52 protein-coding genes, 3 rRNA genes and 1 riboswitch (2 of these 56 running past the window's edge) are annotated in these 57,671 nt (G+C 53.4%); of the genes, 53 read left to right on the forward strand and 2 right to left on the reverse strand.

The annotated features are described in order from the left end of the window. From MKY58_RS27370 to MKY58_RS27390, 5 genes are all read left to right on the forward strand, one after another. Positions 1 to 602, forward strand: the 3' portion of a protein-coding gene (locus tag MKY58_RS27370) for an HD-GYP domain-containing protein (RefSeq protein WP_339322848.1). The gene continues 499 nt to the left of window position 1, outside the view; only the last 602 of its 1,101 coding nucleotides appear in the window; its start codon lies beyond the left edge, outside the window; its stop codon occupies positions 600 to 602. A gap of 338 nt (positions 603 to 940) precedes the next feature. Continuing rightward, positions 941 to 2,494, forward strand: a 16S ribosomal RNA gene (locus MKY58_RS27375). Between the two features lie 355 nt (positions 2,495 to 2,849). Next, a 23S ribosomal RNA gene (locus MKY58_RS27380) occupies positions 2,850 to 5,779 on the forward strand. 145 nt (positions 5,780 to 5,924) lie between these two features. Next, positions 5,925 to 6,041: ribosomal RNA gene (gene rrf / locus MKY58_RS27385) — 5S ribosomal RNA — on the forward strand. The 16S, 23S and 5S rRNA genes sit together here, the layout of an rRNA operon. A 359-nt stretch (positions 6,042 to 6,400) precedes the next feature. Continuing rightward, positions 6,401 to 6,820 carry a hypothetical protein gene (locus MKY58_RS27390; RefSeq protein ID WP_212953316.1) on the forward strand — a complete coding sequence of 140 codons (420 nt, stop codon included), beginning with the start codon at positions 6,401 to 6,403 and terminating at the stop codon, positions 6,818 to 6,820. Positions 6,821 to 6,884: 64 nt separating this feature from the next. Here MKY58_RS27390 and MKY58_RS27395 read toward each other — a convergent pair whose 3' ends face one another. Next, entirely contained in the window at positions 6,885 to 7,409 is a 525-nt protein-coding gene (locus MKY58_RS27395) for a hypothetical protein (protein ID WP_339322849.1), read from the reverse strand. A gap of 212 nt (positions 7,410 to 7,621) precedes the next feature. Between MKY58_RS27395 and MKY58_RS27400 the strand changes: the two genes are divergently transcribed. The 10 genes from MKY58_RS27400 (at position 7,622) to rsmI (ending at position 15,953) form a co-directional block, all read left to right on the forward strand. Beyond that, positions 7,622 to 7,810 (forward strand): sigma factor G inhibitor Gin, encoded by a 189-nt coding sequence (locus MKY58_RS27400; RefSeq protein ID WP_036712682.1) that lies wholly within the window; start codon positions 7,622 to 7,624, stop codon positions 7,808 to 7,810. Between the two features lie 319 nt (positions 7,811 to 8,129). After that, on the forward strand, positions 8,130 to 9,731 hold the full coding sequence (locus tag MKY58_RS27405) for an aminotransferase class I/II-fold pyridoxal phosphate-dependent enzyme (RefSeq protein WP_339322850.1): 1,602 nt from the start codon (positions 8,130 to 8,132) through the stop codon (positions 9,729 to 9,731). Between the two features lie 214 nt (positions 9,732 to 9,945). Next, positions 9,946 to 10,590, forward strand: coding sequence for a dTMP kinase (gene tmk, locus MKY58_RS27410; RefSeq protein WP_339322851.1), 645 nt, complete (start codon positions 9,946 to 9,948; stop codon positions 10,588 to 10,590). 66 nt (positions 10,591 to 10,656) lie between these two features. Further along, positions 10,657 to 10,986, forward strand: coding sequence for a cyclic-di-AMP receptor (locus MKY58_RS27415; protein WP_036712689.1), 330 nt, complete (start codon positions 10,657 to 10,659; stop codon positions 10,984 to 10,986). 338 nt (positions 10,987 to 11,324) lie between these two features. Then, on the forward strand, positions 11,325 to 11,768 hold the full coding sequence (locus tag MKY58_RS27420; protein ID WP_339322852.1) for a YaaR family protein: 444 nt from the start codon (positions 11,325 to 11,327) through the stop codon (positions 11,766 to 11,768). A 211-nt stretch (positions 11,769 to 11,979) separates the two neighbouring features. After that, entirely contained in the window at positions 11,980 to 12,954 is a 975-nt protein-coding gene (gene holB, locus MKY58_RS27425; RefSeq protein WP_339322853.1) for a DNA polymerase III subunit delta', read from the forward strand. A gap of 47 nt (positions 12,955 to 13,001) precedes the next feature. Beyond that, positions 13,002 to 13,802 carry a stage 0 sporulation family protein gene (locus MKY58_RS27430; RefSeq protein ID WP_036712696.1) on the forward strand — a complete coding sequence of 267 codons (801 nt, stop codon included), beginning with the start codon at positions 13,002 to 13,004 and terminating at the stop codon, positions 13,800 to 13,802. Positions 13,803 to 13,830: 28 nt separating this feature from the next. After that, entirely contained in the window at positions 13,831 to 14,193 is a 363-nt protein-coding gene (gene yabA, locus MKY58_RS27435; protein WP_036712698.1) for a DNA replication initiation control protein YabA, read from the forward strand. A 117-nt stretch (positions 14,194 to 14,310) separates the two neighbouring features. Next, positions 14,311 to 15,072, forward strand: coding sequence for a tRNA1(Val) (adenine(37)-N6)-methyltransferase (locus MKY58_RS27440; protein ID WP_036712700.1), 762 nt, complete (start codon positions 14,311 to 14,313; stop codon positions 15,070 to 15,072). Further along, entirely contained in the window at positions 15,069 to 15,953 is an 885-nt protein-coding gene (gene rsmI, locus MKY58_RS27445) for a 16S rRNA (cytidine(1402)-2'-O)-methyltransferase (RefSeq protein ID WP_339322854.1), read from the forward strand. The genes MKY58_RS27440 and rsmI overlap by 4 nt, the downstream gene beginning before the upstream one ends. Before the next feature lie 210 nt (positions 15,954 to 16,163). On the opposite strand, the gene MKY58_RS27450 is transcribed toward rsmI, so the two are convergent. Further along, a complete protein-coding gene (locus tag MKY58_RS27450; protein WP_036712714.1) occupies positions 16,164 to 16,418 on the reverse strand; it encodes an AbrB/MazE/SpoVT family DNA-binding domain-containing protein in 255 nt (84 codons plus the stop codon). 311 nt (positions 16,419 to 16,729) lie between these two features. On the opposite strand from MKY58_RS27450, the gene MKY58_RS27455 reads away from it, so the two are divergent. From MKY58_RS27455 to MKY58_RS27640, 38 genes are all read left to right on the forward strand, one after another. Continuing rightward, on the forward strand, positions 16,730 to 18,010 hold the full coding sequence (locus MKY58_RS27455) for an HD domain-containing protein (RefSeq protein ID WP_339322855.1): 1,281 nt from the start codon (positions 16,730 to 16,732) through the stop codon (positions 18,008 to 18,010). Positions 18,011 to 18,077: 67 nt separating this feature from the next. After that, positions 18,078 to 18,848 carry a TatD family hydrolase gene (locus MKY58_RS27460; RefSeq protein ID WP_339322856.1) on the forward strand — a complete coding sequence of 257 codons (771 nt, stop codon included), beginning with the start codon at positions 18,078 to 18,080 and terminating at the stop codon, positions 18,846 to 18,848. Positions 18,849 to 19,062: 214 nt separating this feature from the next. Then, a riboswitch (cyclic di-AMP (ydaO/yuaA leader) is annotated at positions 19,063 to 19,286 on the forward strand. Positions 19,287 to 19,556: 270 nt separating this feature from the next. Next, positions 19,557 to 20,735 (forward strand): ubiquitin-like domain-containing protein, encoded by a 1,179-nt coding sequence (locus MKY58_RS27465; RefSeq protein WP_339322857.1) that lies wholly within the window; start codon positions 19,557 to 19,559, stop codon positions 20,733 to 20,735. Positions 20,736 to 20,888: 153 nt separating this feature from the next. Further along, positions 20,889 to 21,437 (forward strand): ribonuclease M5, encoded by a 549-nt coding sequence (gene rnmV, locus MKY58_RS27470; protein ID WP_339322858.1) that lies wholly within the window; start codon positions 20,889 to 20,891, stop codon positions 21,435 to 21,437. A 1-nt stretch (position 21,438) separates the two neighbouring features. After that, positions 21,439 to 22,326, forward strand: coding sequence for a 16S rRNA (adenine(1518)-N(6)/adenine(1519)-N(6))-dimethyltransferase RsmA (gene rsmA, locus MKY58_RS27475; RefSeq protein ID WP_036712722.1), 888 nt, complete (start codon positions 21,439 to 21,441; stop codon positions 22,324 to 22,326). 129 nt (positions 22,327 to 22,455) lie between these two features. Continuing rightward, positions 22,456 to 23,352: a sporulation peptidase YabG gene (yabG, locus tag MKY58_RS27480; protein ID WP_036712723.1), complete on the forward strand. Its 897-nt coding sequence runs from the start codon at positions 22,456 to 22,458 to the stop codon at positions 23,350 to 23,352. A gap of 228 nt (positions 23,353 to 23,580) precedes the next feature. Next, on the forward strand, positions 23,581 to 23,841 hold the full coding sequence (locus MKY58_RS27485) for a Veg family protein (protein WP_036712726.1): 261 nt from the start codon (positions 23,581 to 23,583) through the stop codon (positions 23,839 to 23,841). 199 nt (positions 23,842 to 24,040) lie between these two features. Further along, complete coding sequence (locus MKY58_RS27490) at positions 24,041 to 24,220, forward strand: small, acid-soluble spore protein, alpha/beta type (RefSeq protein ID WP_339322859.1); 180 nt, start codon at positions 24,041 to 24,043, stop codon at positions 24,218 to 24,220. Positions 24,221 to 24,374: 154 nt separating this feature from the next. Then, positions 24,375 to 25,229, forward strand: coding sequence for a 4-(cytidine 5'-diphospho)-2-C-methyl-D-erythritol kinase (gene ispE / locus MKY58_RS27495; RefSeq protein ID WP_339322860.1), 855 nt, complete (start codon positions 24,375 to 24,377; stop codon positions 25,227 to 25,229). Between the two features lie 206 nt (positions 25,230 to 25,435). Continuing rightward, entirely contained in the window at positions 25,436 to 26,266 is an 831-nt protein-coding gene (gene purR, locus MKY58_RS27500; RefSeq protein WP_212952149.1) for a pur operon repressor, read from the forward strand. A 192-nt stretch (positions 26,267 to 26,458) separates the two neighbouring features. Continuing rightward, on the forward strand, positions 26,459 to 26,743 hold the full coding sequence (gene spoVG / locus MKY58_RS27505) for a septation regulator SpoVG (protein ID WP_036712730.1): 285 nt from the start codon (positions 26,459 to 26,461) through the stop codon (positions 26,741 to 26,743). A gap of 111 nt (positions 26,744 to 26,854) precedes the next feature. Continuing rightward, on the forward strand, positions 26,855 to 28,246 hold the full coding sequence (gene glmU, locus MKY58_RS27510; RefSeq protein WP_339322861.1) for a bifunctional UDP-N-acetylglucosamine diphosphorylase/glucosamine-1-phosphate N-acetyltransferase GlmU: 1,392 nt from the start codon (positions 26,855 to 26,857) through the stop codon (positions 28,244 to 28,246). Positions 28,247 to 28,374: 128 nt separating this feature from the next. Further along, on the forward strand, positions 28,375 to 29,328 hold the full coding sequence (locus MKY58_RS27515) for a ribose-phosphate diphosphokinase (protein ID WP_036712732.1): 954 nt from the start codon (positions 28,375 to 28,377) through the stop codon (positions 29,326 to 29,328). Positions 29,329 to 29,417: 89 nt separating this feature from the next. Next, positions 29,418 to 29,978: an aminoacyl-tRNA hydrolase gene (gene pth, locus MKY58_RS27520; protein ID WP_339322862.1), complete on the forward strand. Its 561-nt coding sequence runs from the start codon at positions 29,418 to 29,420 to the stop codon at positions 29,976 to 29,978. 88 nt (positions 29,979 to 30,066) lie between these two features. Beyond that, positions 30,067 to 30,297, forward strand: coding sequence for an anti-sigma-F factor Fin family protein (locus tag MKY58_RS27525; RefSeq protein ID WP_036712738.1), 231 nt, complete (start codon positions 30,067 to 30,069; stop codon positions 30,295 to 30,297). Positions 30,298 to 30,468: 171 nt separating this feature from the next. Next, positions 30,469 to 33,993, forward strand: a complete 3,525-nt coding sequence (gene mfd, locus MKY58_RS27530; protein WP_339322863.1) for a transcription-repair coupling factor — start codon at positions 30,469 to 30,471, stop codon at positions 33,991 to 33,993. Beyond that, entirely contained in the window at positions 33,980 to 35,089 is a 1,110-nt protein-coding gene (locus tag MKY58_RS27535; protein WP_339322864.1) for a peptidylprolyl isomerase, read from the forward strand. The genes mfd and MKY58_RS27535 overlap by 14 nt, the downstream gene beginning before the upstream one ends. 236 nt (positions 35,090 to 35,325) lie before the next feature. Further along, positions 35,326 to 35,868 (forward strand): stage V sporulation protein T, encoded by a 543-nt coding sequence (gene spoVT, locus MKY58_RS27540; protein ID WP_339322865.1) that lies wholly within the window; start codon positions 35,326 to 35,328, stop codon positions 35,866 to 35,868. Between the two features lie 143 nt (positions 35,869 to 36,011). Next, on the forward strand, positions 36,012 to 37,658 hold the full coding sequence (locus MKY58_RS27545) for a polysaccharide biosynthesis protein (RefSeq protein WP_339325259.1): 1,647 nt from the start codon (positions 36,012 to 36,014) through the stop codon (positions 37,656 to 37,658). A 105-nt stretch (positions 37,659 to 37,763) separates the two neighbouring features. After that, entirely contained in the window at positions 37,764 to 39,254 is a 1,491-nt protein-coding gene (gene mazG / locus MKY58_RS27550) for a nucleoside triphosphate pyrophosphohydrolase (RefSeq protein WP_339322866.1), read from the forward strand. Between the two features lie 280 nt (positions 39,255 to 39,534). Further along, positions 39,535 to 39,807, forward strand: coding sequence for an HU family DNA-binding protein (locus MKY58_RS27555; RefSeq protein WP_036712746.1), 273 nt, complete (start codon positions 39,535 to 39,537; stop codon positions 39,805 to 39,807). 1 nt (position 39,808) lies between these two features. Beyond that, positions 39,809 to 40,087: an RNA-binding S4 domain-containing protein gene (locus MKY58_RS27560; RefSeq protein ID WP_036712748.1), complete on the forward strand. Its 279-nt coding sequence runs from the start codon at positions 39,809 to 39,811 to the stop codon at positions 40,085 to 40,087. Positions 40,088 to 40,253: 166 nt separating this feature from the next. Then, positions 40,254 to 40,535 carry a sporulation protein YabP gene (gene yabP / locus MKY58_RS27565; protein ID WP_036712753.1) on the forward strand — a complete coding sequence of 94 codons (282 nt, stop codon included), beginning with the start codon at positions 40,254 to 40,256 and terminating at the stop codon, positions 40,533 to 40,535. Further along, the gene (yabQ, locus tag MKY58_RS27570; RefSeq protein ID WP_212952154.1) at positions 40,532 to 41,113 is read left to right on the forward strand and encodes a spore cortex biosynthesis protein YabQ; all 582 of its coding nucleotides are present in this window, start codon (positions 40,532 to 40,534) and stop codon (positions 41,111 to 41,113) included. The genes yabP and yabQ overlap by 4 nt, the downstream gene beginning before the upstream one ends. Before the next feature lie 57 nt (positions 41,114 to 41,170). Further along, positions 41,171 to 41,533 carry a septum formation initiator family protein gene (locus MKY58_RS27575; protein WP_036712756.1) on the forward strand — a complete coding sequence of 121 codons (363 nt, stop codon included), beginning with the start codon at positions 41,171 to 41,173 and terminating at the stop codon, positions 41,531 to 41,533. Between the two features lie 126 nt (positions 41,534 to 41,659). Then, positions 41,660 to 42,145, forward strand: coding sequence for a S1 domain-containing RNA-binding protein (locus MKY58_RS27580; RefSeq protein ID WP_036712758.1), 486 nt, complete (start codon positions 41,660 to 41,662; stop codon positions 42,143 to 42,145). Between the two features lie 422 nt (positions 42,146 to 42,567). Beyond that, positions 42,568 to 45,072 (forward strand): stage II sporulation protein E, encoded by a 2,505-nt coding sequence (gene spoIIE, locus MKY58_RS27585; RefSeq protein WP_339322867.1) that lies wholly within the window; start codon positions 42,568 to 42,570, stop codon positions 45,070 to 45,072. Between the two features lie 113 nt (positions 45,073 to 45,185). Then, on the forward strand, positions 45,186 to 45,926 hold the full coding sequence (locus MKY58_RS27590) for a vWA domain-containing protein (protein WP_339322868.1): 741 nt from the start codon (positions 45,186 to 45,188) through the stop codon (positions 45,924 to 45,926). Then, positions 45,910 to 46,857, forward strand: coding sequence for a serine/threonine protein kinase (locus tag MKY58_RS27595; protein WP_339322869.1), 948 nt, complete (start codon positions 45,910 to 45,912; stop codon positions 46,855 to 46,857). Before MKY58_RS27590 ends, MKY58_RS27595 begins: the two co-directional genes overlap by 17 nt. A 42-nt stretch (positions 46,858 to 46,899) precedes the next feature. Next, the gene (gene tilS, locus MKY58_RS27600; RefSeq protein ID WP_339322870.1) at positions 46,900 to 48,351 is read left to right on the forward strand and encodes a tRNA lysidine(34) synthetase TilS; all 1,452 of its coding nucleotides are present in this window, start codon (positions 46,900 to 46,902) and stop codon (positions 48,349 to 48,351) included. Positions 48,352 to 48,398: 47 nt separating this feature from the next. After that, complete coding sequence (gene hpt, locus MKY58_RS27605) at positions 48,399 to 48,938, forward strand: hypoxanthine phosphoribosyltransferase (protein WP_339322871.1); 540 nt, start codon at positions 48,399 to 48,401, stop codon at positions 48,936 to 48,938. 116 nt (positions 48,939 to 49,054) lie between these two features. Then, complete coding sequence (gene ftsH, locus MKY58_RS27610) at positions 49,055 to 51,127, forward strand: ATP-dependent zinc metalloprotease FtsH (RefSeq protein WP_212952159.1); 2,073 nt, start codon at positions 49,055 to 49,057, stop codon at positions 51,125 to 51,127. Positions 51,128 to 51,538: 411 nt separating this feature from the next. Next, entirely contained in the window at positions 51,539 to 52,477 is a 939-nt protein-coding gene (nadA, locus tag MKY58_RS27615; protein WP_212952160.1) for a quinolinate synthase NadA, read from the forward strand. 38 nt (positions 52,478 to 52,515) lie between these two features. Further along, positions 52,516 to 54,132, forward strand: coding sequence for an L-aspartate oxidase (nadB, locus tag MKY58_RS27620; RefSeq protein WP_339322872.1), 1,617 nt, complete (start codon positions 52,516 to 52,518; stop codon positions 54,130 to 54,132). Then, positions 54,122 to 54,982 (forward strand): carboxylating nicotinate-nucleotide diphosphorylase, encoded by an 861-nt coding sequence (gene nadC / locus MKY58_RS27625; protein ID WP_339322873.1) that lies wholly within the window; start codon positions 54,122 to 54,124, stop codon positions 54,980 to 54,982. The genes nadB and nadC overlap by 11 nt, the downstream gene beginning before the upstream one ends. A gap of 16 nt (positions 54,983 to 54,998) precedes the next feature. Next, a complete protein-coding gene (locus MKY58_RS27630) occupies positions 54,999 to 55,766 on the forward strand; it encodes a type III pantothenate kinase (RefSeq protein WP_339322874.1) in 768 nt (255 codons plus the stop codon). A gap of 153 nt (positions 55,767 to 55,919) precedes the next feature. After that, the gene (gene hslO / locus MKY58_RS27635; RefSeq protein ID WP_036712801.1) at positions 55,920 to 56,801 is read left to right on the forward strand and encodes an Hsp33 family molecular chaperone HslO; all 882 of its coding nucleotides are present in this window, start codon (positions 55,920 to 55,922) and stop codon (positions 56,799 to 56,801) included. A gap of 16 nt (positions 56,802 to 56,817) precedes the next feature. After that, positions 56,818 to 57,671: the 5' portion of a peptidyl-prolyl cis-trans isomerase gene (locus MKY58_RS27640; protein ID WP_339322875.1), read on the forward strand. The gene runs 109 nt beyond the window's last position; 854 of the gene's 963 nt are visible here — the first part of the coding sequence; its start codon is at positions 56,818 to 56,820; its stop codon lies off the right edge, out of view.

The following is a 57,671-nucleotide window of genomic DNA, read 5'->3' on the forward strand; positions in this document are numbered from 1 at the left end:
GGCTGCAGCAGAAGGATTGGATGCAGGCCGCGTTTGCGGGTCTTTTCCATGATATCGGAAATGCCAAGATCGATCCGGCGATATTGTATAAACCAAGTCCTCTGACCGTTGCGGAAGCGGAGGAGATGCGCAGGCATACGGCATACGGCTACCAAATCCTAAAAAACGTCAAAGCCATCAACGAAGGCGTCAGGCTTGCGGCGCTTCAGCATCACGAAAAAATCGATGGAACGGGGTATCCGCTACGGCTTGAGGGCAGCAAAATCCATGTCTACGCAAAAATCGTGGGGATCACGGATATTTTCCATGCCATGACTCTTCGCCGAATTTACCGGAAGGCTCAGTCGCCTTACATCGTGTTGGAGCAAATTCATTCCGAGGCTTTCGGCAAGCTGGATCCGACGCTCGTTCGAATATTTATCCAAAAGGCGACGGAGTTCCACAACGGCACAAAGGTACGGCTTAGTAATCATCAAATCGGGGAAATCGTGTTTACGGACCGAAATCAACCGACGCGTCCTATGGTGTCCATAGGCGGCGAGATTATTAATTTGGCGCAAAAACCCCAATTGTACATTGAAGAAGTTTTATCTTCAAATTAAATAGTTGACATACTTAACGAAGCTGTGTTATATTAATTCTTGTCTTCACAAAGACATGATGAAATAGAATGCAGCTTTTTAAAATGTTTTTCAATAAACTTTCAAAAAAAAGCTTGCATTAAGAAACAAAACATGATATATTATAAAAGTTGCTGCTGAACACAACGGCGGCGACGAAAACGAAAAGTTTGATCTTTGAAAACTGAACAACGAGTGAGATACAGGCTTTGCTTGCAAAGCCGATCGCGAAGCAAATCGGTCCAAGTCTATGGCTGGATGATTTGCGGAGCAAACAATGAGAATTAAATTCTCGTCAGATTCAAAATGAGTCACAAACTTTCTTGGAGAGTTTGATCCTGGCTCAGGACGAACGCTGGCGGCGTGCCTAATACATGCAAGTCGAGCGGACTTGATGAGGAGCTTGCTCCTCTGATGGTTAGCGGCGGACGGGTGAGTAACACGTAGGCAACCTGCCCGTAAGACCGGGATAACTACCGGAAACGGTAGCTAATACCGGATAATTTATCGCTTCGCATGGAGCGGTAATGAAAGACGGAGCAATCTGTCACTTACGGATGGGCCTGCGGCGCATTAGCTAGTTGGTGAGGTAACGGCTCACCAAGGCGACGATGCGTAGCCGACCTGAGAGGGTGAACGGCCACACTGGGACTGAGACACGGCCCAGACTCCTACGGGAGGCAGCAGTAGGGAATCTTCCGCAATGGGCGAAAGCCTGACGGAGCAACGCCGCGTGAGTGATGAAGGTTTTCGGATCGTAAAGCTCTGTTGCCAGGGAAGAACGTCGGGTAGAGTAACTGCTATCCGAGTGACGGTACCTGAGAAGAAAGCCCCGGCTAACTACGTGCCAGCAGCCGCGGTAATACGTAGGGGGCAAGCGTTGTCCGGAATTATTGGGCGTAAAGCGCGCGCAGGCGGTCACTTAAGTCTGGTGTTTAAGGCTAGGGCTCAACTCTAGTTCGCACTGGAAACTGGGTGACTTGAGTGCAGAAGAGGAAAGTGGAATTCCACGTGTAGCGGTGAAATGCGTAGAGATGTGGAGGAACACCAGTGGCGAAGGCGACTTTCTGGGCTGTAACTGACGCTGAGGCGCGAAAGCGTGGGGAGCAAACAGGATTAGATACCCTGGTAGTCCACGCCGTAAACGATGAATGCTAGGTGTTAGGGGTTTCGATACCCTTGGTGCCGAAGTTAACACATTAAGCATTCCGCCTGGGGAGTACGGTCGCAAGACTGAAACTCAAAGGAATTGACGGGGACCCGCACAAGCAGTGGAGTATGTGGTTTAATTCGAAGCAACGCGAAGAACCTTACCAGGTCTTGACATCCCTCTGAATCCTCTAGAGATAGAGGCGGCCTTCGGGACAGAGGAGACAGGTGGTGCATGGTTGTCGTCAGCTCGTGTCGTGAGATGTTGGGTTAAGTCCCGCAACGAGCGCAACCCTTGATTTTAGTTGCCAGCACTTTAAGGTGGGCACTCTAGAATGACTGCCGGTGACAAACCGGAGGAAGGCGGGGATGACGTCAAATCATCATGCCCCTTATGACCTGGGCTACACACGTACTACAATGGCCAGTACAACGGGAAGCGAAATCGCGAGATGGAGCCAATCCTATCAAAGCTGGTCTCAGTTCGGATTGCAGGCTGCAACCCGCCTGCATGAAGTCGGAATTGCTAGTAATCGCGGATCAGCATGCCGCGGTGAATACGTTCCCGGGTCTTGTACACACCGCCCGTCACACCACGAGAGTTTACAACACCCGAAGTCGGTGGGGTAACCGCAAGGAGCCAGCCGCCGAAGGTGGGGTAGATGATTGGGGTGAAGTCGTAACAAGGTAGCCGTATCGGAAGGTGCGGCTGGATCACCTCCTTTCTATGGAGAATCGTTTCCTGCAACGGAAACATTCAAATATGCCGTAAGGCAAAACGATCTCACTCGTTGGTCAGTTTTGAGAGTTCAAACTCTCACATACGATTTCCAGAACTTGCTTGGTGACAAGAAGTGCTGAGGATGGTATGATATAAGTCCGGTTGAAAAACTGGATGATTATTGATCCTTGAAAACTAGATAACGAAACGAATTTGCGTTTTAGAAATATCCTTTTAGCTGAACTTGTGTCAAAACAAGTTAGTAAAAGAGTAGCAGACAAGTGTTTGAATCGAAGAGCGACTTTGGCTTTGTGCGAAGCACAAAACAACGGAGCGAGGCGAGGCAAACAGGAGTCAAAGGTTAAGCTACTAAGAGCACACGGAGGATGCCTAGGCGCTAGGAGCCGATGAAGGACGTGGCGAACAACGATACTGCCTCGGGGAGCTGTAAGCAAGCTTTGATCCGGGGATGTCCGAATGGGGAAACCCGGCTGATGTAATAGTCAGTCACTCATAACTGAATACATAGGTTATGAAGAGGCATACCAGGGGAACTGAAACATCTAAGTACCCTGAGGAAGAGAAAACAATAGTGATTCCGTCAGTAGCGGCGAGCGAACGCGGATTAGCCTAAACCGGTCAGCTTGCTGGCCGGGGTTGTGGGACGTCTCACATGGAGTTACAAAGGAACTGGTTAGGCGAAGAGGTCTGGAAAGGCCCGGCATAGAAGGTAAAAGCCCTGTAGCCGAAAGTCAGTTCCCTCCGAGACGGATCCCGAGTAGTGCGGGGCACGTGAAACCCCGTATGAATCTGCCAGGACCATCTGGTAAGGCTAAATACTCCCTAGCGACCGATAGTGAAACAGTACCGTGAGGGAAAGGTGAAAAGCACCCCGGAAGGGGAGTGAAATAGAACCTGAAACCGTGTGCTTACAAGAAGTCAGAGCCCGATCTATGGGTGATGGCGTGCCTTTTGTAGAATGAACCGGCGAGTTACGTTCCCGTGCAAGGTTAAGGTGAGAAGCCGTAGCCGCAGCGAAAGCGAGTCTGAATAGGGCGACTATAGTACGTGGGCGTAGACCCGAAACCGTGTGATCTACCCCTGTCCAGGGTGAAGGTGCGGTAACACGCACTGGAGGCCCGAACCCACGAATGTTGAAAAATTCGGGGATGAGGTGGGGGTAGCGGAGAAATTCCAATCGAACTCGGAGATAGCTGGTTCTCCCCGAAATAGCTTTAGGGCTAGCCTCGGTTGTACAGTCGTGGAGGTAGAGCACTGATTGGGTGCGGGGCCCGCAAGGGTTACCAAGTTCAGTCAAACTCCGAATGCCATAGACTGATTGACCGGGAGTCAGACAGTGAGTGCTAAGATCCATTGTCAAAAGGGAAACAGCCCAGACCATCAGCTAAGGTCCCCAAGTGTGTGTTAAGTGGGAAAGGATGTGGAGTTGCACAGACAACCAGGATGTTGGCTTAGAAGCAGCCACCATTTAAAGAGTGCGTAATAGCTCACTGGTCGAGTGACTCTGCGCCGAAAATGTAACGGGGCTAAACACACCACCGAAGCTATGGCTTGATGCTTGCATCAGGGGTAGGGGAGCGTTGTATACAGCGTTGAAGGTGTACCGTAAGGAGCGCTGGAGCGTATACAAGTGAGAATGCCGGTATGAGTAACGAAAAGATCAGTGAGAATCTGATCCGCCGAAAGCCCAAGGTTTCCTGAGGAAGGCTCGTCCGCTCAGGGTAAGTCGGGACCTAAGGCGAGGCCGAAAGGCGTAGTCGAAGGACAACAGGTTGAAATTCCTGTACCACCGTAAACCGCTATGAGCAATGGGGTGACGCAGGAGGGTAGTGACGCAGACTGATGGATGTCTGTCCAAGCAGTGAGGCTGATGTGTAGGCAAATCCGCACATCGTTAAGGCTAGGCTGTGACGGGGAGGGAAAATTATAGTACCGAAGGTCATGATCTCACACTGCCAAGAAAAGCCTCTAGCCAGGTGAAGGTGCCCGTACCGCAAACCGACACAGGTAGGCGAGAAGAGAATTCTAAGGCGCGCGGAAGAACTCTCGTTAAGGAACTCGGCAAAATGACCCCGTAACTTCGGGAGAAGGGGTGCCCCGGTAGTGTGAATAGCACGAGGGGGCCGCAGTGAAAAGGCCCAAGCGACTGTTTAGCAAAAACACAGGTCTGTGCGAAGCCGTAAGGCGAAGTATACGGGCTGACGCCTGCCCGGTGCTGGAAGGTTAAGGGGAGCGGTTAGGGAGTAATCCCGAAGCTGTGAACCGAAGCCCCAGTAAACGGCGGCCGTAACTATAACGGTCCTAAGGTAGCGAAATTCCTTGTCAGGTAAATTCTGACCCGCACGAATGGCGTAACGACTTGGGCGCTGTCTCAACGAGAGATCCGGTGAAATTTTAATACCTGTGAAGATGCAGGTTACCCGCGACAAGACGGAAAGACCCCATGGAGCTTTACTGCAGCTTGATATTGGATTTGGGTACGATCTGTACAGGATAGGTGGGAGCCTTTGAAACCTGAGCGCCAGCTTAGGTGGAGGCGACGTTGGGATACCACCCTGATCGTATCTAGGTTCTAACCTGGTACCGTAATCCGGTACGGGGACAGTGTCAGGCGGGCAGTTTGACTGGGGCGGTCGCCTCCTAAAGAGTAACGGAGGCGCCCCAAGGTTCCCTCAGAATGGTTGGAAATCATTCGAAGAGTGCAAAGGCAGAAGGGAGCTTGACTGCGAGACCTACAAGTCGAGCAGGGACGAAAGTCGGGCTTAGTGATCCGGTGGTACCGCATGGAAGGGCCATCGCTCAACGGATAAAAGCTACCCTGGGGATAACAGGCTTATCTCCCCCAAGAGTCCACATCGACGGGGAGGTTTGGCACCTCGATGTCGGCTCATCGCATCCTGGGGCTGAAGTAGGTCCCAAGGGTTGGGCTGTTCGCCCATTAAAGCGGTACGCGAGCTGGGTTCAGAACGTCGTGAGACAGTTCGGTCCCTATCTGTCGTGGGCGTAGGAAATTTGAGAGGAGCTGTCCTTAGTACGAGAGGACCGGGATGGACGTACCGCTGGTGCACCAGTTGTTCCGCCAGGAGCATGGCTGGGTAGCTACGTACGGACGGGATAAGCGCTGAAAGCATCTAAGCGTGAAGCCCCCCTCAAGATGAGATTTCCCAATTAGTAAGACCCCTTGAAGACGACGAGGTAGATAGGTTGGAGGTGGAAGTGCAGCAATGCATGGAGCTGACCAATACTAATCGGTCGAGGGCTTATCCTAAATGACCCACCAAAGTGAAGGGCAGCTTCGCAGCTGATTCCGAGTACTTTGGCGGGGCCCGGAACAAAAACCGGGAAATGCTACGGAGTATTTAAAACGCAAACGTTTCGTATCTAGTTTTCAGGTGATCAAAGCACTTGAATCGTTTGGTGGCGATAGCGGAGGGGTTCCACGCGTACCCATCCCGAACACGACCGTTAAGCCCTCCAGCGCCGATGGTACTTGGACCGAAGGGTCCTGGGAGAGTAGGACGCTGCCAAGCGAAGGACCACTGTTGATGAACAATCGACGGTGGTTTTTTTATTTTATAGTGAAAGGTCCTATTTGCGATCTAAACTTCTGCCACGGGGCATGGGATTAGAAGAGCGCCTATGCATGTAAGCCTTTGGGGCAAGCTTGTTTTGATCAAAATACGCTATAAGGCTTTTGTATAGACGTCCTTCAAATGCGTATGCGGCAATAAGGGCAGTGGTTTGGCCTCAGACCTTTATTTGTTGTTAAACTTTAGTAACATTTTTGTTACCGACACGCCAAAAGTTGTAAGTATAATATGGAGTGTACATGTCAGGAGGTGTATTGAAGGTTTTTAAGAGGAACGATCTTGGAAGAAGGAGGACATACATGCGCAGATCTTTTCGGCTGCATGCTCTTCTTTTGTTGGGTATCGTCATGCTGCTGCTTGCCGGGTGCGGAAAGTCTGAACCGACGTGGTCATCTTTCGAAGGTGCCGCCAATGAGAAAACCTTTCCCGTACCTAAGGAAGCGAATCGAACCGACCGAAATATAGGGAATACTAAAATAGATTATGTCCGTTATTCAATGAACGGTTTGAAGGAAAAGGACAGCTTTCCTGAAGCGTATTTGGAGAAAATAAAAGAGTGGGGTTGGCGCGAAAACACGGACGAATCGGAGGGAACCTCCAAGGTGTTTGAAAAGCAAAACCGGGTGGTTCATTTGACCATTCACGACGATTATTTTACGGTGACCGTTCTTGCTAAAGGCAAAGCGGCCGTAAAAAGCACCGACTCCACCAAACCATAAAAGACCAGCATCTTTAGGGATGCCGGTCTTTTTTTATTCAGCGGGAATCATCTGCATAATTGAATCACTGTTTGTAGTAAGAAATATCCTGGGCGTTAAATTTGATCATGCCGTCTTTGCTGAGGCGGGACAGGCGGGCATAGGCATAGAAACGCGGCAGCAACAGCCAGAAGTGCCAGAACAACAAAGAGACGACAAATGAAAGAGGCGACAGGAACAGAAATATGAGAAAGAGAACGAGCCCTATGCCTGTAATATACGTATAGACCTTGCGAAACAACCGGAAGCTGATATGCTGGTCCGTAACGTATCCAATCCAAGGCAGCCGCATGGAGAACCTCCACCGTTTATGGTAAGCAGGTCCGGCAAGGAGCAGTACCGAGCGCGAGATGACATAATGGATCCAGAAAACGAGCGGAGCTGCCAAGGCAAAATAAAACGGGCTTTTCCAGGAAATCATGACGGTCTCGGCAATGAGCGCGATATAAGGAAGAAGGAGATAACAGCGGACGAACATCCGCTTTACCGGAATCCTTTTGATTAACTTATAATGATAAAAGGTAGCGTTACTATGGTTCTCCTCAATCATAGGAAAATAGCGTTCCTCCCCTCATGTCTTTATTTCATATATCGGCTGATGGAAAGCAATTCGTTAAGTTTTCTTGTACAAACACGCGTTTAGTCGCAGTTGCATAAGAATGGTGTAGGTCATTGGGGATATGAAACAACTATGAAAGGGTTTAAAATAATAGAAAATGAGCCATACTTCATAGTAATCAAAGGAACAAGGTGGGATGGATGATGGAAGATAATCATACCGAACACGTCTGTATTATTTGCGGCCAAGCAAAAGAGGAAGGGATCACCATTGTGTCCCAGTTCATTTGCGAGGATTGCGAAAGCGAAATGGTGCACACCGATGCTGGCGATGCAAAATATCATTTTTTCATTCATCAGATGAGACAGATCAGCATGCAGACTCAAGCGTAAGGCAACCTTGGCAACATATTCGAAAATAGCCTCGATACCGTTGGATATATCGTGCACCGCAAAATTGCGGACGAAGGAAGGGTAGGCGTGAAGCCTGCCCTTTTTTTAAGATCCGGAAAATAACCGGGGAATGACACCGAAAAAGGAAGGGCGCAGGGCAGCTCCTAGCAGCATCAGCCGCTCAGGGTGGCAGTTGTTTTTACTGTGAGGGCCTTCAAACGGCTTCCGCACGCTAGCGGCGTCTTATGTTTCAATTCGCTGGATGGTTCAATATGCGGTAAAATAGGGTATAGATTGAAACCGGAAGGACCGAATTGAAATGGGCACAGAAAAGCTGGAAAAGGGAAAGGCGCCTTTATTCGAGGCGTTGCAACAATGTAAAAACGGAGGGCATGCCTCCTTCCACGTACCCGGCCACAAAAAAGGCCGAGCCTATGCCTCCTTTGGAGGGGCAGGCTTTCTGGATCAGGTCATGGAGGCCGATGTCACGGAAATTACAGGGACGGATGACCTTCATCATCCGGAAGGCGTTATCCGGGATGCGCAGCTGCTTGCGGCGGATTGTTTCGGGGCGGAGGAAAGTTTTTTCCTTGTCGGCGGCAGCACGTCCGGCAACTTGGCCATGATTCTGACCGTTTGCTCGCATCCGGAGGATATGTTGCTGGTTCAACGCAATGTACATAAGTCGGTATTAAACGGCCTGATGCTGGCCGGAGCCAAAGCGGTGTTTCTCGAGCCGCAGGTGGACGAGTCCAGCGGGCTGGCTACGGCGCCGTCAGCCGAGACGGTCGCCGCCGCGTTAGCCGCCTATCCGGAGGCCAAAGCCGTGCTTGTCACCATGCCCAACTATTACGGCATGGGAACAGATTTGGCGCCGCTCGCCGAGGCCTGCCACCGGCACGACGTGCCGCTGCTCGTGGACGAGGCGCACGGCGCCCATTACGGGCAGCATCCCAGGCTGCCCCGAAGCGCACTGGCCAGCGGCGCGGACGTCGTTGTCCAATCGACGCACAAGATGCTGGCCGCGCTCACCATGGGAGCCATGCTGCACGTCCAAGGTCCGCGGGTGAACCGCGGACTGCTCCGCCAGCGGCTCGCCATGGTGCAAAGCTCGAGCCCATCCTACCCGGTGATGTGCTCTCTCGACCTGGCGCGGCGCCAGCTGCACGTGCAGGGCGCCGCGGCTTTCACGGCGGGGCTCGCCGCCGTGGAAAGCCTGAAGCGCGGCCTCCAGGAGCTGCCGCGCTTCGGGCTGCTGCAGCCGCGGGCGCAGCAGCAACACGACGCCGCCGGCGCAGCATCGGCTGCCTATGCCACGCAGGACCCGTTCAAGGTGGTCATGTATGACCGCACCGGGGTCCTGAGCGGCTACGAGCTGCAGCACCGGCTTGAAGCCTGGGGCTGCATTCCCGAGATGAGCGATGACCGGTACGTGGTCCTGCTCTATAGTTTGGGGTCGACGGAGGAGGACACCCGTCACCTTTTGAAGGCCCTTTCGCATATATCTGTAGAGAAGGCGGACGCCCAGCCGCTGCATTTTTCGTCAGGCGCCCCGGTGCAGCATGCTTCGCTGCCGGTCGACAGCCGGGAAGAGAACGCTCATGTCGAATTTTCCACGTGGAACATTTTTGACCAAGCGGCTTTTTCGGAGCCGGTCGCTTTCAGCCTGATTCCGGTGGAACCTGATGAGACGGAAGCCGTTCCGCTCGATGCGTGCGCAGGCAGAGTGGCGGCGGAGATGGTGATCCCGTACCCGCCGGGGATTCCGATTCTGTATCCGGGTGAACGGATCACCGAATCGGCGGCCATCAAATTAAGAAGGCTTGCCCATTCCGGCGCTAAATGCCAGGGTGTGCAGGATCCGAAGTTAGGAACGATCCTTGTCCGTAAGCGTGGAAGTCATGCGGGAAGCGGAAAATGAATGCCGTATCCTTGCAAAGGAACCAAAGGCCAAACGAGGGCAGTTTTCCGGCTTATGGGGACTGTCCGTCCCAGGCGATGTTTCCAGATGCAGCGCGTGAACCGACCGACGGATAAAAGAATGCATCTAGAGCATGAAATCAACGGGGCGTTGGCGCATCGAACCGTATCAATTGACGCAACCTAAAAATAGCAAAAGAGCAGGAGAATGTTGAATGAGCAAAAGCAAGGGAATATTCGTTACGCTGGAAGGGGGAGAGGGTTCCGGAAAAACGACGGTGATCGCCAAGCTGAAGGATTATCTGGAAAAACGCTTCGTACCTTATATCGTGACGCGCGAGCCGGGCGGCATCGAAATTGCCGAGAAAATACGCGAAATCATTTTGAACCCGAGCCATACGGCAATGGACTCCCGCACGGAGGCTTTGCTGTATGCCGCAGCACGAAGCCAGCATTTGGCGGAGAAGGTCGAGCCGGCCTTGGCGGAAGGCAAGCTGGTGCTTTGCGACCGCTTCGTGGACAGCAGCCTGGTCTATCAGGGATATGCCCGCGGGATCGGGATGGATGAAGTATGGGCCATTAATCAATTTGCCATCCATGACCGGATGCCGCAGCTTACGTTCTACTTGGACATCGAACCGGAAGCCGGATTAGCGCGGATTGCCGCCAGCCGGGACCGGGAAGTGAATCGCCTCGATTTGGAGGACTTATCGTTCCATCATAAAGTACGGGAAGGATACTTGAAGCTTGCCGAACGTTTTCAGGATAGAATCGTCGTGATCGATGCTTCGCAAACCGTGGAAAATGTCGAACAAGAGATAATCCGTAGCTTGGAAGAGCGGATTTTAAAGGATTTTTGAGGAGCTTTGTCAAATAAGTAAGTATGGCTCATTGCAGGCCAAAATTCAAAGAGGAGGGAATGCAGGATGAAACTGATCGTTGCGATTGTACAGGATAAAGACAGCAACCGTTTGTCAGCGGGGCTGGTGAAGGCGAATTTTCGGGCGACAAAACTGGCAAGCACCGGCGGATTTCTTCGGGCGGGAAACACCACATTTATGATCGGGGTGGACGACAGTCAGGTCGAGGCCGTCATGAACGTCATCCGCAGCAGTTGTAAAGTCAGGGAACAGCTTGTAACTCCGGTTACGCCGATGAGCGGCACGACAGATTCTTATTTGCCTCTCCCCGTTGAAGTTCAAGTGGGCGGCGCCACCGTATTCGTGCTCCCGGTAGACCGGTTTGAACATTTCTAAAATGAGGAAGTTCCCGAAAATCGAAAGAGCAGCCTCGTAAACACCAATAGTTGGACGAGAGGCATGTTGCTTTCTAGATTGTACCCGGGGCATAGGCATTGCCATTAGCAAAGCCTGTGAAACCTCAAAGGCGATGCTGCAAATCGAGCCACGATATGGGGCTGCTGATGATTCGCGCTTAGTATAGCGCCGATATATTCATCCAGTCAGTCCCTCCAGCGGCCATCCATGTTGCAGCATGCCGAACCATCTCATGGATGCGAACGCAAATCGCTTCAATATAAGGCATATTTTTTAGCCCGGTTATTATTTTTGGCAGCCAAAGGCAGGAGATATACGTGAAAATCAACCCGGGGTTTAGGCCCATTAAAAGCGAACTTCCGGTAACGGACGGCTTAACTAAACCCGTTCAGCAAAAATCCTTCCTGGACGTCATGCAGCAGCAGAAGGAAACGGCCTCACAGGAGGAACTCGGCCGCCGGTTCAAGGAGATCCAGATGCAAGGAGAACGCCTTGCCCGTTCCATGACCATCCGTGAGCTTAAAGCATACCGTCTGCTGGTGAAACGATTTTTGGAGGATACGGTAAGACGCGGCGTTACCATGAAGGAAGCGCGGGGCTGGGACCGTCGCGGACGGGGAAAACGTTATAAATTAATCGATGAGATTGATACGGCATTACTCGAAATGGCCGATGAAATGCTGGAAAGCGAGCAAGGAAAAATCGAGCTGCTGCAGCGGATCGGCGAAATCCGCGGGATGCTGATCAATCTCGTTTTTTGAAGAAATAGGAATGAACAACTTCGCCCTGTCATGATAAACTAGAGATAGTACCGATCATCATGAAGACAGATTTAAAGGGGAGATTCTGCAAAATCTCGGACGGGTTTCAGAGCTGCTGCCGATTATGGAGAGGCCTGAAACGATAGGCGCTGCCGACGGCTTGCCGAAATGTTTCTGCGGTTTTGCAAAATCTTTAAGGAAGAGAGGAACTATGTCTTTTCAGGATATTATGGGACAGGATGCGGCGAAGAAGCTGCTGCAAAATGCGCTTCGCAGCGATTCCGTCAGCCATGCTTACATTTTCAGCGGGCCGGCCGGCTGCGGGCAGATGAAGACGGCAACCGCGTTTGCGCAGGCGCTGTTCTGTACCGAACGCGTGGATGACGCCTGCGGGCAATGCTTGGAATGCCGCAAGGTCCAGCACGGCAACCATCCCGATCTGCATCTTCTCGCTCCCGAAGGTTCGTCCATCAAAATAGACCAGATCCGCGAATTGCAGCGGGTCTTTTCCTATCGTTCGGAATCGGAGAATCCGAAGGTGTATATCATAGACCATGCGGATGCGATGACGGTGCAGGCCGCCAACAGCCTGCTTAAATTTTTGGAGGAGCCCCCGGTTCCGGCCGTGGCCGTCCTGATTACCGAAAATGGACAAGCCCTGCTGCCGACGATTCAATCGCGGGCCCAGACGATTCCCTTTTTTCCGCTGAATCCCGGAATGATGCTGCAGCAGCTGGTCGACGAAGGATACCCGGCGGCGCTTGCGCGCTGTGCGGTGCATTTATCCTCCGGACTGGACGGATGCCGCGAAATGATCGAGCAGAATTGGTTTGCAGAAATTAGAAACGTAGTGTTACAATTAGGGAAGGAAGCCCTCGGACGAGGCAGCTCCGCTCTGGTGACCGCAGGGCAGAAGGTGTTTAAGGCCGGGCTCTCCGATCATCTGGATTTACTGTTAAGCTTGTTTCATTTGTGGTTCAAAGATATGCTTCACGTCCAGTACGGAAGGCACGAAAGTATCGTTTTTATAGATCAGCTGGAGTTCTTGTCCACGCATGCATCATCCCGCAGCACAGCACAATGGGTCTCCTATATGGATTTGGCCGCAGAGTGCCGGAAAAAATTGCGCTACAATGTGAATGGCCAACTTTGTATTGAACAATTTTTGATCGGTTTGGAAGGATAGCTTCATGGCCAGCCAATTTTTTCTCTGGCATACAAGGGGGTTAGTTTTTGTACAGTGTAGTGGGCGTCCGTTTTAAGAAAGCGGGCAAAATTTATTACTTCGATCCGCTTGATTTTCCGATTGAAAAGGATCATAGCGTTATCGTTGAGACGGCGCGCGGCATCGAGTATGGTAAAGTTGTGGTCGGCAAAAAAGAGGTGCAGGAAGCCGACGTGGTCCTGCCGCTCAAAAAGGTGATACGCATCGCCGGCGAAGCCGACGCACGCGTTGTGGAAGAGAACAAGCAGGCCGCGAAAGAAGCTTTTACGACCTGTTTAAATAAAATCCGCGATCATGGGCTCAAAATGAAGCTGGTGGACGTGGAATTTACGTTTGACCGTAACAAAATCATTTTTTATTTTACGGCTGAGGGAAGAGTGGATTTCCGGGAGCTGGTCAAAGATTTGGCCGGGATTTTCCGGACGCGGATCGAGCTCAGGCAAATCGGGGTCCGGGACGAAGCGAAGATGCTGGGCGGAATCGGCCCATGCGGTCGCATCCTTTGCTGCTCCTCGTGGCTCGGCGACTTTGAGCCGGTATCCATCAAAATGGCCAAGGACCAAAGCTTATCGCTGAATCCGACCAAAATTTCCGGTTTATGCGGAAGACTTATGTGCTGTTTGAAATATGAGCATGATAATTATGAAAGTGTGAAGGAAGAACTGCCATCGGTAGGCAAAATCGTCATCACGTCTTTGGGCGAAGGCAAAGTGGTCGGCATCAACGCCGAAAACCGTTCCGTTCATGTCCAGCTGTTTGACATCGGCAAGGTGAAGGAACTGCAAATGGATGACGTTGTCATTAAGTAGACCATAGGGTTACTTTCGGGGTGGAGACTTGGAAAAGAAAAGTATTTTTGCACACATTCAAGAAATGGAAACACAAATGGGACAGATCCACAGTGATCTGGGTGAAATGAAGCTGATTATGAAAGAGCTGCTGGAGGAGAACCACCGACTGACGTTGGAAAACGAACACCTCCGCAAGATATTGAAGGAAGCTGTGCCCGCTGAAGAGGGAGCTCCTTTGCCGCAGCCTCATGTCCCGATCAAACCCGAGCATCCCAGCGATGTCGTGGGCGAAGGGTATGACAATTTGGCACGGCTTTATCATGAAGGCTTTCACATTTGCAACGTGTATTATGGACATTTGCGCACGGAAGGCGACTGCCTTTTCTGTCTGTCTTTTTTGAATAAATGAAGCCGTAGGAGCGATTCCTACGGTTTTTTTTCAAGAAATAAAGCATTTATAATGAAACGGGTCCGTAAGTGTAAACTTTGACGGATAGAGAACAATAGATAAAGGAAAATGGAACCGATGAATATGGACAAAAGTCTTTTGGAGCCGTCGGAACGCATCGACGATCTGTTGACGCATGATCTGCACATCATTCAAAGCGACGAGGTATTCAGCTTTTCGATGGATGCCGTTTTGCTGGCACGGTTTGCCGGCATACCGCCAAGAGGAAAAATTTTGGACCTCTGCACGGGGAACGGGGTCATACCGCTGCTGCTGAGCACGCGCACCAAAGCGCACATCGAAGGGATCGAGATTCAGCCTAGGCTTGCCGGTATGGCCAAACGCAGCGTGGCGATGAACGGGATGGAAGACCGGATCGTCATTCGGGAGGGAGATTTAAGGGAGCTTTATAAGGAGACGGGACATCAGGCTTATGATGCCATTACCGTCAATCCGCCTTACATGCCGCTGAACGGAAGCGACATCAAACTCAACCCGCATCAGGCGATTGCCCGCCATGAAATCAGCTGCACGCTGGAGGAGGTCATCCAAGCCTGCTTCAGATTGGTCAAGCCGGGAGGAAAGGTAAGCATGGTTCATAAACCGTCGCGTCTCGGCGATATCATCGCTTTGATGCGAAAACATAGGCTGGAGCCGAAACGGATGCGTTTCGTTCATCCCCGTGCCCATCTGGAGGCCAACATGGTGTTGATCGAATGCATACGGGAGGGGAAACCGGAGGTAAGGCTGCTTCCGCCGCTGATCGTTTATGACGAGCAAAACCGATATTGTCCGGAAATCATGGAAATTTACTACGGTTCCAAAGAGGGAGAAGCATGAGTCTGACACGACAAAGCAGTTTTCAAAACCGGTCCGGAGACGGCAAAGGGGCTCTGTATCTCGTCGCTACGCCGATCGGGAATTTGGAGGATATGACGTTTCGGGCCATACGGACGTTAAAGGAATGCGACATCATCGCGGCAGAGGATACGCGCCAGACCCGGAAACTGCTGACGCATTTCGAGATTAGCCCGCAAATGCTGTTCAGCTACCATGAGCATAACAAGGGGGCAAGCGGACCGGAATTAATACGCTATATAATAGAAGGAAAAAATTTGGCGCTTGTCAGCGACGCCGGTCTGCCGGCGATTTCCGACCCCGGGGCTGATCTCGTCAAGCTGGCGGTCGAGGAAGGGATCAGCGTCATACCGATTCCGGGAGCCAATGCGGCGCTGTCGTCTTTGATCGCATCCGGCCTTCCGACCGACCGTTTTACCTTTATCGGGTTCCTTCCCCGGGAACGCAAAGATGTGGAGGATACGCTTCAATCTTTTCAGTCGGCCCAGGGGACGCTGCTGTTTTACGAATCGCCGCACCGGGTCATCAAAACGTTGACCGCGATCCAAAGCGTGCTTGGAAACCGAAAAGTCGTATTGGCGCGGGAACTGACGAAACGTTACGAGGAATTTGTGCGCGGGGACGTCCAGGAATGTCTCGACTATCTTCAGGAGCATCCGCCGCAGGGCGAATATTGCGTGGTCGTGGAAGGCACGAGCCCGGAAGAGGAGCAGGAGCGGCTGGCCGCATGGTGGCAGAACCTGACGATCGAGGAGCATGTGGCGCACTACGAGGCACAAGGAATTCCGCGCAAAGAGGCCATGAAAAAAACCGCGGTCGACCGCGGCGTCTCCAAGCGCGATATTTATAACGCATTGATTTGAGCGGGCTGCAGATGCCCAATGACTTGGCTGCCGAAACCAAGCCCGCCTTTCGGGAAGCGTGCCTTAAGGCCCATAACCTGCGGCGGGCAACGCAGCCGGCGGGACAAAAAAATGTCTCCAAAGGCCGGGTTCTTAGCCTAGGAGACACCAAGGAGATATGAAAAAGGTTAGAATTAACAAATAGAATAATACTATTATATACTAAAAAACTTAATTTGTCACAGGTGTTGGGATTTCCGAGATGCAATCGTGGCAAACAATTTTTCCTTTGAAGTAAGTCACGTTCTCGGCATTGCCGCAAAAGATGCAAGCAGGCTCATATTTCTTGAGCATAATGCGTTCTCCGTCCACGTAAATTTCCAATGCGTCTTTTTCCCCGATGCCCAGTGTGCGGCGCAATTCAATCGGAATAACGACCCGGCCCAGTTCATCTACTTTTCTTACAATACCAGTTGATTTCATCATAACTGATCATTGCTCCTCTCGCCATAGTTTTATAGTGCCATAATTCGACAACGTTCTCTCTTTTATGATATCAATAATACCAACGATTCCCAAAACAGTCAACCTGCAAATTCGTCGCCAAAATGAGAACAGATTGCATGGCACCTGGGATATCACTCATATCAGGATTCTTTTCCCATTATATATCCTTGGTAGGATAATGTCGATTTGGAAATCAATTTTTCTACCTAAAACGACACTATTCGACACACATTGTCGAAAAAAGTTCAAAAATAGTTTAATTTTAAGCTTTTAAAAAGGAGATGAGTCGCATGCATACCTTAAATGAAGAAAAAGTGTTCAAGGACCCCGTACATAATTACATTCATGTCCAACACTCCACCATCTGGCGGCTGATTAACACGGCGGAGTTCCAGAGGCTGCGGCGGATCCGCCAATTAGGCACCTCGTATTTGACGTTCCATGGGGCGGAGCACAGCCGGTTCTCCCACTCGCTTGGCGTGTATGAAATTACGCGCCGCATCATATCCCAATTCGAGCGAAGCGGCTACGCGGATTGGCCGAACAGCGAGAAACTGTTAACCCTCTGCGCCGCCTTGCTGCATGACCTGGGACACGGACCCTTCTCCCACTCGATCGAAGAGGCGTTCCGGATGGACCACGAGGATTGGACCCGCCGCATTATTCTCGGGGATACCGAAGTAAACGCGATTTTGACCGAGGTGGCCGAAGACTTTCCCGCCAAGGTCGCATCGGTTATCGCCAAGGATTACGAGCACCCGATCGTGGTCAATCTGGTGTCGAGTCCGCTGGACGCCGACCGGATGGACTATTTGCTGCGGGATGCTTATTACACGGGCGTCAATTACGGAACGATCGACATCGACCGGATCCTGCGCATGCTTCGTCCGTACCAGGGAAGAATCGTCGTGAAGGAATCGGGGATGCATGCGGTGGAAGATTACCTGATGTCCCGGTACCAGATGTATTGGCAGGTTTATTTCCATCCGGTGACGCGCAGTTCGGAAATCATTTTGCGGCAGATCTTCCGGCGCGCGAAGGAGCTATACCGGGATAACTACGTTTTTGGCTTCATGATTGACCCGCTTCCGGGGCTTTTCGAAGACCGGCTGACCGTGCAGGATTATTTGAAACTCGACGAAGCGCTCATCCAAACCGTGTTTTCGCTATGGACGAACGAAAAAGACGCCGTGCTGAGCGAGCTTTGCAGCCGTTTTATGCATCGCAGGCTGTATAAATATGTGGAAGTGGAATCGGTGGATCTGGAAATGATCGAAGAGATCCGCCGTGATTTTGAGCGGGTCGGCCTGAATCCCGAATACGATCTCGAGATTGATTTTCCGACGGATCTTCCGTACGATGTATTTCGGCCGGGAGACGAATCCAGCCAAAAGCAGATTCTGCTGCTCGACCGGGACGAACGCCTGCGGGAAATATCGGAGGTGTCGGATATTGTCCGCTCCATCAGCGGCATTCACCGCGGGAAATATCACTTATATTATCCGGGGGCGAAAATGAAAGACGTTATTTCTTCCCTATCCGACCCGGTTTCCCGCATTTTCAAGCGATAACGACAGCGTGATTCACGGATTTGCCCCATATTAATCTATGCTTTATGACATGAAGGGAGTTCCAGACATGAATTTATTCGACACGCATACGCATTTGGACGCGCCGCAGTTCGACGAGGACCGCGAAGAAACCATTCGCCGCGCCGTGGAAAACGGCGTCAGCCGGATGATCAACGTCGGTTTTAACCGCGAAACGATTCCGTCCACGATGAAGCTTGCGGAAACGCATGATTTTATATACGCCGCCGTCGGCTGGCATCCTCAGGATGCGATCACGATGAAGGAAGGGGACCTCGAATGGATTGCATCTTTATGCAGCCATGAAAAAGTCGTGGCCATCGGCGAAATCGGGCTCGATTATTATTGGGATACCTCCCCGAAAGACGTGCAGCACCGGGTTTTGCGCCAGCAAATCGGGTTGGCCCGGGAGCTCGGCATGCCGATCGTGATCCATAACCGGGATGCGCACGAGGATATCGTGAAAATCCTGCGGGAGGAAAAGGCCAGCGAGGTCGGAGGCGTCATGCACTCCTACTCCGGCAGCTGGGAAACGGCCAAGTTATGCCTGAACATGGGATTCCATCTATCCTTCGGAGGGCCGATCACGTTCAAAAACGCCAGACAGCCCAAGGAAGTGCTTGCGCTGGTTCCGATGGACCGGCTGCTGATCGAAACCGACTCTCCGTACCTGACGCCGCACCCATTCCGGGGCAAGCGAAATGAGTCAGCCAACGTTCGTTTGGTAGCCGAGGCCGCTGCCAAGATTAAGGGGGTCGAGGTGGAGGAAATTGCCCGAATCACCACCCAAAATGCACTGGAACGATTTGGAATTAAGTGAAAACGGGAGAAAAACAGCTGAAAAAACGAGCATGAACGAAGCATTAAAGAATTTTAACCAAAAAAACCATGAATATTACAAATTTTTAACCATATATTCAAATAAACGTTGTTGATTCCCGCTTTACAACATGCATCAAAACAGGATATCATCTTTTCAGTGAACTTGGGCTGCTGTAAGCCGCTTCCTTTTTCGGCATCGCGGCAGCCTCCGTGAACCAATCTCGCTGAGTCTTTCGGTCTCGAAAGAGCGGGGGAACCAATACATAGAGCGCGACGGTCCTTTTATACCGACCCGGGCTCGGGATGTATTTGATTTCTTTTCAGGGTCTCAGGGGTGAATTCGGCGCGGTCCGCCATGAGCGGGCTGGCGTTGATCGGGCGGCTCTCTTTCGCCCAAACCCGACAGCTAACCCCGTAAGCGACATAAAGAGAGGGTTTCGTGCATTTACTTTTCCGTCATTCTGACATCCAGGGAAGCCACGAAGGAGACCTCATAAGCTCTTAGCTGGCTTCTTTTGTTTTTGAATAATGGAGAAGGCGTCGTCATACTGTTGTAAAACGGGAGGCGACAAATCATGAAAAAAAGATAGGTTCATGGTGCAAGAACGCATGCTCCTTATGTGTTCTTGTAAAAAATCGAGTATAGCCCGCGTCAAATCATTCATGCGTAACTCTAATGGCGAGGCTATGAAGGAGGATCGAGAAGGTGGGCATTTTCCATCAAGAAGAGACCCATGATTCAAAAATCTCCAGCATGTCTTACGCATTGCGATGGAAGCATGAGAATTTGCGCCAAATCTCTACTGCAGCTATCGTTACGATCGCGGTCACCATCATGATTTTGCTGCTGGTCAACTCATCCACGCGCAAACAGGTGTACCTGGTGGTAGACGGTCAGGTCAAAAAGATTCAGACTCACAAATCCGTTTTACAAGAAATGCTGGATGAGCAGGCAATCAGCCTCAAACCGGAAGATCAAGTCTCCATGCCGCTGAGCGGTTCGCTCCAGAATGGTGACAAAGTGGTGATCGACCGCGCTGCTCCCGTTCAATTGACGGTGGACGGGGCAACGAAAAAGTTGTATACCACCAAAGACACGGTTGGCGACGTATTGAAGGAGTTCGGCGTATCGCTCAAAGAACACGATAAAGTCACTCCGGCTCTGACCGAGCGGGTGACGGGCCAAACGGATATCCGTATCGTGCGCGTCAACAAACAAGTCGTGGACCGCCATGAAAATTTGCCTTTCCGCGTCATTAAGACGGCGGATCCCAGCCTGACGGTCGGCGATAACCGCGTCATTCAGCAGGGAAGGCCCGGCGTGATGGTGCAGCACATCGAAAAGGTATATCATGACGGCCAAATGGTATCCATGCGCATGGTGGGCAAGGAAGTGCAGGCAAAAACGCTGGATAAAATCATCGCCGTGGGCACGAAGAAAAAACCGGCTCCGCCTGTCGTCGTTCAAACAGCGGCCGTTAAATCTTCTTCCACCGCCAAATCTTCATCAGCCGCCAAAACGAAAAAAACCGTAAGCAGCAATAACCGCGTAAGCAAAGCCGGTGTTGATTTCTCATATAAAAAAATGATTCATGTCTCGATGACGGCTTATTCTGCCGGCGAACCCGGAATCGGTACCCGTACCGCGACGGGAACGCGGGTCACGGAAGGCCGCACCATCGCCGTGGATCCGAACGTGATTCCGCTCGGCTGGTGGGTGTACATCGAAGGCATCGGCTTCCGCCGTGCCGAAGACACGGGCGGCGCCATTAAGGGCAATAAGATCGACCTCTACTATGACTCCGTGAAGCGCGCCAACAACTTCGGCCGCAAATCCGGGATGAAAGTATACGTCATCGGTCCCGTGAAGCCGCAATTGAATTAATTTCGTTTTACAATGTCATTCTAATGTTATAGTATTATGATCATGAAAATGTCATGCTAAAGAAGAGGAGCATTCCTCTTCTTTTTGTTGTTTGGATGTCCGAAAACTTACGACGCATGAACGGACGAGCTTTAGGAAAGGGAGAAGCAGGTCATGATCAAGGAAGTCATAGTCGTGGAAGGACGGGACGATACCGTGGCCGTGAAGCGGGCGGTGGAAGCCGACACGATCGAAACCGGCGGTTCGGCGATCAACGGCCGCGTACTGAAGCGGATTGCCTTGGCCCAGGAACGCCGGGGAGTCATTGTATTGACGGACCCGGACCATGCCGGGGAGCGGATTCGAAAAATTATCGCCAGCAAGGTTCCCGGATGCAAGCATGCCTTTATTCCGGAGTCGGAAGCGACGCGGAAAGGGGACATCGGCGTGGAGAACGCTTCGCCGGAAGCGATCCGCAAGGCCCTCTCCCGCGTGCATACGTCCTACGAAGGCGCGGAAAGCCTGATCGATATGGAGGATCTGATGGCTGCAGGGCTTCTGGTGCACCCGGACGCGGCCCGCAGACGCATGGTGATGGGTAACCTGCTCGGCATAGGGTATTGCAACGGCAAGCAGTTCCATAAGCGGCTGGCCGTTTTTCAGATTACGCGCGAGGAATTTGCGGAGGCGTTAGCCCAATTGGAACAGGAAGGGGAAGGTTGACATGCAGCGAATGGACGATATCGCCTCGCCAAGGCGGACGAAGGAAATCATCCAGCGTCACGGTTTTTCGTTTAAAAAAAGCCTGGGGCAAAATTTTCTGATCGATCAAAATATTTTAGGCAAAATCGTGGAGGCGGCGGGGCTGGATGCCTCCAAGGGAGCTTTGGAGATCGGGCCGGGGATCGGAGCCCTTACCGAAAAGCTGGCCCAGGAAGCGGGCGCCGTCACGGCCGTCGAAATCGACCAGCGGCTTATTCCGATACTCCAGGAGGTATTGGAACCGTATCCGCATGTGCGCATTCATCATGGCGACGTGCTGAAGACGGATCTTGGCGCCCTCTTTCGGGAGGATTTCGCGAATGTATCCAAAGTCAGTGTCGTTGCCAACTTGCCTTATTACGTGACGACCCCGATTTTGATGAAACTGCTGGAAGAGCGGCTGCCGCTGGAGAACATCGTGGTCATGATCCAAAAAGAGGTGGCCGAACGCATGGCTGCTTCGCCCGGCACGAAGGACTACGGCAGTCTGAGCATCGCCGTGCAGTATTACAGCGAGCCTGAACTGGTCTGCATCGTGCCGAAAACGGTATTCATTCCGCAGCCGAACGTCGAGTCGGCCGTCATTCGCCTCAAGGTGCGCGAGCAGCCTCCGGTCGAGGTGGACGACGAAAATTTCTTTTTTCAAGTGGTGCACGCTTCGTTTGCCCAACGCCGCAAAACGATCGCCAACAATCTCAAGACGAGATTTTTTCCTAAAGAGGGCCGGGAGCGCCTCGAGGAGCTGCTTCACGCTGCAGGGATCGAACCTTCCCGCCGCGGCGAAACCCTCAGCCTGCAGGAATATGCGACGCTTTGCAACGTATTGCTCCGGGCCGGCGTACGGGGATGAGGACGGTTCGCTCACCGCATCAAGTTTGGGGCGGGCAGGGCGCAAGGCCTCGTCCCATTGCTTATTTTGGCAAAAGGGAAGAACCATTGGGGAGATTCGCCCATACCATGGGGTAGGGGTGATGTTGTGATGAATGTAGGAGACCTGGTCGTCCGCAAATCTTATGGCGGTGATGTCGCTTTCCGCGTGGAAGATCTGCGGAGCAATTTGGCTGTGATCAAGGGGACCGAGTTTCGGCTGTTGGCTGATTCGCCCCTCGATGACCTCGTTCGGGTGCCATATGCGCCGTTCAATGAAAAAACGCAGAAGGCCCATATCCGTGCCAACGAGTCGTTAAGCAGGCTGCAGCGCCACCGTGAGGAGCTGACCGAACGCACGCAAGCGAATCTCGGCGGGGAATGGCCGATGGCGGAACAGCCTTCTTATTTTGAAGTTCCGGGTAAAGTCCTCCATCTCGATGGAGATATCAATTACTTAAAAAAGAGCCTGAATCTTTACCAGCAGCTTCGCGTGCCCGTCGAGGGACATTACGTTAACGAGGCGGGCATGGCGGATGCGCTCTATCGCCTGCTGCCGCGGGTGCGGCCGGATATCGTGGTCATTACGGGGCATGACGGAGTGTTGAAGCACCGGCCGAACAATGACCTCTATAACCTGAACAGTTACAAAAATTCCCAAAATTTCGTTTCGGCCATTCAGGTTGCCCGTCAATACGAACGGCATTACGATACGCTGACGATCATTGCCGGTGCCTGCCAGTCGCATTTTGAGGCGCTGCTGCAAGCGGGAGCGAATTTCGCCAGCTCGCCGGGGCGCATACTCATCCATGCGCTGGATCCCGTTTACGTGGCCGCTAAGGCCTCCTTTACGTCGGTGAGGGAAACCATCAACATGATGGATGTGCTTCATAATACGATCAGCGGGGCGCAGGGCGTCGGGGGCATCGAAACGCGCGGAAGCTACCGCATCGGATTGCCGCGCCTGAATGACCTTTCCCAGCTGAAGGTAACGCCTTCGGTGATGTAAACCCGTTTTTCTAAACAAGAGCATCATGGGATGAGCAGTCGATAAACCTTAATCGCGATACATGGATTAAGGTTTTTTTGTCGTTAACGGCGTGTATGCGGAAATCCTGCAAAATCCCGCAAAAAAACCGATTGACAAATTAAATTTGATGCTGATATAATTTAAATTTTATTTGACAAAAACTTCTTCCTGCGTTATAATGGACAAGGAAAGAGGTGGTCGTCGACAATGGCTAAAAATGCGCTGTTGGAAATCAAACGAAATCTCGAGGCTCATGTAGGTCAGAAAATATCGCTCCGGGCTAACGGTGGACGTCGTAAGACGATCGAACGTACGGGCGTGCTCGAGGAAACGTACCCTTCTGTTTTTATCGTCAAGCTGGATCAAGAACAGCAAACCTTTAAACGTGTTTCATACAGCTATGCAGATATTCTTACTGAATCCGTGGAAGTCACCATTTGCGAAGAGCAGGCGAAGGACGCGGACTAAGCAGGATCAGGCGTAACTTTTTTATTTGGAAGCAGCTTTCCCATGCGGAAGGCTGTTTTTTGTTGTCAGCGAATTTTTCGAATGGGGCCGGGTCGGGCGAGAAATAATACAAAAGGAATTCCTTTTACCGCATAACGAAGGACCGTCCCGAAGATGGATTAAGCGGGGCCGGTTCCGGGACTGACAAGGAGGACTGCAAATGAGCCGCAGACGCCGCAGCGTGATGTCGGAGGAACTGAAGACGGAGCTTGCCAAGGATTTGGGGTTTTACGAAACGGTACAGCAGGAGGGTTGGGGCAGCATCAAAGCCAAGGACGCCGGCAACATGGTGAAACGCGCCATCCAGCTTGCCGAAGAGGCTGCAGCCCGCAAATCGTAAGGTTCAAAACATGTCAGACGGAGATCTCCATGGCATCGCATGGGAATCTCCGTTTTTCTATGGCCCGCGAAAGGTTCGAAATGACTTGCTTGGTACAGTTTGTTATAATGATTTGAAGCTGATAGCGAGGGAAACTTAAGGGTGGGTGAACGCCTTGAAAATTTACGAAAAAGCACCGGCCAAAATCAATTTGATGCTGGATGTATTACATAAAAGGCCGGACGGCTTCCACGAGGTCGAAATGGTCATGACGATGGTCGATTTGGCGGACAGGCTGGAAATGTCGGAGCTGCCGCGCGACACCATCATTATTACGAGCCAGGCGGGGTATATCCCGCTTGACGAGAAAAACTTGGCCTTCCAGGCCGCAAGACTGATCAAGGACCGGTACGACGTCCGCAGCGGCGTCCATATCCACTTGGACAAAAAAATCCCGGTAGCCGCGGGTTTGGCGGGGGGCAGCAGCGACGCGGCCGCGGCGCTGAGGGGATTGAACCGGCTGTGGAATTTGAACATACCCATGCAAGAGCTGCAGGAGCTGGGGGCCGAGCTGGGGTCGGATGTTCCCTTTTGCGTGACCGGGGGCACGGCGCTTGCGACCGGGCGGGGGGAGAAGCTCGTCAAGGTGGACAATCCGCTAAGCTGCTGGGTTATTTTGGCCAAGCCTCCCATCAATGTGTCGACAGCCGAGGTCTACGGCAAATTCAGGGCGGCAGAGGTAAAGCGGCATCCGTCCGCCGAGCAGATGGTTAAAGCGATCGAAGCCGGCGATTTCGGAGCCGTATGCGAACGTCTCGGCAACGTGCTTGAGGATGTGACGCTGAAGCTTCACCCGCAGGTGGCCCAGCTGAAGGAAGCCATGCTGAGACTTGGGGCCGACGGAGCGCTCATGTCGGGAAGCGGCCCGACCGTATTCGGGCTTGTTTACAAAGAATCGAAGGTCGCGCGGATTTATAACGGACTTCGCGGGTTTTGCCGGGAAGTGTACGCGGTGCGGCTATTGACCTGATGATCCTGCCGGGCGCATAAAAAGCAAGCCGGGCCGGAAATGTTTGCGAGGCAGGATCTTATTGTACAAACACGTACAAAAATGCTATATTTATACTGTATTATTCGGATTTTACACATATGAAATCGAATTTGAAGATGGCTTGACCGAAAGCAGCTTTGTTGGCCGGCCATCGTTGATGAATAAAGTGATAGCGAGGAGTTTTCGTGAAAAAATTAAAGCGAAGCGCGCGTCTGGTCGAGATGACCCAATATTTGCTGTCCAGACCTCATACTTTGATCCCGCTCACCACGTTCGCTGAACGGTACGGGGCGGCCAAATCCTCGATCAGCGAAGACCTGGTGATCATCAAGGAGGTGTTCGAGGACGAGGGCATGGGAGAACTGCTGACGCTGGCCGGAGCGGCCGGAGGCGTGAAGTTCATTCCGAAGATGCCGAAGAGTCAGGCGTTGGCCTTTGCGGAGGAGCTTTGCAGCCAGCTGCAGCAAAAAGACCGCATCCTCCCCGGCGGATACCTGTACATGTCCGATTTGCTCGGAGAGCCGTCCTTGATGAACGAAGCGGGGAAAATATTTGCCACCGCCTTTGCCGACCAGGAGATCGACGTGGTGATGACGGTGGAAACCAAAGGGATCCCGCTGGCTTATGCGACCGGAGCCCAGCTGAATTTGCCCGTAGTACTGGTCCGGAGGGACCACCAAGTAACGGAAGGCTCGGCGGTGAGCATCAACTACGTCTCAGGCTCGCATAAAAGCATCCACACCATGTCGCTGTCGCGGCGCGCCCTCAAAGAGAAGTCCAAAGTCCTGATCGTGGACGACTTCATGAAAGCCGGCGGAACCATTCAAGGGATGGTCGATTTGCTGGCCGAATTTGATGCCGAAGTCGCAGGCGTGGGCGTATTGGTGGAATCCGGCGAGGTGGATACGGAGGAGCGTCTCCTGCATGACTACGTATCGTTGGCGACCTTGACCGGCGTCGACGCCAAAACGAAGGAAATCGGTGTGAAACCGGGCAACTATTTTACTAAAAAATGACCCGGCTCCGTCATGACGAAATATGTCGACTGGAAACTTTTCGGGACGAATAGTTCCGAAGTCTGTCGACAATCTCATTTCTATAAAAAAATTCCTGAAATTAGGACATTTTGTTGCTCCAAAAAAGAGGATTTTGAACTGCTGTGTGGAATTATACACCAAGTCTCTGATGGAAAAAGGTGGTGAACACACATGCAAATTACGGATGTCAGACTCCGCCGAGTCAACTCTGAGGGGAGAATGAAAGCAATCGCGTCCATTACCATTGATAACGAATTTGTGGTTCATGATATTCGGGTCATCGATGGCAACAATGGAATGTTCGTTGCTATGCCGAGCAAGCGCACTCCAGACGGGGAATTCCGCGACATCGCCCATCCGATCTCTTCCGGTACGCGGGAGAAGATCCAAACGGCAGTCCTGGCGGAATATGAACGCGCTGCCAATGAAGAAGAAGTGATTGAAGAAGGCGCTTAAGGTTCACAATTGGGGTTCAAGGAAAAGAGAGCCAGACTTATGGCTCTCTTTTCTTTTTACGGAGAATACGATATATTCTTTAATGAGTTTAAGAGTGGGAGGTCAAGATCCTTGAAAAGAATGGCGATTGTTCTTGCCGCAGGGCAGGGTAAACGAATGAAATCGAAACTATACAAAGTGCTGCACCCCGTCTGTGGAAAACCTATGGTAGGGCATGTACTTGATACCGTCAAAGAAGTCGACTGCGAGCGCAGCGTCGTTATCGTGGGCCATGGTGCGGAAGCCGTCCAATCTTATCTGGGTGAGGCCGCGGAATACGTGCTGCAGGAGCAGCAGCTCGGAACGGGCCATGCCGTGAAAATGGCAAAGGATCTCCTCGGATCGGAACAAGGCTCTACCATCGTCATTTGCGGGGATACGCCTCTTGTTACTGCGGAAACGTTGAAGGCTCTGACGGAGCTTCATGAGAGCAATAACGCGGCGGCAACCGTGCTGACGGCTTATACGGAAAATCCTAAGGGATACGGGCGCGTCATCCGGAGCGAAGACGGCAGCGTTCTGCGGATCGTGGAACAGAAGGACTGCTCGCCGGAAGAAGATGCCGTGCGCGAATTCAATACGGGAACCTATTGCTTTGACAATGCCAAGCTGTTTGCGGCTCTCGATAAAGTAACGAACAACAATGCACAGCAGGAATATTATTTGACCGACGTCATCGGCATCCTTGTCGGCGCAGGCGAAACGGTGCTTGGGTACATGACCGAAGATTATGCGGAATCGATCGGCGTCAACGACCGTCTGGCCCTTTCCGAAGCGGAGCGTTTGATGCGCGAGCGCATCAACAAACGGCATATGCTCGGCGGCGTAACCATCATTGATCCGGCCTCGACCTATATCGGCGCGGACGTCAAAATCGGCTTCGACACGGTGCTTCTTCCGGGCACGGTCCTTACGGGTAGCACCGTCATCGGCGAAGACTGCCAAATCGGGCCGCAAAGCGAGATCAAGGATTCCGTCATCGGCGACGGGGCGGTCATCAAACATTCCGTGCTCGACCAGGCGGAAGTCGGAAACCGCACGACCGTCGGCCCTTATGCCTATTTGCGCCCGAAAGCCCAATTGGGGGAAGACGTGAAAATCGGCGATTTCGTGGAGGTCAAAAACGCCAAGATCGCGGACGGTTCCAAAGTGTCGCATTTAAGCTACATCGGCGACGCGGTCGTCGGGAAAAACGTCAATGTCGGCTGCGGTGCGATAACGGTCAACTACGATGGGTATAATAAATCCATAACGGAAATCGAAGACGATGCCTTTATCGGCAGCAACGTGAATCTAATCGCCCCTGTGAAGGTTGGGAAAGGCGCGTACGTGGTTGCAGGATCGACCATTACGCATTCGGTTCCTGAAAACGATCTGGCCATTGCCAGAAAGCGTCAGGAGAACAAGCCGGGATACGCCGAAAAAATCCGTGCCCGCGCAAAGGCAAAAAAAGACAAGCAGTAGCATTTGCGTCCAAAGGATGATTAAATAGTAATAGAGGATTAATCACAATTTCCTAGAAGCATCATTGTTCAAACGGCAATGGAGACAGGCATGAATTTCAATGAACCAGCACGGAGGGTTTTTATTTTATGACTTATTGTGATTCGAAATTAAAGATTTTTACTTGCAACTCCAATCCGAAGCTCGCGCAGCAAATAGCCGATTATATCGGGATTCCGATGGGCGATTCCCATACGACCAGCTTCAGCGACGGCGAAATCCAAGTGAAGCTGAACGAAAGCGTCCGCGGGTGCCACGTGTACGTCGTCCAGTCCACATGCGGCCCGGTCAACGACAACCTGATGGAGCTGCTGATCATGGTCGACGCGCTCAAGCGCGCCTCCGCGAAGAGCATCAATGTCGTGATTCCTTATTACGGCTACGCGCGTCAGGACCGCAAAGCCCGTTCCCGCGATCCGATCACTGCGAAGCTGGTCGCTAACCTGATTGAAAAAGCGGGAGCGCACCGCGTCATCACGATGGATTTGCACGCGATGCAGATTCAGGGATTTTTCGACATTCCGGTGGACCATCTGCTTGGCGTGCCGATTTTGGCGCAATATTTCCGTTCGAAGCAGATCGAAAATCCGGTCGTCGTCTCCCCGGACCACGGCGGCGTCGTGCGTGCCAGAAAGCTGGCCGACTTCCTGAACGCCCCTCTGGCCATCATCGATAAGCGGCGTCCGGAACCGAACGTGAGCGAAGTGATGAACATCATCGGCCACATCGAGGGCAAAACGGCCATTTTGATCGACGACATCATCGATACGGCCGGCACCATTGTCCTTGGCGCCAACGCGCTGATGGAAGGCGGGGTCAAGGAGGTTTACGCTTGCTGTACGCATCCGGTATTCTCCGGTCCTGCCATGGAACGTCTTGAAAACTCTCCGCTGAGTGAAGTCATTGTAACGGATACCATTCCGATTACGCATCCAGACCCAAGCAACAAAATCAAAGTGCTTTCGGTAGCTCCGCTTATGGGCGAAGCGATTATCCGGGTTCATGAGGAACTGTCGATCAGCAAGCTGTTTGAAATCGAATAAATGGATGGCGACGAAAGAGGGTTATGTTTTCCGGGAGGAAAATATAACCCTTCTCGGCATATACCGCCGTTTGGAGGAATCAAAACGAAATGAAATGGATCGTCGGACTGGGCAACCCCGGTTCTAACTACGAAAAAACGCGTCATAACGTCGGATTTATGATGCTTGACGCTTTGGCGAAGCGCCACGGGATCAAATTCGGCCCCAGCAAATGCAAGGCATTGATCGGCGAAGGTTTGATCGGCAGCGACAAAGTGGTGCTTATCAAGCCGATGACTTACATGAATTTATCGGGCGAAGCCGTTCGGGCTTACATGGATTATTACAAAGCGAACGTCGAAGACATGATCGTCGTATACGACGATTTGGATACCGAGATCGGCAAAATACGGCTGCGGTACCAGGGAAGCGCAGGCGGGCATAACGGCATCAAATCGATCATCCAGCATACCGGAACGCAAACCTTTAACCGCATCCGCATGGGCATTTCCCGTCCGGAGCCGGGTTTTGCCGTGGTAGATTATGTCCTATCGGCATTTCCGAAAAAGGAGAAAGAGCTGCTGGAAAACATGATCGAACGTGCGTGCGATGCCGCCGAATACAGTCTCGGTCATACCTACGAGCAGACGATGGCGAAGTTTAACGGGTAAAAGGGCGCGGCAAGCTTCGGTAAACAGGGCTAAATCAAGCGCAGAGCGGGCATAATGAGGGTATAAACCACCTTCAGGAGGCATATAGATGGCTATAAATTATATCTGCCGGCACTGCCGAACCCCGCTCGGGACTCTCGATTCGACCCAGGTAACCGATGCCCAGCTCGGGTTTCATTCCTTGACCCCCGCGGAACGGAGAGATATAATAGCGTATGATTTAAGCGGAGATGTCACCGTCAAGGTGATTTGCGATTATTGCAGGGAAGCGCTGGAGAACAATCCGGAGCTGAGCCTGATCACAAGCCCGCTCCAATAAAGATCCGGTGGGGATACCCGACGTTTTCGGGGCCTCGGCAGTTTTGCTGAGGCTTCTTTTCGGTATTCCCCGGGATGACCTATTGGTAGATTTTTTCGGAATATTGAAGTTTTTAAATAACAAGAGGATTTTTCAAAATCCAGAAAAGTTAGCATGAGAGAGGTGCCCCTTTTGTTACAAGCACTTATAGAAGCGTTTTCCAAAGATCCGGATTTGCAATCCGTCACCGCCGGCGTAAAAGCAGGCATGAAAGAACAGCTGGTATCGGGTCTGTCCGGCTCCGCGCGGCAAATCATGCTGGCGGCATTGTACGAAGAAGTGAAGCGCCCGATGCTGATCGTGACTCATAACATGTTTTCGGCGCAAAAAATCGCGGAGGATTTGCAGGAAGCGCTTTCTCCGGAAAACGTTCTGCTGTACCCGGCCAATGAGCTGGTTGCCGCCGAATCGGCCGTATCCAGTCCGGAAACGCTTGCCCAGCGGATCGACGTGTTGATGAAATGCGCGCAGGGATTCACGGGGGTCGTCGTCGCGCCTTTTTCCGGGGTACGGCGGTTTTTGCCTGCTCCCGAAGTGATGGGGAAGTCCCAAATCCGGATCGAAGACGGCGGCACGCTGAACGTCGACGAATTCATGCTGCGCATGATCGAGATGGGGTACGAACGCGTGGAGCGCGTGGAAAGCAAGGGCGAGATGAGCCTGCGCGGCGGCATTATCGATTTTTATCCCATGACCTCCGAGCTTGCTTACCGCGTCGAGCTGTTTGATGAAGATATCGATTCCATCCGCACCTTCGACCCGGCAGATCAGCGTTCCATCGACAAAGTCAAGGAAGTTACCATTACCCCTTGCAAAGAGATTATCGCGGATCAGCAGCGGTTGGTCCAAGCAGCCGAAGCCGCAGGACATTTGCTGGAGGAGCAGCTCGGCAAAATGACGGACCGCCAGGCCAAGCTGCGCCTGACCGAAGAGATGAACCGGGAAATGGAGCTTTTGCGCGAGCATGTCTATTTTCCCGAAATCTATAAATATATTTCGCTCCTTTATCCGGAGCGCAAGACGCTGTACGACTACATGCCCAAAGACACGGTATTGATACTCGACGAGCCGGCCCGCCTCCTGGAAACGGCAAGACAACTGGAGCGCGACGAGGCCGAATGGAACCTGCATTTGCTTCAAAACGGTAAAACGTTGCCGCAGCTGCTTCTTTCGGTCGAAAACGAGGCCGTGCTCTATCATCGTCCTTTCCAGACCATTTTCATGTCCATCTTCCTGCGCCAGGTGCCCCATACGCAGCCGCAAAACATTTTGAACTTCATCAGCCGCGGCATGCAGGATTTCCATGGTCAAATGAACGTCCTCAAATCGGAGATGGAGCGCTGGCATAAATCCGGCGTCAAGGTCATCATGCTGGCCAGCGGCGAAGAACGGCTCGAGCGGATGCGCCGCGTCCTGCAGGACTATAACATCGAAGAGCCCGTCATGATGCAGGGCAACCTGCAGACGGGATTCGAGATGCCTTCGATCCACCTCGCGGTCATTACCGAAGGAGAAATGTTCTCGCAAAAGCAGCGCAAAATCCGCAAGCTCGGCAAAAACATGGACAATGCCGAACGCATCAAAAGCTATACCGAGCTGAAGGTCGGCGACTACGTCGTCCACCAAAACCACGGGATCGGCAAATACATGGGCATCGGCACGCTCGAAATCAACGGCATCCATAAGGATTACATGCATATTCTGTATGCCGGCGGCGACAAGCTGTCCGTGCCGATCGAGCAGATCGACCTGATTCAAAAGTACGTCGGCTCGGAGGACAAGGAGCCTAAAATCTACAAGCTGGGCGGCAACGAGTGGAACAAGGTCAAAAGCAAGGTCCATTCGTCCGTGCAGGATATTGCGGATGATCTGATCAAGCTTTACGCCGAACGGCAAGCCACGCCGGGTTACGCGTTCGAAAAGGATACGCCCGAGCAGCGGGAATTCGAGGAAATGTTCCCGTACGACGAAACGCGCGATCAGCTGCGGGCCATCGAGGAAATCAAAAAGGATATGGAGAAAAACCGTCCGATGGACCGGCTGCTTTGCGGCGACGTCGGCTACGGCAAAACCGAGGTGGCGATCCGCGCGGCCTTCAAGGCGGCGATGGAGGGCAAGCAGGTAGCGGTGCTCGTTCCGACGACGATTTTGGCACAGCAGCATTACGAAACGTTCCGCGAGCGTTTTTCGGGATATCCGATCAACATCCAGGTGCTCAGCCGCTTCCGTTCCCGGAAGGAGCAGAACGAGACGATCAAGGGCGTCCGCCAAGGGACGGTCGACGTTGTCATCGGCACGCATCGCCTGTTGTCCCAGGATCTTGTATTTAAGGACCTCGGGCTGTTGATCGTCGACGAGGAGCAGCGTTTTGGCGTGACCCACAAGGAGAAGCTCAAAAAGCTGAAAACGAACGTGGACGTGCTGACGTTAACGGCAACGCCGATTCCGCGCACGCTGCATATGTCGATGCTGGGCGTTCGCGATCTGTCGGTCATCGAGACGCCGCCGGAGAACCGTTTTCCGGTGCAAACCTACGTGGTGGAGCACAGCCAGACGCTGGTGCGCGAGGCGATCGAACGGGAGCTTGGCCGCGGGGGCCAGGTTTATTATCTCTACAACCGGGTGCAGGGCATTCAGGAAATGGCGAGCCAGATCAGCGCGCTGGTGCCTGAAGCGAGAGTAGGCGTCGGCCACGGCCAAATGTCCGAATCGGAGCTCGAAAAGACGATCCTCGATTTTCTTGACGGCGAATACGACGTGCTGGTCAGCACCAGCATCATCGAAACCGGGGTCGACATTCCGAACGTCAACACGCTGATCGTGCACGACGCGGACAAAATGGGCTTGTCTCAGCTGTACCAGCTGCGCGGCCGCGTAGGCCGGTCCAACCGGATCGCTTATGCTTATTTTACGTATCAGCGGGACAAGGTGCTGACGGAGGTTGCGGAGAAACGTCTGCAATCGATCAAGGAGTTCACGGAGCTTGGTTCCGGCTTCAAAATCGCCATGCGCGATTTGTCCATCCGCGGCGCAGGGAACCTGCTCGGGGCGGAGCAGCACGGCTTTATCGCTTCCGTCGGCTTCGACCTGTATTCGCAAATGCTGGCCGAAGAAATCAAGAAGCGGAAAGTCACCATGCTCGGCGAAAAAGAAGAGCCGTCCAAATCTTGGAATACCGTCATCGACATCGGCATCGATGCTTATTTGCCTGCCGACTACATCTATGACAGCATCCAAAAAATCGAAATCTACAAAAAGGTTGCGGCCGTCGGCACGTTCAACGACGAAAAAGAGCTGGAGGACGAATTGCTCGACCGGTTCGGAGAGCTGCCTGAAGCGGTGGTCAACCTGCTTGCGGTGGCCCGCCTGAAGATTTACGGCAAAATGTACGGCATCGACTCGATCAACCGCCGCGGCGACGATTTGCTGCTGAAGTTTTACGAAGGCCAGGAGAAAAAAATCAGCACCTCCAAACTTGCCCAGATTGGCAATAAGTTCGAAAGACGTGTACAATTTGAGCAGGAGTCTCATTTATTGATCCGCATCAAGGGCAAGGGACTCGACGACAAACAGCTGCTTGGTTTGCTGGAGGATTTTTTGGCGGCCATTCGGGAGCTGTTCAAATCGAAGGAGGAACTTCAGGATGTCGTTCAATAGAAGGAAGGCATGGAAGGGAATCATCTTGACGGTGGTCTCGGCCATGATGCTTGCCGTACTGGCTGCCTGCGAAAAAAGCGGGGCGGATGAGCAGCAGGATGCTGCCGAACCGAAAGACACGAGCAAAGTGGTGGCAACCTATAAAGGGGGAAGCATCACGGAAAAAGAGCTTGAGACCCAGAAAAAAATCATCTCTTTTACGTCCCCGGATGATGCACAGCTGGTCAATCTCAGTTATTTTCAGAATTTTTTGGTCAAGCAGATGATCGCTTTCGATTATTTGAGCAGCAAGGCGGCGGAATCCTCGAAAAAAGAAGGGGAAAAGCAAGCCGACCAGCTGATCGGGCAAAATAAAGAGAAGATGGGCGAAGAACAGTTCAAAAAGGAACTGGAGAGCCGGCAGTTGAAGGAGGAGGACCTCCGGAATTATCTCGTCAAAACGATGACGGCCATGACCGACATGAACAGCAAAGTGACGGAAGACGAGGTCAAAAATAAATTCGAGGCGAACAAGCAGGAGTACACGGTAGCCACCCTGCATCACATCCTGATCGGGCTGCAATATGGCGACAAGAAAGAGCGCACCAAGGAAGAGGCACTCAAAATCGCCAAGGACGTCAAGTCCGAGCTGGATCAGGGAGCAGACTTCGCGGACATCGCCAAAAAATACTCCGATGATTCGGCGACCAAGGAAAGCGGCGGTTTGTACGAGAACTTTACCGTCGGCCAATATAACATTAACGGATTCAAGGAGCAGGTGCTGACGCTGCCGCTGGGCAAAATCAGCGATCCGTTCGAAACGACGCTTGGTTATCATATCGTTAAGGTAGACTCCCGGAAGGAGACGACGTTCGATCAGCTGACCAAGGAACAGAAGGAAATCATCAAATACAACCTGGGCGCGGCGAAGATCGACAACTTCATCCAAAACCAGCTCAAGGACATCATTCAGAAAATCGACCTGCCGAAAACGGAAGATCAGCAGCCGCAGGGCGGCGTGGAGAAGGAGAAGACCGGTTCGGAAGCCAAGGACGGGAAATCTCCGCAGCCTTACACGGAGAAAGTCGAGAAGGCTGAAGGCACAAGCGGAAAATGACAAGGATTAAGCGGCATTAAACGCGGAGAAATCCGCGTTTTTGCGTGGGCAAAAATAGGCATCCGTGAAGGGTACAATCTGTATCGGACCGCAACTATTCATTCCAACATCATGTATAAGGATTTGGGAAAGGATGAATACTATGGTCAGATATCACACTTATATTACTGGGACACACATCTTCCCATCCGAACAGTAGTTGAAAAATCTTCTCGAGAAAGCGGGGCAACATGTTAATGAAAGCTACTGGAATAGTCCGCCGTATTGATGACCTGGGCAGAGTGGTCATCCCTAAAGAAATCAGACGCACACTGCGAATCCGCGAAGGAGATCCGCTTGAAATTTTTGTAGACCGCGATGGTGAAGTGATTTTGAAGAAATATTCCCCGATCGGAGAGCTTGGCGACTTTGCCAAGGAATATGCCGAATCCCTTTACGAAGGCACGGGACATATAACCATCATTTCTGACCGGGATACCTATATTGCGGTAGCGGGCGGCTCCAAGAAGGAGTATCTGGAGAAGCCGATCGGCACTCCGATCGAAAACTGCATGGATAATCGCAAAACGCTGCTGGAGACCGGCGGCGGCAGCTACGAAATCACCAAGGATCACCAGGAAACGCTGTCTTCTTTCGTGGCGGCGCCGATCATTTCGGGCGGCGACCCGATCGGAACGGTCATTCTACTCAGCAAGGACGACTCCGTGAAAATGTCACAGCTGGAAATCAAAATGGCCGAAACCGCGGCTGCGTTTCTCGGCAAACAAATGGAGCAGTAAAACAGGCAAACTCCCGCTTCAGGGCGGCGCTGGCGGCGCTACCTGGAAAGGCGGGAGTTTTTATGTTTCCGTTTTCCCAGGTATAATGGAGAGATGTAATCCGTTTAAGGGTATAAAACTTGGGAGAAGTAGGGACGAGAGGCATGAAGGAACCGGGGACATCCTCCAAAATATTGCAGGGAGCATTCGTGCTCGGCATCGCCATGGTGCTGTCGAAGCTGATCGGAACGCTGCAAAAAATTCCGCTGCAAAACATGGGCGGGGACGCGGTTTTTGGCATATACAATACCGTTTATCCGTTATATACGTTAATCATCACGGTGGCATTGGCCGGGTTTCCGTCGGCGGTCGCCAAATTCGTCGCGGAGGATGCGGCGCTGGGCGGACGGTCCCGGAGCTTGCGGGTGATCCGCATCGCCTCCGGAGCGTTGATCGTGTCGGGCCTATTGTTCGGGGCGGCCGTTTATTTCGGGGCGCCGATTATTGGCTGGATGATCGGCAACGCAAGCGTCGTCCCGGCTCTTCGGGCCTCATCCTTCGCGTTGCTGTTCGTTCCGCTGATGACGGGGCTGCGCGGTTTTTTTCAAGGCTACCAGAACATGATGCCGACCGCGGTGTCGCAAATTGCGGAACAGATCGTACGCGTCGCCGTCATGATCATTTTGCTCGTATACCTGACATCGGCGGGGGCGTCGGCGGAGACGATCGCCGCCGGGGCGCTTCTGGGTTCGGCGGCCGGCGGGCTTGCCGGTCTTGTTGTCATGGGCGGATACTGGAGAGGGTATGCGCGCCGAGGGAAACCTTCAGCAGGGACCAGGGACGGGGATGAAGCCGGCAAGGAGCAGCCCCGGCAATCCGGAGGCCGTTTATTTCGGGATATGCTGAAATATGCCATTCCAATCTGCCTCGGCGCGCTGGCGATTTCGCTGGTTAATCTGGCGGACACCTTTACCATGCCGCGGCTGCTGAAAAGCGGCGGAGCGGGTGAAGCGGGGGCGATGGTGCAGTTCGGCATTTACAACCGCGGCATGCCGGTGGTGCAGCTCGTCACGATGCTGGCCACCTCGCTGTCGGTGTTGTTTATCCCCGCGCTCGCTGAAGCGAAGGCGACGGGGGACAAGAAGGTGATCGCCGAGCGGTGCCGCCTGTCTCTGCGCTGGTTTTGGCTGATCGGCATGGCGGCGTCGATCGGGATCGCCGTGCTGGCCGAGCCGATCAATATCGCGCTGTACGAGGACGGGACGGGCACGGGCGTCATCCGCTGGATCGCCTTTACCGCGGCGGGCAGCGCGCTGAGCATCATCTCCGCCGCCCTGCTTCAAGGGCTCGGCATCGTCAAAGCGCCGGCGCTGCATCTGCTGGCCGCGGCGGCGGCGAAGGCGCTGCTGAACCTGCTGCTGGTTCCGCAGCTGGGGATTACCGGCGCGGCCATCGCCAGCGTCGCCGCGCATTTACTGGCCGCAGCGCTGAACATCGCGCTGCTTGCCCGCACGGCCGGCCTGCGGATCGGCGCAGGCCGGGCCCTCGCCATGCCGGCAGCCGTGCTCGCCGGCATGGCGCTTGCGGCGGGCGCCGCCATGCTCACCGCGGACGCTTTGCTGTCCGCGCTCGGGCTGCACGCCCGCCTGGCGGCCGCCGCGGCCAGCCTTGCCGGGGCCGCGGCCGGGGGCGCCGTGTTTCTGCTCGGCGCCGTCCGAACCCGCCTGCTCAGCGAGCAGGAGCTGCGCATGGTGCCCAAGGTCGGCGCTCCGCTCGCCGACCTGATGCGGAGGCTTCGGCTGTTGGCGTAACCCGAATGCTGCGGGGCCGATGATTTTTTTCTATGAGAAAGCCATGATATAGTATAGCTGCTACCAAATACCGGAAGAATGGTAAATAGAGCGGGGGGATGAAGGATGGGTGCATCCATAACCATCGTCGGCTTGGGTTCGGGCAATCCGGACCGCCTGACGGTCGGCATCGTGAAACAATTGCAGCAGGCGTCCGAGGTCTACGTCCGGACGAAGGAACATCCGATGATGTCGGTTTTGGACGATTTGCAGGTTACAGTCCGGTCGTTCGATTACATTTATGAAGCGAAGGATTCGTTTCCCGAGGTTTATGCTTCGATCGCCGACGCATTGATCGAAAAGGCGACGGCAGGCGCGGACGGCGCGGTGATCGTCTATGCCGTGCCGGGACATCCGATGGTGGCGGAGTCCACCGTGCAGATGCTCCGCGAACGCTGCGGAAGCGAAGGCATCGAACTGGCCGTCCTCGGCGGGGAGTCTTTTCTGGATGAAGCGTTCATCCGCCTGGGCTTCGACCCGATCGAAGGCTTTCAATTGCTTGATGCCAGCGGGCTGAATGCAAGCTTTCTGCAGCCGCAGCTGCATACCGTCATCGGGCAAGTGTACGACGCATTTACGGCGTCGGACGTGAAGCTGGCGCTGATGGAGCTGTATCCGGACGACTACACGGTCATCGTCGGCCATGCGCTTGGCGTGGAGGGTCAGGAGAAGGTTTTGCGCGTTCCTCTGTACGAGCTGGACCGCGTGGAGGGATACGGCAATTTGTCGCTGGTTTACGTGCCGCGGAGCGATGACGACATGCTGCGCCAGCGCACGTTCGCGCGGCTGCACGAAATCGTCACCATACTTCGCAGTCCCGAAGGCTGTCCTTGGGACCGGGAACAGACGCATGAGTCGATCCGGAAGAACCTCATTGAGGAAACATACGAGGTTTTGGAAACGATCGACGAGGATGATCCCGAGCATATGCAGGAAGAGCTGGGCGATTTGCTGCTGCAGGTGATGCTGCATTCGCAAATGGAGGAAGAACTCGGCACCTTCAGCGTGTTCGACGTCATCCAGAGCCTCAATGACAAGCTGATTTTCCGCCATCCGCATGTGTTCGGCAAAACGCGGGCGGAGGATGCCGAGGAAGCGCTCCAAAATTGGGAGCAGATGAAAGCCGAAGAAAAGCGGCGCAAAGGCCAAAATCCGGAGGAGTCGTCCGTCCTGGACGGCATTCCGAAGGACCTGCCCGCGCTCATGAAGGCGTACAAGCTTCAGAAGAAAGCGTCCAAGGTCGGTTTCGATTGGGAACGGATCGGCGACGTGTTCCTCAAGATCGAGGAGGAGCTGGCCGAGCTGCGCGAAGCCGTCGAAAAGGGATACGCGCCCGAGGAGCAAATCGGCGAGCTGGGAGACCTGCTTTTTGCCGCGGCCAACGCCGCCCGTTTCCTGGACGCGGACCCGGAAGAGGCGTTGTCGAGAACGAACCGCAAATTCGTCCGCCGGTTCCGTTTTATCGAGGAGCAGCTGAGAGCCCAAGGAAAAACGATTCAGGAAAGCTCCCTCGAAGAAATGGACGCTATTTGGCAACAGGCGAAAAATCAGGTATGATAAGGATTCGATCAGCTTAAAAGGTCTGCGGGGGTTCCGCAAAAGCGGACATGAACCTGAGGAAGGTACGCCGATCGACGTTTTTTTACAGGGATTTCCTCATTCATCTAAATTTTTGGCGGAACCAGGCAGGAATTTTGGCAGGGCACCAAGAATAATCATACGCATGAAGGATTTTCGCGAAAATCCTAACATGAAGACGGCGTCCCCAGGGTTGCATGCATATGCAGCTTGGACGCACCTATACTTATTTTTTTGTATATTGGGAGGATAATAATTTATGAACAAGACTGATCTGATCAACAACATTTCGACTAAAAGCGGCTTGACCAAAAAAGACGTTGAGTCCGTTCTGAACGGCTTCTTGGGCGAAATTACCGAAGCTTTGGCAAGCGGCGACAAAGTGCAGCTGATCGGTTTCGGCACATTCGAAACCCGCAAGCGTTCCGGACGTACCGGCCGCAACCCTCAAACCGGCAAAACCATCGAAATTCCTGAAGCTAACGTTCCTGCATTCAAAGCGGGCAACAAGCTTAAAGAAGCCGTAAAATAAGATGCGCGTCGACAAATTCCTGAAGGTGTCCAGGCTGATCAAACGGCGTACCGTGGCCAAGGATGTCTCGGATCAAGGTCGGGTGCTTATCAACGGCAGGGAAGCCAAGCCCAGCAGCACAGTGAAGATCGGCGACGAAATCACCGTGCAGTTCGGACAGAAGCTGGTCACCGTGAAGGTGGAACGCCTCGCCGAGAGCACCCGCAAGGATGAGGCCGCAAGCCTGTACTCCTTGGTCAAGGAAGAACCGATCGCAAAAGACAACGGTTTGAATTGGTAATCCGAAGCACTTTCATAGTCGTTTATAAAATGCACCCTCCGGTTTTCGATCCGGGGGGTGCTTTGCTTTTTGCCAAACCAACGAAACGAAAGCGTATGAACGCACACTTGGTTCTAAACCGCATTCCCCTCCCATAAGCTATTGGTAAGAAGGAGGGGTACATGCCATGATCGAGCCAGCCAAAAACAAACAGCATGAGCTGCATATGCTGAACCGCAAGCAGTTGAATTTGACGGGAGTCCATAATGTGGAGAGCTTCGACAGCGAAGAATTTCTGCTGCACACCGAACTTGGGCACCTGACCATTAAAGGGCAGAATTTACATATCAAAAATTTGAGCCTCGAGGAAGGCCTGCTCTCCATTGAAGGCATGGTCCATTCCCTCATTTACCTGGATCCCGGTTCCCACGGCAAAAATAAGGGAATGCTCGGCAAGCTGTTTAAATGAGTCCGCATATTCAATGGATCACCCTGCTCTGGATGCTGTTTTCGGGAGCAGCGATGGGACTGGCCTATGACAGCTACCGGGTGCTGTCGGGCCAGCTGCATTTTCCGAGATGGACCCTTCATGTTCTGGACCTCCTCTATTGGTGCGGCGCCGCTTTATTCGTGTTCAGAATGCTTTATATAAGCAACTACGGGCAGCTCAGGTTCTATGTGTTTGTCGGACTCTTTTTGGGGGTATGGCTATATTTTTTATTCTTAAGTGTTACAACTCAGCGTTTTGTGGTAATGTTAATAAAGACAGCGCGTTACATCATCGATGTGCTGAAACGGCTTTTCAGGCTGCTGGTATGGGCGCCGATCCGGATGCTGCTGAAGCTGCTGAAGGGACTGGCCGTCATGCTGGGCGCGCTTGCGATGTTCGTTTTTCGCGTCGTGCTGAAGCTGCTGCTGCCGTTCTGGAAGCTGGCGAAATGGATGCTCAGGCCGATCACGTCGCGCCTCCGGATGCCCGTTTGGCTTGACAAGCTCCTGAACCGGCTCATTCTTCTATGGAAAAAATGGTTTCCGAAGAAGGAATAGAGGTAATGACGAACGTATATAGAAATATATGCTAATACGCATGCAAAGGAGGAGCCCATGGGAAAATATGCTGCCAGGGAACAAGCTCGCACGCAAACGGCCAAATCGAAACAGGAAGCAGGGACCGTCCAGAACGCCGGCGCGCGGAGGCGGATATTGATCTGGGCTTCTTTTATGGTCGTGTTTTTGGGATGGGCATGCTTCACCATGATTTCCCAGCAATCGCAAATTGCGGACAAGAGTGCCGATCTTGCGAAGAAAAAGCAGGAACAATTAAGCGTGGAGAAGACCAAGGAGCAGCTGATGACCGATGTCAAAAGGCTGAACGATCCGGAGTACATCGGGCAGCTCGCCCGCAAGAACTTCGGAATGTACAAACCCGGAGAAACACCCATCCATGCCGAGGAAACAGGCCCGTAATATAGGCGCTGAACTGGGTTATTACTCAGTTGACCTCAGTTTGCGCTTTATGTATAATCAAATCACCACAGCGAAGGTTTGACTCAAATCTTGTTGTATATTTTTAAGGGAGGATCATTTTATTCTATGGCAATCGAAGTGGGCACCAAGTTAGAAGGCAAGGTGACAGGCATAACGCATTTTGGAGCATTTGTGGATCTGTCAGGAGGTGTCACGGGTCTCGTTCACATCTCGGAAATCGCCGATAATTACGTCAAGGATGTCAACGATCACCTGAAAATCAACGATGTTGTTACCGTTAAGGTGATCAATGTCGACAAGGACGGCAAAATCGGGCTTTCCATCAAACAAGCTGTTGATAAGCCAGCCTCGGAAGCTCGTCCTCCAAGAGGACCAAGACCGGAGCGCACCGGCGGCGGAAATGGAGATCGTTTTGGCGGCGGTGGAGGCTTTAATCGTGAACGTGGCGGGCGCCCATTTAAGCCTGCGGCCAGCAAAACTTCGTTTGAGGATAAAATGTCACGTTTCCTGAAGGATAGCGAAGAACGCATTTCTTCGATCAAGAAACATACGGAATCCAAGCGCGGAGGACGCGGCGCAAAACGCATGTAACGAACGAAACGCCTGTTTTGGCGAAAATTTTATACATGAGAAACCGCGAATGACGCGGCTTTCATTTCCTTTGCGAAATACCGGGGAAAATAATAAACCGCAGCAGGTTCGAGCCTGCCGCGGTTTTTTTGTCGCTTCCAAAAAAAGTTAACGACAGCATCCAACTGATTTCCGGCTCTGTCTATAGCAATCGATAGCGGATTATTGGCGACGCTTCCGCGGGCCGTCGTCATCCGGGCGGGTTCCGAACGGCCGCAAACGGTTGGGGCGAGGGAAATCGCGGGCCATTCCCGACGTTTCGCACGGCGTTCCTTTTTGTCGGAAATTTCTTTTCGGCTTGTCCGCTGTTATGACAAACTTTCATGTTTGAGGGCTTTTATAATGGGTACCATCAAATCTAGGAAATGGTGGTGCTTAAGTACATGGAAAAGTTGAACGTGAACATACCCGGTTTTAAAACGCTGCATAAAGAGGCTTCCTTGGAAGGCAACGGCTTGATGGGACGCATGCGGAATATGCCTGCGGTGCAGCGTCCGCTTCAGCTGCTGGCAGCCAAAAAGTGGATGATCTTGCTGACGCTGATGGCGTTTTTGCTGGGGAAAGCCATGATTCTGGACGAGCTATCGCCATTTGCAATCGCTTATTTCGCCGTCATTTTGTTCTTGCGCCGCGATTATTTGCTTCCGGTTAGCGTGGCGCTCATTGCAGGCAGCCTCTTTGCTCCTTTCCCGGCATCGCTAATGATTGCCGCTGAACTGCTTATCTTTTATTTGATCCATCGGGGCCTGAACGCTTTCGACCATGCCGAAGTGTCCTACGCGCCTCTCATGGTGTTCGTGTCTTCGTTCGTCGTCAAATTGTTTGCGATCGTCATGGGCTCGTCCTTCACTTGGTACGCCTTTATGATGAGCTCGCTGGATGCGGTCCTCAGCTTCGTGCTCACCCTCGTATTTATTCAGGCAATTCCGATATTCACATACCGAAAAAAGAATTATCAGCTGCGGTCGGAGGAAATATTGTGCCTCATCATCCTGCTGGCCTCCGTCATGACCGGGGCGGTCGGATGGACGATTTATTCCTTGTCGGTCGAGCATGTGCTGTCCCGCTATTTGATCCTGGTGTTCGCTTTGGTCGGCGGAGCGCCGCTGGGGGCTTCGGTCGGCGTCGTCACCGGCTTGATCCTGAGCCTGGCTGACATCTCCGCCATTTATCAGATGAGCCTGCTCGCTTTTTCGGGCATGCTTGCCGGCATGCTGCGGGAAGGCAAAAAAGGCGCGGTCATGCTCGGCATGCTGCTCGGCTCGTCCATTTTATCGATTTATTTCAGCGGTCCGGGCGACGTCATGACCTCCACCTGGGAATCCTGCGCGGCGATTGCGCTGTTTTTGCTGACGCCGAGGTCGGTGATTTCGATGATATCGAAATATGTACCCGGCACGAACGATCACAGCAAGTCCCAGCATGAATATGCGAAAAGGGTGCGCGATCTGACGGCCGAGAGGGTCACCCAATTTTCCCGCGTATTTCGGCAGCTCTCCCAAAGCTTCGGGCAGGTGGCCGGCACGGAGGAGATCAGCAAGCGTTCGGGCGAGGTGGACCATTTCATGAACGCGGTCGCGGAAGGGGTCTGCTCCTCCTGCATCAAGCGAAGCCACTGCTGGGACGCGAAATTTTATCAAACCTATAAATATATGACGGACGTGATGTCCGCCGTGGAAGAGAACCCGGAAATGACCGAACAGCATATTCCGAAGGAATGGATGCGCATGTGCGGCAAAACGGGCGACGTGCTTCAGGAGATGAAGCAGCAGTACGGCCTTTACCAGCATGATATGCAGTGGAAACGGCAAATATACGACAGCCGTCAACTCGTTGCCGAGCAATTGTCCGGCGTGTCCCAGGTGATGGAGGATCTCGCGCGCGAAATTCAGCGGGAAGGACAAGCCATGTACCGGCAGGAGGAGCAAATTCGCGAGGCGCTCGAGCAGCTGGGGCTTTCCATTCAGGGCATCGAAATCATCAGCCTGGACTCCGGGCATGTGGAGATCGAAATCGTGCATGCGTTTACGCGCGGTTACGATGAATGCCGCAAAATTATCGCGCCGCTGCTGTCGGACATTTTGGACGAGCACATCGCGGTGCTGCACGAATCGTCGGTGTCGCCCAAAGACGGGCTCGCCACGGTGCTGTTCGGTTCGGCCAAAACGTTCGAGATTACGACGGGTGTGGCCGGGGCAGCCAAAGGCGGGGATTTGCTGTCGGGAGACAGCTTCAGCATGATGGAGCTCGGCAACGGCACGTTTGCGGTCGCGCTCAGCGACGGGATGGGCAACGGCGAACGGGCCAAGCAGGAAAGCAGCACCGCCCTGTCGATTTTGCAGCAGCTGCTGCAGAGCGGGATGGACGAGAAGCTGGCGATCAAATCCGTCAACTCGATTTTGATGCTTCGTTCGCCGGATGAAGTGTACGCGACCGTCGACATGGCCCTCATCGACCAATATTCCGCCGAGACGACCTTCATGAAAATTGCATCGACGCCAAGCTTTATCAAGCGCGGACTCGAGGTCATACCGGTATCGGCCAGCAACCTGCCGATCGGCATCATTCAGGACATCGAGGTAGACCTGGTCACTTTAAAATTGCAGGCGGGGGACATCGTCATCATGATGACGGACGGCATTTACGATGCGCCGGGGCATGCGGTGAACAAGGAGCTATGGATGAAACGGATGATCCAGGAGATCGACAGCGAGGATCCGCAGCAAATCGCGGACATTTTGCTCGAAAAAGTGATCCGGTACCAGCAAAACGTCATCCATGACGACATGACCGTCGTCGTGGGCAAAGTGGAGCATTACCAGCCGGAGTGGGCGACGCTGCATGTGCCGGGGCTTGCGCGGATGGAGCGGCCGCGCACGGTGAGCTAAAGCGTCCGCATTGCCCGGGAAATGGGAAAGGGGGGAGTTTTTAGCGTTTGAAATCTCTCAAAAATGGAAATGCTAGAGGCAAATAGAATCCATTTTTGGGAGGAAGATCGATCGTGAAACAGATTCTTTTGATAACGGACGGATGCTCGAATGTAGGAACAAGCCCGGTGCTGGCGGCAGCCCATGCTTTCCAGGAAGGAATTACGGTGAACGTTGCGGGGGTGGTGGATTACGGTACGATTGGCGAGCTTGGAAGCTTGGAGATTGCCGAAATTGCCAAAGCGGGAGGAGGTGTCAGCCGGATCGTAGGCACGAGGCAGCTTGCCCAGACGATGCAGATGATGACGCGCAAAACGGTGGTTCAGACTATTCAGCAAGCGGTGAACAAGGAGCTCAAGCACATTCTGGGGGATGCGACGCTTGAGGATCTGCCGCCGTCGCAGCGCTCGCAGGTCGTTCAAGTGGTCGACGATATGACGGAAACGACGCCGCTCCAAGTGGCATTATTGATTGATGCCAGCGCCAGCATGAAACCCAAGCTCGGGGCGGTCGAGGATGCCATCCGCGATCTGATGCTCAGCCTTCAAGCGCGCGAAGGAATGAGCGAACTTGCGGTATTCCACTTCCCGGGACGGCGGAGCGGCGAGGATGCGGTGATGGACAGCGGCTGGACGAAAGATGCGGGGGCGTTGAGATCCCTTTTCCAGCGCATTCAGATGAGGGGGGCGACGCCGACGGGGCCCGCGATCATGAAGGTGATTGATTTCTTCCGTTATGGTACACTAAATGGACACGAAACATGGCGAGAACATGCCGATGAAGGAGAAGGGATGCTCGGTGACTACGTCGTCTAATCCGGCGTATCCGGCCGGAACGGTCATAACGGGGAAATGGCGCAAAAGCCGCTTTATCGTCCGCCGCGTGCTGGGAAAAGGGGCAAACGGAGTCGTTTACCTGGTGCAAAAGGAAGGCTCCCGCGATCCGTATGCCCTCAAAATGGGCTTCGACACGCTGGACCTGCAATCCGAGATCAACGTGCTGATGTCCCTGCAGTCGAAACGCAAAGCGTCGGAATCGCCGAAAGGCGGCCTGCGCATGCCCTATTTGCTTGAAGTGGACGATTTTAAGGGCCCGGACGGGGATATTCCGTTTTACGTCATGCGTTATATCCGGGGGACCTCTTTGCATCATTTCATCCGCAAACGCGGTCACGATTGGATCGGCCTAACGGGGCTCCGCCTGCTCGAAAAGCTCAACGGGCTGCACCGCTTCGGCTTCATTTTCGGGGATTTAAAGCCGGAGAACGTCATGGTGTCCGATGTCGGCCGCGTGGAACTGATCGATTACGGCGGCGTAAGCTCCATCGGAAGGAGCGTCAAGCAGTTCACGGAGTGGTACGACCGGGGATACTGGAATGCCGGCTCGCGGACGAGCGACGAGGGTTACGACTTGTTTGCCTTTGCCGTGTTGGTGATTCAGATGTTGAACGAAGAGGAGCTCAAAGCCGCCGCCACCCGGCATTTGCCGCAAACCCGAAGCGCGGGTCAGCTGTTGTCAATCGTGCAGCGGAGCCCGAAGCTGAAAGTGTACGCCGAATGGCTGGGACGGGCGATCCGGGGGGAATTCTCCGGTTCGCGCGAAGCGCTGAAGCTGTGGAAGGAGACGATCTATGCGCCCGCCTTTGCCGGCAAGCTGCCGGGCAAGACCCCGCGCTGGCTGATCAATGCATTCGCTCTATCCTTAATGGTGGCGTGTTTGGCCTGTTTATGGGCATTTTTGTCCTGAGGCTTTTTTACATAAGGCTTGCTGTAGAAAAGGGGATTCTGAATGGAAAGCAGGACCGATTTGAATACGTTGACGGAACATGTTCTCCGTACGGCCGGCGAGCATGGATTATGGCAGCCCCATGACACGATCATAGTCGCAGTATCCGGCGGGCCGGACTCTGTGGCTCTTTTGCATGTCCTGCACCGAATTTCGAAGCTGCATGTCCCGCTTAAGCTGATCTGCGCGCATGTCCATCACGGGCTCCGGGCCGAATCCGACGACGAGGAGAAGCTCGTCCGCCGATTGGCCGAAGGCTTGGGCATCCCGTTCGAGCTGGCGAGAATCGATGTTCCTTCTTATATGGAAGAAAGCGGGAAGGGATTCGAAGAGGCGGCGCGCGAAAAAAGGTATGCCTTTTTGCATGAAACCGCCGTCCGCCGGGGCGCGGCATCCATCGCGCTGGCGCATCACGCCGACGACCAGGCCGAGACGGTGCTGCTGCATCTGCTCCGGGGGAGCGGGCTTGCGGGACTCAAAGGCATGAAAATAAAAAGAAGCGAAAAAAATGTGGAACTCATCCGTCCTTTTTTACGTATATACAAAACGGACCTCGTCAGCGTATGTAAGCAGCAAGGTTACGAGTACGCGGTCGACAGCTCCAACTTCTCCACCAAGTACCGGCGAAATGCGATCCGGCTGGATGTGCTGCCGTTTTTGGGGCAATATAATGGTCAGATCAGACAATCGCTGGTTCAGCTTGCCGAGATCGCGGGCGGGGAAGACGATTTCATGGAGCGGGCTGCCGATTTTGCATATCGCGAAACGGTGCAGCATAAGAATGGAAGGCTCTATTTTGAAGCGCCTTCCTTTTTGGCCTTACATGTCGCTTTACAACGAAGGTTGATTAAACTAATATTAAATTATCTGTCGGCAGGCTCCGAAATCACTGATTTCCACAAAATCGAATGGATTCGCCAAACCTTGATTCAGAATAAAAGCACGACCTGGAGCCTTGACATTGGAGGAGGCTTGGCCTGCATACGCGAATACGATAAGATATGGTTTATGCACAAGCCGCAAGAGCAGTCCAAGAGCTATACATACGAGCTTCAAGCTGCTGTTCCGGAACTTTTTATTCCTGAAATCGGCAAGAGGATGACGATGAAGGCGCAGTCGCCGGATGACCCTTTTTTTCAGGCCAAGGGCGAGGCTTGCGCCGAAGCAGTGTTCGATGCCGACCAATTGAAGTTTCCATTAACACTCCGCTCAAGACTGCCTGGAGATACCATGAAGGTCATGGGATTAAACGGAAGCAAAAAGGTAAAAGATATTTTCATTGACGCGAAGATACCTCCATCCGCTCGCTCCCGCATTCCTGTGTTAGTCGATGGTTCAGGCAACATCATCTGGATACCGGGAGTCCGGCGGTCCGCGCATGCGGCGGTCGGGGCACGAACGTTATCCGTTCTTCATATGTGTCTGGAGGATGCAGAGGCAGTGGAGCAACTGTAATGGTCATAGTAAGACTTTCATAGTATAAACGTAGGAGGTTCGCTCAGTTGCAAAACGATATTCAAGAAATCCTGATCACCGAAGAGGAAATCCAGAAGAAAATCAAGGAACTTGGAGCACAGCTCAGCAAGGTTTATGAGGGGCGCAATCCTTTGGTCATTTGCGTACTCAAAGGCGCGTTTATTTTCATGGCCGATTTGGTTAAAAATATGACAGTACCTCTCGAGCTCGACTTCATGGCCGTATCCAGCTACGGCGCACAGACCAAATCATCCGGCGTCGTCAAAATCATCAAAGATTTGGATGCGTCGGTGGAAGGACGCGACGTCCTGATCGTCGAAGATATTATCGACAGCGGTCTCACGCTCAGCCATCTGATCGAGCTTCTGAAGAGCCGCAACGCCAAGTCGACGTGCGTCGTCACGTTGTTTGACAAACCGGCTCGCCGTACCGTTGATCTGGAAGCAGATTATACAGGCTTCTCCTTGCCAGACGCCTTTGTTGTCGGATACGGTTTGGATTACGCCGAACGTTACCGGAACCTGCCCTACATCGGGATCTTGAAACCGGAAGTTTATTCCCACTAATGGTGATACTCCAGCCCATGGACGTTTTGCTGACGGTTCATGCTAATACCACCTCTGTTGAGATGGTCAGACAGGCTATGGTAAAATAATTAAAGTGTTTTGAGAGGAGGTAGGGGATGAATCGGTTCATCCGGAATTCTGGTTTTTATTTGATTCTTTTTTTAGTTGTGGTGGGCATTGTCCAGTTCGTAAGCAGCAGCGGTGAATCTGCTCACAATCCTAGATACGATGAATTTCGGCAAGAGATTAAGGCTGGCAATGTGAAGGATATCACGGTTCAATTTGACGGTTACGCCTATCTCGTAACCGGTAAATATAATCAAAAACCGGAAGGGGCTAAATCCGACAGCTTCTCAACCTACATTCCGGCTACGGATGCCGCGATCCAAGAGCTGGTGGACGCCAGCGACAAGACCGGCATGAGCTATACCCAGAAGAAAATGGAAGGCGAAAGCATTTGGCTGACGCTGCTCTCCTCCATGATTCCTTTGGTTATCATGTTCATTCTTTTCTTCTTCCTGTTCAATCAGGCACAGGGCGGCGGCGGCAAAGTGATGAACTTCGGCAAAAGCCGTGCGCGCTTATATAATGAAGAGAAGAAGAGGGTCACATTCGAAGATGTGGCCGGGGCCGATGAAGAGAAACAGGAACTTGTCGAAGTCGTGGAATTCCTTAAGGATCCGCGGAAATTCGCCGCAGTCGGCGCCCGCATTCCGAAAGGGGTGCTGCTCGTAGGCCCTCCGGGTACGGGTAAAACGCTCCTTGCCCGCGCGGTAGCCGGGGAAGCCGGCGTTCCGTTCTTCAGCATTTCCGGTTCCGACTTCGTGGAAATGTTCGTAGGTGTCGGTGCTTCCCGCGTTCGCGATTTGTTCGAGAACGCCAAGAAAAATGCGCCATGTATTATATTTATCGACGAAATCGATGCGGTTGGCCGTCAGCGCGGCGCCGGTCTTGGCGGCGGCCATGACGAGCGCGAACAAACGCTGAACCAATTGCTCGTAGAGATGGACGGTTTCGGCGGCAACGAAGGCATCATCATCGTTGCGGCGACGAACCGTGCGGATATTCTCGACCCTGCGCTCTTGCGTCCGGGACGTTTTGACCGTCAAATCACGGTCGACCGTCCGGACGTGAAGGGCCGCGAAGCGGTGCTGAAAGTCCATGCACGCAATAAGCCGCTCACGAAAGACGTTAAGCTTGACGTGGTAGCGAAACGCACGACCGGCTTTACCGGCGCCGAGCTGGAAAACCTGATGAACGAGGCTGCCCTGCTTGCGGCACGCCGCAACCGGAAGGATATTTCCATGCGCGAGGTCGACGAAGCGATCGACCGCGTCATTGTCGGTACGGAAAAACGCAGCCGCGTGATCAGCGAACGCGAGAAGCGAATCGTCGCTTATCACGAAGCGGGCCATACCATTGTCGGCTACTTCCTGGAAAACGCCGATATGGTGCATAAAGTAACGATCATTCCTCGCGGCCGTGCCGGCGGATACGTCATCATGATGCCGAAGGAAGACCGCATGCTCGTCACGAAGCAGGAATTGCTGGATAAAGTGACAGGCCTTCTCGGCGGCCGCGTATCCGAGGAACTCTTTATCGGGGAAATCGGAACGGGCGCTTACAGCGACTTCCAGCAGGCGACCAACATCGTCCGCAGCATGATCATGGAATACGGCATGAGCGAGAAGCTTGGACCGCTGCAATTCGGTTCGTCCCAAGGCCAAGTATTCCTTGGCCGCGATCTTGGACACGAGCAAAATTACAGTGATTCCATCGCTTATGAAATCGATCAGGAAATGCAGCGCATGACCAACGAATGTTATCAGCGTTGTAAAGATTTGTTGACCAAACACGCCAAAGAGGTTCATCTCATCGCGAATACGCTGCTTGAGAAAGAAACCCTGGAGCTGGAGCAAATCAAAGAGCTGATCGAACAAGGATACCTGTCGGAAGACGGACCGCGTGACGGTGAAAACGGAGGTTCCTCCGAAAGCGGCGCGCCCGTAATCGACGAGATCGGCGACGTTCGCGTTCGCATTCAAGGCAAAGAGGACAATGCCGACTTGCCGACGAATGAGATTCCGAACGATGCTCCGAAGAGCTCTTCGGACATTCCGAACGATCCGACGAACCCGCCGGCAGACGATCCGAATAACGGAGGCACGCCTCCAGGTACGAAAGCGTAAACCCAGCAGGACATACAAAACCCGGAAGACGACGGCAATCGTCTTCCGGGTTTTTTTGTTTTTTAGCAGCTTTACCCCAATGAGTACGGAACCGTCGATCACAGCGTATGTCCTGAGCATGAGGTTGTTTTCGTTTTGCGTGAAGGAGCCTGAGCCAAGCATCATGAAAAATTTTTATTTTTTCAATCAAGCTTTTTTGCTGTGAAGGGATGCACGAAACATGCGCCCTATAAGGATTTTTTGGCCGGATGGACCTGTTTATGCCGAACTTCCCGCCCAATTGACAGCCCGTGAAACCTTGTGTACATTAGTTGATAACTGAAAAACCTCGAGGCTTAGACACCTAACTTTGAGAGAATTTTCACAATATCATGGATCATGTGATGACCTTATTAAAGGAGTGGGTTTCTGGTGGAAGCTCTGGCGCTGCAGCATAAAGAGGAGCAAAAACGGGAATTGACCGAGAAGCTGATGCAGCTCAAAAAAGAAAGAAACGCAATTATTTTGGCTCACTATTATCAACGGGACGAAATTCAGGAGGTTGCCGATTTCCGCGGCGATTCCTTTTTGCTTGCGCAGAAAGCCGCGCAAACGGATGCGGAGACGATCGTTTTTTGCGGCGTGCATTTCATGGGGGAAAGCGCCAAAATTTTGGCTCCGAACAAGACGGTTTTGATTCCGGACGAACGCGCAGGCTGCCCGATGGCCGACATGGTGAACGTGGATGGGCTCCGCAAGCTGAAAGCCCAACATCCGAACGCCAAAGTCGTTACATATATCAACTCCTCCGCCGACGTGAAAGCGGAAACGGACATTTGCTGCACGTCTTCCAATGCGGTGAAGGTGATCCAATCGCTGGATTGCGACGAGATCATCTGGGTGCCGGACAAAAACCTCGGCCATTACGTACAGCAGCATACCGACAAAAAAATGATCATTTGGGAAGGTTACTGCAATACGCATGACATGCTGACCGTAAAAGACGTTGTGGAAATGAAAGCCAAACATCCGAACGCCCAGTTCGTCGTGCATCCGGAATGCCGTCCTGAAGTGGTTGCGATGGGAGATTTCGTAGGCAGCACGACGGCGATCATCGATTACTGCAAAAAGTCGGATTGCCAGGAGTTTATCGTCGGAACCGAAGACGGCACGGGCTACCAGCTTCGCATGGACAGTCCGCACAAGACCTTCCATTTTGCGACCAAATATTTGGTATGTCCGAACATGAAGGTAAACAATCTTAAAAAATTGGTGAAGTGCCTTGAAACGATGAAGCCGCAAATTTACGTACCGCCGGCCGTCGCAGACAAGGCCCGGATTTCTTTAGAGCGCATGTTACAAGTACAGTAGCATGCGCTACTCTTTCTCTAAGACAGGTGAATGATGCAATGATTCCTCAGTATTTGGTTGATTTTGACCTGCAGTCCTTACCTTGCGTGGAAACCGATGTCATCGTGGTCGGCTCCGGCATTGCGGGCTTGTATACGGCCATTGAGGCGGGGAAAGACCTGAACGTGCTTATGATTACGAAAAACGCCCTTCTGGAGAGCAATACCCGCTATGCGCAAGGCGGAATCGCCGCCGTGACTTCGGAAGACGACTCTCCGGCTTACCATCGTGAGGATACGCTGATGGCAGGCGCGGGGTTATGCTCGTCGGCCGCGGTTGATATTCTCGTGAATGAGGGGCCTGAAGGCGTCAAAGAGCTGATCCGGCTGGGCACGGCCTTCGACGAGATCGACGGGGAGCTTGCGTTGACGCAGGAGGGCGCCCACAGCCGCCGCCGGATTTTGCATGCCAACGGCGACGCGACGGGTTTTGAGATCGTTAGGGCGCTGGCGGCGCAGGTACGGGGCCATGAACGCGTCCAAGTATGGGAGCATCATTTTGTGATCGACGTCATAACGACCGGAAACGAATGCGTCGGGGCGCTCGTGCAGCGTCCCGACGGCCAGAGAGTGTATGTCAAGGCGGCGGCTACCACTCTGTGCACGGGTGGGGCCGGACAGCTTTATCGCTATACGACGAATCCAGAGGTGGCTACCGCGGACGGAATTGCCATCGCTTACCGGGCGGGCGCGCAAATCCGCGACATGGAATTCCTCCAGTTTCATCCGACCGCGCTTTGTTACCCTGGTGCCCCGCGTTTCCTTATTTCCGAGGCGGTGCGGGGGGAAGGGGCCGTGCTGCGCAACATCAAGGGCGAACGCTTCATGGAAAAATACCACGAGCTGCTTGAGCTGGCGCCGCGGGACATCGTGGCCCGGGCCATCCTTAGCGAGATGGAGGAAACGAAGGCGACCTTCGTGTATTTGGATATTACGCACGAACCGCAGGGCGTTATCAAGCACCGTTTTCCTACCATTTACGAAACCTGCATGAACTATGGCCTGGATATGGCAACGGATTGGATTCCCGTCGCTCCGGCTGCGCATTATATGATGGGCGGCGTCAAAACGGACCTGAACGGGGAAAGCAGCGTAGCCAGGTTGTTCGCCTGCGGGGAAGTCTCTTCGACCGGCGTGCATGGGGCCAATCGATTGGCGAGCAACTCGCTCTCCGAAGCGATCGTGTTCGGCAGACGGATCGTAAACCGGATTCGCGCTTTGGCCCCCGTGGTCGGTTCAATCGACTTGTCCCATCAGCTGGAGGGCCGGACCGGCGCTCCCAAGCAGGCGGTCATCGAACGGCGGCTCAAGCTGCAGAAGGTGATGGTGCGGTATGCCGGACTGCGGCGCACCGGAACGATGCTCCGCAAAGGGATGGAGGAGCTGCAGCGGCAGCTGCCGATTTTCCAGTCGGAGCTTACGAAGAAAGAGGAGTTCGAATTCGCCAACATGCTGACCAGCAGCATGCTGGTAACCCGGGCCGCGCTCGAACGAACGGAAAGCCGGGGCGCCCATTACAGGGAAGATTACCCTCAAAGAGACGACGCCGTGTGGCGCAAACATCTGCTGCAGCGGCGCGAAGATGAAATGATGGAGGAATTCAGCGATGATGTTTAACGGATATAACGAAGGTTTGGTGGAATCCATCCGTTTATGGTTGAAGGAGGACGTCGGATCCGGCGATGTGACGACGATGGCCACCATTCCCCCGGGCCACGAGTCCAAGGGCATCATTCATGCCAAGGAGGACGGCGTCGTGGCCGGCATTCCGGTTGCGGAGCTGGTGTTTCAAGTGGTGGATCCCGGACTGTCGTTTACGCCTTGCGTAAAGGACGGAGACCGGGTTACGAAGGGGACCGTGCTGGCTGTCGTCGAAGGGAGCACGCACCATATTTTGACGGGGGAACGGCTTGCGCTGAATCTTTTGCAGCGTCTCTCCGGCATCGCCACCCGGACCCGCATGTTCGTGGATAAGCTTGAAGGTTTGCCTGCCCGGCTCGTCGATACGCGCAAAACGACGCCGGGTCACCGCATGCTGGAGAAATATGCCGTGCGGGTCGGGGGCGGCGCCAATCACCGTTTTGGGCTGTATGACGCCGTCATGATTAAGGACAACCATATTAAAGGAGCGGGCGGAATTCGCCTGGCGGTTGAACGGGCTCGCACCCATATTCCCCACACAATGACCATTGAGGTGGAAACGGAGTCGCTGGAGCAGGTAGAGGAGGCTTTGGAGGCCGGGGCGGACATCATCATGCTGGACAACATGGACAAAGCAATGATGAGAGAGGCGGTCAGACGGATCAAAACGAAGGCGCCGCATGTCCGCGTCGAGGCTTCCGGCAACGTTTCGCTGCAAACGGTCAAAGAAATTGCCGAGTGCGGGGTTGACGTCATATCCGTGGGGCGGTTAACCTATTCTTTTGAGAGTCTTGACATCAGTCTGGATCTCAATGCTGTAAAATAAAGGAGGGATCGTCCCCATGATCCTTGTCATCGACATCGGGAATACCAACATTGTACTGGGCATCTATAGAGGGCGAGAGCTTCTTCACCACTTTCGTCTGAGCACCATCCGTCAATCGACATCGGATGAATACGGCGTATGGTTTCACAATTTGTTCCATATGTCAGGGATTAACGTTTCGGACATTGAGGGCGTCATCATGTCCTCCGTCGTTCCGCCGATGGTTCATGTGATCGACCAGACATGCCGTAAATATATTCGCAAACACCCGCTTATGGTCGGACCGGGCATTAAAACAGGCTTGAATTTGCGCAACGAAAACCCGCGCGAGGTCGGCGCGGACCGGATCGTGAATGCGGTGGCCGCGGTCGAGCTGTACAAAGGGCCGCTGGTCGTGGTCGACTTTGGGACGGCAACGACGTTTGACTGCGTCGACGAAAAAGGGGATTATCTCGGAGGCGCCATCGTGCCGGGCATCGGCATTTCGACGGAGGCTTTGGTCGAACGGGCGTCCAAGCTTCCGCGCATCGAGCTCGAAAAGCCGAAAAAGGTGATCGGCCGCAACACGGTGCATGCCATGCAGGCCGGGATCATTTACGGGTATGCCGGTCAGGTGGACGGCATCGTCAAGCGGATGAAGGAGGAAATGCGCTCCCCTTCGCTGAAGGTCGTAGCCACCGGCGGGCTGGCGGAGCTGATCGCCAGCGAATCGGAAGCGATCGATGAGGTCAACCCGATGCTGACGCTCGAAGGGCTGCGGATTATATATGAGCGCAACAAATAGCAAACGTCCGGTTTGAACCTGACCTTCGTTTTTGGGGAACGATAAACGAAGGGAAAGCCGTTTTGCGCCCTCATAAGGGGTGTCATCGAACATATCGTAAATGAAAGCGGACTACAATATCTTCAAATTCAAAGCAAGGAGTCTAAGATGGACATGGAAAATAAACAAGACGGCCTCATTCGAGGCACCGCCATGGGCGGGCGCGTCCGGGCTTTCGCCGTAAGGACGACGGCGCTCGTCGAGGAATTGCGGCGAAGACATGATACGTGGCCTACGGCTACGGCCGCCATGGGGCGGACGCTGACGGCAGGCGCCATGATGGGGGCTATGCTCAAAGGCGAGGAGAAATTGACGATTCAGGTAAAAGGCGACGGCCCGATCGGCCAAATCGTCGTCGATGCCAACGCCAAAGGCGAAGTTAGAGGTTATGTGGACGAACCGCATACCCATTTGCCGAGCAACAGCCAAGGTAAGCTGGACGTCGCCGGCGCGGTCGGCCAGGGCTTTTTGCACGTGACCAAGGACTTGGGCCTGAAGGAGCCGTACCGCGGCAGCGTTCCGATCATTTCCGGGGAGCTGGGCGAAGATTTCACGTACTATTTTGCCGCCTCCGAACAGACGCCATCGGCGGTAGGGTTGGGCGTCCTGGTAGCACCCGACAATTCCGTCATCGTGGCCGGCGGTTTTATCGTGCAGCTGCTGCCGGGACTCAGCGATGAGGAAATCACCGTGATCGAGCGGGCCGTCGGAGCCATGCCGCCGGTGACGTCGCTGCTCGATCAGGGGCTGGAACTGGATGAAATGCTGCGGTGGCTTTTGCCTGACGTGGAAGTCCTTGAGCATATGGATATCCGTTTCCAGTGCAAATGCTCGCGGGAACGGGTGGAACAGACGCTGGTCAGCCTCGGGAAGGATGAGCTGGAGCAGCTGATCAAGGAAGACGGCCATGCCGAAGTCGTGTGCCATTTCTGCAACGAAGCATACAGCTTTAACAAAGAAGAATTGCAGCAGATTCTGGACAGAGCAATTCGTTAAGGCACGGGATGACAGGATGATGACCAGACAAGAAAAGGCATTATGGGCCGCAGTCATCATTTTGGCAGCGGGCGTGTTGTTTATGGGGAGCCTCATCGTCATCCGGGGGCTAAAGCCTGCCGGGACCGTGCATGAACCGGACGAAGAGCAGGGCGGCCGGAAAGCCGTCGCTGCTTTCGACGGTCAGATCATCACGGAGGACGAGTGGGTTGAAGAGTTGAAGCGGACGCATGGGAAGAACATGCTTTTGCAGATGCTGAACCAGAAGGCGGTGGATGCCGAAGCCAAAGCGCTGCAAATCCGGGTAACGCCGGAGGAAATCGCGGAGAAGGTCAAAGCCGATGCCGCCGGATACGAGTCGGAGGAAGCTTATTTTCAATCGATGTACGCCCAATTGGGCCTTTCCCCCGCGGATATTCGGGCGGAAGCAGCTTACCAATTGACGCTCGAAAAAATCGCCACCCTCCATATTGATATTAGTGATGCGGACGTGGACAGGTATCTGGAGGAGCATCGAGAGGAATTCGAGCCGAAAAAGCAATACGAGCTGGCGTGGATCAAGCTCAAAAGCCGTAAAGCCGCCAATGAGGCGCTGGACCGCCTTGAACGGGGAGAGGATTTCGGCAAACTGGCCGAAGAGCTGTCCCTCGACGAATACACCCGCCTGCAAGGCGGCCGCCTCGGTTGGATCGAAGAAGACGATCCGTTCGTTCCGGCGGAGCTGCTCGACGCGGCCAAGGAGCTGCAGACGGGGGACATTGCGGGTCCGATCCAGCTTCAGGACGACGGATACGCGGTGATGCAGGTCATCGATATCCAAGAAACGGAGAAACCAAGCAGCGAGGACATCAGGGAGGGCATCCGCAAACA

It is taken from the genome of Paenibacillus sp. FSL W8-0194, assembly GCF_037969745.1.
In the GTDB taxonomy this organism is placed as follows: Bacteria; Bacillota; Bacilli; order Paenibacillales; family Paenibacillaceae; genus Paenibacillus_AQ; species Paenibacillus_AQ cookii.

What these genes read in the sequence shown, in the direction of transcription:
- MKY58_RS27535 (WP_339322864.1), top strand. Translation starts at nt 33,980, where the DNA reads ATGTCGTTCAATAGAAGGAAGGCATGGAAGGGAATCATCTTGACGGTG.
- hslO (WP_036712801.1), top strand. Translation starts at nt 55,920, where the DNA reads ATGGAAAATAAACAAGACGGCCTCATTCGAGGCACCGCCATGGGCGGG.
- spoVG (WP_036712730.1), top strand. Translation starts at nt 26,459, where the DNA reads ATGCAAATTACGGATGTCAGACTCCGCCGAGTCAACTCTGAGGGGAGA.
- mazG (WP_339322866.1), top strand. Translation starts at nt 37,764, where the DNA reads ATGGGTGCATCCATAACCATCGTCGGCTTGGGTTCGGGCAATCCGGAC.
- rnmV (WP_339322858.1), top strand. Translation starts at nt 20,889, where the DNA reads ATGATCAAGGAAGTCATAGTCGTGGAAGGACGGGACGATACCGTGGCC.
- MKY58_RS27580 (WP_036712758.1), top strand. Translation starts at nt 41,660, where the DNA reads ATGGCAATCGAAGTGGGCACCAAGTTAGAAGGCAAGGTGACAGGCATA.
- MKY58_RS27400 (WP_036712682.1), top strand. Translation starts at nt 7,622, where the DNA reads ATGGAAGATAATCATACCGAACACGTCTGTATTATTTGCGGCCAAGCA.
- ftsH (WP_212952159.1), top strand. Translation starts at nt 49,055, where the DNA reads ATGAATCGGTTCATCCGGAATTCTGGTTTTTATTTGATTCTTTTTTTA.
- MKY58_RS27390 (WP_212953316.1), top strand. Translation starts at nt 6,401, where the DNA reads ATGCGCAGATCTTTTCGGCTGCATGCTCTTCTTTTGTTGGGTATCGTC.
- MKY58_RS27515 (WP_036712732.1), top strand. Translation starts at nt 28,375, where the DNA reads ATGACTTATTGTGATTCGAAATTAAAGATTTTTACTTGCAACTCCAAT.
- MKY58_RS27460 (WP_339322856.1), top strand. Translation starts at nt 18,078, where the DNA reads ATGAATTTATTCGACACGCATACGCATTTGGACGCGCCGCAGTTCGAC.
- MKY58_RS27455 (WP_339322855.1), top strand. Translation starts at nt 16,730, where the DNA reads ATGCATACCTTAAATGAAGAAAAAGTGTTCAAGGACCCCGTACATAAT.
- MKY58_RS27545 (WP_339325259.1), top strand. Translation starts at nt 36,012, where the DNA reads ATGAAGGAACCGGGGACATCCTCCAAAATATTGCAGGGAGCATTCGTG.
- pth (WP_339322862.1), top strand. Translation starts at nt 29,418, where the DNA reads ATGAAATGGATCGTCGGACTGGGCAACCCCGGTTCTAACTACGAAAAA.
- yabP (WP_036712753.1), top strand. Translation starts at nt 40,254, where the DNA reads ATGATCGAGCCAGCCAAAAACAAACAGCATGAGCTGCATATGCTGAAC.
- MKY58_RS27415 (WP_036712689.1), top strand. Translation starts at nt 10,657, where the DNA reads ATGAAACTGATCGTTGCGATTGTACAGGATAAAGACAGCAACCGTTTG.
- yabQ (WP_212952154.1), top strand. Translation starts at nt 40,532, where the DNA reads ATGAGTCCGCATATTCAATGGATCACCCTGCTCTGGATGCTGTTTTCG.
- nadB (WP_339322872.1), top strand. Translation starts at nt 52,516, where the DNA reads ATGATTCCTCAGTATTTGGTTGATTTTGACCTGCAGTCCTTACCTTGC.
- MKY58_RS27525 (WP_036712738.1), top strand. Translation starts at nt 30,067, where the DNA reads ATGGCTATAAATTATATCTGCCGGCACTGCCGAACCCCGCTCGGGACT.
- spoIIE (WP_339322867.1), top strand. Translation starts at nt 42,568, where the DNA reads ATGGAAAAGTTGAACGTGAACATACCCGGTTTTAAAACGCTGCATAAA.
- MKY58_RS27630 (WP_339322874.1), top strand. Translation starts at nt 54,999, where the DNA reads ATGATCCTTGTCATCGACATCGGGAATACCAACATTGTACTGGGCATC.
- MKY58_RS27405 (WP_339322850.1), top strand. Translation starts at nt 8,130, where the DNA reads ATGGGCACAGAAAAGCTGGAAAAGGGAAAGGCGCCTTTATTCGAGGCG.
- rsmA (WP_036712722.1), top strand. Translation starts at nt 21,439, where the DNA reads ATGCAGCGAATGGACGATATCGCCTCGCCAAGGCGGACGAAGGAAATC.
- yabG (WP_036712723.1), top strand. Translation starts at nt 22,456, where the DNA reads ATGAATGTAGGAGACCTGGTCGTCCGCAAATCTTATGGCGGTGATGTC.
- MKY58_RS27555 (WP_036712746.1), top strand. Translation starts at nt 39,535, where the DNA reads ATGAACAAGACTGATCTGATCAACAACATTTCGACTAAAAGCGGCTTG.
- holB (WP_339322853.1), top strand. Translation starts at nt 11,980, where the DNA reads ATGTCTTTTCAGGATATTATGGGACAGGATGCGGCGAAGAAGCTGCTG.
- MKY58_RS27575 (WP_036712756.1), top strand. Translation starts at nt 41,171, where the DNA reads ATGGGAAAATATGCTGCCAGGGAACAAGCTCGCACGCAAACGGCCAAA.
- MKY58_RS27560 (WP_036712748.1), top strand. Translation starts at nt 39,809, where the DNA reads ATGCGCGTCGACAAATTCCTGAAGGTGTCCAGGCTGATCAAACGGCGT.
- rsmI (WP_339322854.1), top strand. Translation starts at nt 15,069, where the DNA reads ATGAGTCTGACACGACAAAGCAGTTTTCAAAACCGGTCCGGAGACGGC.
- spoVT (WP_339322865.1), top strand. Translation starts at nt 35,326, where the DNA reads ATGAAAGCTACTGGAATAGTCCGCCGTATTGATGACCTGGGCAGAGTG.
- MKY58_RS27440 (WP_036712700.1), top strand. Translation starts at nt 14,311, where the DNA reads ATGAATATGGACAAAAGTCTTTTGGAGCCGTCGGAACGCATCGACGAT.
- MKY58_RS27485 (WP_036712726.1), top strand. Translation starts at nt 23,581, where the DNA reads ATGGCTAAAAATGCGCTGTTGGAAATCAAACGAAATCTCGAGGCTCAT.
- nadC (WP_339322873.1), top strand. Translation starts at nt 54,122, where the DNA reads ATGATGTTTAACGGATATAACGAAGGTTTGGTGGAATCCATCCGTTTA.
- MKY58_RS27490 (WP_339322859.1), top strand. Translation starts at nt 24,041, where the DNA reads ATGAGCCGCAGACGCCGCAGCGTGATGTCGGAGGAACTGAAGACGGAG.
- tmk (WP_339322851.1), top strand. Translation starts at nt 9,946, where the DNA reads ATGAGCAAAAGCAAGGGAATATTCGTTACGCTGGAAGGGGGAGAGGGT.
- MKY58_RS27450 (WP_036712714.1), bottom strand. Translation starts at nt 16,418, where the DNA reads ATGATGAAATCAACTGGTATTGTAAGAAAAGTAGATGAACTGGGCCGG.
- tilS (WP_339322870.1), top strand. Translation starts at nt 46,900, where the DNA reads ATGGAAAGCAGGACCGATTTGAATACGTTGACGGAACATGTTCTCCGT.
- MKY58_RS27395 (WP_339322849.1), bottom strand. Translation starts at nt 7,409, where the DNA reads ATGATTGAGGAGAACCATAGTAACGCTACCTTTTATCATTATAAGTTA.